We start from the raw sequence: 57,671 nt of genomic DNA, 5'->3' as shown, positions 1-57,671 counted from the left end.
TGACCGCCAGGGCCTGCGCCACGGCCAGCCGTGCCCGGTTCGTGTCATTGACGTAGAACGCCTTGAGATGATCGGGCAACGCCTCTTCCCCGTCGGCATCGACCTTGGTGAAGAAGCCCCGGCTCTGACCGCAATAGGGGATCATGGTCAGCCCGGCCTGGTGGGCAGCGGCCATGCCATCCTCGTAATACAGCACATAGCCCTGGGCGGCGGCAGCTTCGGCGTTGGGCTTGCCCAGGCCCCAGAAGGGCTGTACTGCCGCGAACCCAGGGTGCCCGACCGACTTCGCATAGGCCTGGGCTTCCAGCACCCGGTCCGCCGACCAGTTCGACGCACCGAAATAGCGGATGCGGCCGGCCCTCTGATGTGCGATCAGGCTGTCGATCAACGCACCCACCGGGACGGCCGGATTGTCAGCATGCAACCAGTAGAGATCGATCTGGTCCACGCCCAGATGATCCAGGCTCTCATTCAGATCCTTGGTCACGTCGGCGGGATTGGCCCGGTTGCGCCAATCGCCGGCGCGGTAATCCATCTGCCCGCCCTTGGTAGCGATGACAATCTTGCTGCGATCCTGGGTCTTCAGCCAAGCGCCAATGGCCCGCTCGCTGGCACCGGCGGGGGCGTCCGGTATCCAATCACCATAGGAGCGGGCGGTATCAAGGAAATTGCCGCCCAGCGCCACAAACCGGTCGAGCAGGGCGGACGATCGCGCCTGATCCAGGGCCGTGCCCATCATGTTGGTGCCATAGCATAGCGGGCTGACCTGCAGCGTGGTATTGTTGAGAACGATCTTCTCAAGCATGGATCTGTCCTTCCTGATGCGCGGACGGCGTTATGGGCCGACGCGGTTCATTGCGCCGACGCGGCGATAATGTCCTTGATGGGCGTGGCGGCATCCCGCAGCCGCAGGGGATCGATCAGCATCCCGTCGGTCACCAGCTTCTTGCCCTGTACGTAATCCTTCATGCAGTTGACGCAATCGATGGCGATCACCCTGCCCTGTTTCAGATAGATCATGGAGAAGCTACGTGTCGCCGGATCGCCACGCAGGATGCATTCATCATGGCCGACCGACAGGCCGACGGTCTGCAGATGCAGGTCATATTGATGGGACCAGAACCAGGGCACGGACCGGTATTCGATATCGCCGCCCATGATGTCCTTGGCCGCGACAATCGCCTGATCGGTGGCATTCTGGACGGATTCCAGTCTGATCCAGGCACCGTCCGCAAAGGCGTTCCGGTGCGATGCGCAATCCCCGATGGCATGAATGTCAGGCAGGCTCGTCCGGCATCGTGCATCCACGGCGACGCCGTTCCCGCCCTCCGCCCCCGCCGCCAGCAAGGGTTCAACCGCGGGGATGATCCCGATCCCGACAATCACCATGTCGGCTTGCATCACCTCGCCATTGGCAAGGCGGACGCCCACAACATGGCCGTCCTTGCCCTCAATGCCGGTCACCTGGACATTATGACGGATCTCGACGCCCTGGGCCCGGTGCTCCGCCTCATAGAAGCGGGACAAGGGCTCACCGGCGACACGCGCCAGAACCCGGTCCAGGGCTTCCAGCACGGTGACCTTCTTGCCCAGCTTGCGGAGCACGGCGGCCGCCTCCAGCCCGATATAGCCGCCTCCCACGATGGCCACACGCTCCGTCGCCGCCAGCGCCGACATGATGCGGTCGACATCCGCGCGGGTCCGCACGGTATGCACGCCGTTCAGGTCATGGCCGTCGCAAGTCAGGTGGCGCGGCGCACCCCCCGTGGCCCAGATCAGCCGGCCATACTCAAGCACCGAACCGTCACTAAGTGTTACCGCATGTGCCGTGGCATCCACTGCCACAACCCGGCGCCCCAATCGCAGCTCGACCCCTCGCTCCTGCCAGAAATACCGGGGCCTGATCAGCAGCCTGTCAAAGCCCTTATCCCCCGACAGATATTCCTTCGACAAGGGCGGACGTTCATAGGGGGGCTCCATCTCATCGCCGATGATGGTGATGCGCCCCTGGAACTGCCCCTGCCGCAAGGAAATCGCCGCTTGCGCGCCGGCATGGCCGCCGCCCACGATCACCACATCCATCTGGCCGACCCCGTCCTCATCCATCCCCCCAAACCGGCACGGCTCCCGATGCATAGCGACGGATCAATCCTCGGGCGCCAGGGTGACACGCAGGCCTTCGGACTTTTCCGTGACATGCAACTGACAGGACAGCCGCGACTGCGCTGTCTTGTGGGCGGAGCCTTCTAGCAGGTCACTCTCCGATTCCGTCACCGGCGTCACCGTCGCGGCAAAGGCGTCATCCACATAGACATGACAAGTGGAACAGGAACAGCAGCCGCCGCACAGCGCCAGCATCTCGTCGACGCCCGCGTCCCGGATCGCTTCCATGACCGTTGTGCCGACCTGCCCCTCGATCTTGATCTCATCCCCGGCACGGGTCACCACCGACATCGTTACCACAGCTTCCATCCCTTGATTTTCCTCCCCAGCGCCGTGTATCAGCCCAGGTTATTGCCGCCGGGTACATGTGCCCCTTTTCGCGCAAGGTACCTACCGCCCAATCCACATGCAATACGATATTCGAATGATATGGACGTAAAGTTCTTCAATATGCGTAGAGACGCCGACATTATTCAACGCTTCACGCCCTAATTCGCCTTTCTGGCATGCCCTGCCCGCAGCCAGCATCAACCACAACCTCCGGCGAGGCGATCCGCGCGCAACATCGCCAGGCGCGCATAGCAGGGGTCGTCCGGGCCGGATGCGCCCCTTCCCACGCCCGTCGTCCCGAAATCGTCGCCCGGCGTCACGACACGATCTTCCGACCAGTCCAGGATGAAGGAACGATGCGTGAAGCGCCAAACGCCAGCCCGCCGCTCGTACCGGTCGATATAACGGCCATGGGCGGTGAACTCACGGGTGCCGTCCTGGGTCAGATGCCATGCCCTGGCGCCGATCTCACCCTCCGCCAGTTCTCCGTCGATGAGATGCAACATGTTACCGACGGAATGCGCGGTTGCCCGCCAAGTCGCCATCATTGACGGCAGCCAGGCGACATAGCCATCCGCCGATCCGTGATAGAACGGGCTGTGATCATCGATCGCATCGTCGTGATAGAGGCTGCGCACCAAAGCATAGTCGCGACGGTCGATGCCGTGGCAATAGGCGGTTACCAGATGCTGTAGCGACAGACGGTCCAGGGCTTCCTGGACCGTCATCGCATGGGGGCGGACCGTCGCCGCGCCGCTTGCTTCCCGCTCAGACACCGAAGCCGCCCGCGACGGACAAGGTCTGACCGGTGATATAGTTAGCCCGACGCGAGGCGAGGAAGACGGCGGCCTGACCGATATCCTTGGCAAGGCCCCAGCGCTTCAGGGGCAGCATCGCCTTGACCGCCCGTTCCCAATTCTCATCGAAATAGCCTTCCTTCTGCCCCAGCTTGAACTGGCCCGCGTCGATCACGCCGACCAGGATGGAGTTGGCGCGGATCTCATGGATGCCTTCCTCTTTGGCGATACCCTTGATCAGCGCCTCGTTGCAGGCCTTAGGCGCCACGGACAGCCCATCCAGGTGCGGCCACCAATCATGGCCGGCCGATCCCAGATGGATGAAGGAACCCCCGCCGCCAGCCCGGAAATGCGGCAGGGCCGTCTGGATGGCGTTATGGAAACCGAAAACCTCGATATCGATGGAATTGCGGAACTGCTCATCCGTCCAATCGGCGATATTCACTTGCGCGACCACAGGACCAGCCCCCCAGACCAGCGAATGGACCCGTCCATGCTTGGCCACAGCGTCGGCAAACGCCGCTTCAACCTGGGCACGATCGCGCACATCCGCCTGATGGGTGCTGGCCTTGACGCCAAGCGCGCGGATGACGTCGGCCGTCGCCTCGGCGACTTCCCGCTTGGAACGATAGCAGATGGCGACATCCGTTCCGGCCTTCGCGAATTCCAGCGCCACACCTTTGCCGATGCCGCCACTGCCGCCAAAAACGATGACGGCGCCCTCGGGGAAATCCTTGTCCATGATACATATGCTCCCAATTTTGGATTATTCCGCTGCAGCACTCGGATGTGCGGGCGTTCCAGCGGTGCGGTGCAGGCCGTTGACACGGGCCTGGAACTCCCCGGCCTGGGCGCGGGGGTTGTAGAACTGGCGATACCAGACGCGGCCGCGATGGAACGGCCCATCCGTCGGCAAGCGCAGGATGCCGATGGCGGGTCCCTTGGTCTGCCAGATCGCGAAATCCTGCGAGAAGGCAGCCAAACCCACATCGTGATATTGCCGCCGCATGGCCAGGTCCTCTGGCCTGTGCGGGACATGACGGGCGCGGGTGATCAGGCCGTGCCATACCTGCGTCACCCCATCCTCCTTGGGCGTGTGCAAGATGATCTGCACCGCGTCGGTATCGCCGGAAAAGCGCGCCAGCAGAATGCCGGGACCGGTATAGAAGGCATCGACCTCCAGCACCCCGGTATCGCCACCCATGGTCTCGTGCCCGCCGCCGGATCGCTGGCGACCGATCACGCCATCGAAGATCGTGTCGAAATAGGCGATCCGCTGCCCATGGATCGGACCGAAATGGTGGATATCGACCAGATTGTCGACAATCTCCTGCGGATGGACGTTCAACGTGCCGAGATCGTCATAGTCGCAGCGCACCCAATGCGGATCTTCCCATTCCGGCAGGTCAGGCAGGGCATAGTCGGGCTCTCCTTGCTCCGGGTCGTGCCAGGCGAAGATGCAGCCGAAGCGCTCTGTCACCGGATAGGCCCGCACCTTTGCCGCGGGCGGGATCGGTCCACTGAAATAGGGGACATGGTCGCATTTGCCTTTCGGCCCGAAACGCCAGCCATGATAAGGGCAGCGGATGGCGTCACCCTCGATCCGGCCGCTTGCCACCTCCGATGTCTGCGGTGCGCCCAGGTGCGCCTGCATGTGAGGGCAAAGCCCGTCCAGCAGCACAGGCAGGCCCGATGCACCACGATAGAGTACCAGTTCACGTCCCAGCAGCCGCAGCCGTACCGGTGCATCGCCCAGATCCGCCGCCCGCGCCACCATGAACCAGCCGCGCGGGAAGGTGAATTCCCCCAGGCCGTAATCCTTCGTGCCAGCCATGGCATCCTCCTGTTGCCTGAGAATATTTTTGTTGAAACTGCGGAAGGTTACCTGCGCCATCAATATGGAAACCGCACCATCAATCGTATTACGATCGGATCCGATCATCTGATGATACAGAAAGGAAATGGTTGATGGCGGAGCGGCCGGGCGTGGTCAGGATCCTGGATGAATTGCGACGGGAGCTGAAACGGCAGGGCGTGCGTGTCGGTGAACTGGCGGAACGGATGGACGTGGCCGAACCGACGATCTGGCGCTGGTTGCGGGGACGGGGATTGACCATCGACCGGCTGGATCAGATATGCGCCGTCATCGGCCTGGACCTGCGCGACCTGATCGCCCGTTCCGGCGACGAGGGGCTGGAGCGTTTCACGCTGGCGCAGGAACGCATCCTGGCGGCCGATCGCGGGCTGGCGCTGCTGTTCTTCTCCATCCTCAATGGCGCCCAGCGCCAACAATGCGAACGGGAATTCCGCATGACGCCTGAACGGGTCGATCAATATCTCGACCGGCTTGTCCGGCTGGGTCTGATCGATGTCGGCGCGGGCGGGCGATTGCGGCCGCTGACCAGCCGGTCGGTGAAATGGCGGCGCGGCGGGCCGCTGTCGGTGGCCTTTGAGCAAACGGTGAAGCACTTCTTCCTGTCGATGGATTTCGGCGCCACCGATGCCTGCTATGTCGCCGATCTGGTCCGGCTGAGCCCGGCGGGACGCATGCGCGTCCTGGCGCAGTACGAGGCGCTGCGGGAGGATATCCACCTGATCGCCGAACAGGATCGCGCGGCCCGGCACGACCATTACGACTGGAGCGCCATTTTCATGCTGGTCCGCCCGCTGGACATGGAGGATGTGACCCGCGACCTGGGATAGGGACCAGCCGCCCCGCCCGGCCTCAGAATGCCGCTTCCACTCCAGCATTCTGCCGCTGAAAGCTGACAACGACCCGCAGCGCCTCGCCGGATTTCATCAACGCGAAGCCCTTGTTCACATCGGCCATGGGCAGGCGGTGGGTCACCAGATCATCCAGATTGAGCCGCCCCTCGACATATAGGTCGAGCCATTGGGGAAGCTGGCTGCGGGGCTTCACATTGCCCATGAAGGAGCCCTTGATCGTGCGGCCGAGTTGCAGGTTGAACGGCAGGATGCGCATCTCCTCACCTTCCGGCGGCACACCCAGTACTGTGCAGCAGCCCCAGCCGACATGGGTGCAATCCATCGCCTGACGCATCACGCCGGCATGCCCGACGCATTCGAAGCTGTGGTCGACACCGCCATTGGTCAGGGTGCGGATGCGCGCGACCGCATCCTCGTCATTCGGATTGACGAAGTCGGTCAGACCGAAACGGCGCCCCTGCGCGTCGCGGTCGGGGTTCAGGTCCACGCCGATGATGCGCGAAGCACCCGCCAGGCGCGCCCCCTGCACGACATTCAGGCCGATCCCGCCCAGCCCGAATACCGCGACCGCGTCCCCCTTCCCGACATGGGCGGTATGGATCGCCGCCCCAACGCCCGTCGCCACCGCACAGCCCAGCGTGCAGGCAAGGTGAAAGGGCACGTCCTTGCGGATGGCCACGACATTGCTCTGCTTCATCACCACGAAACGGGCCAGCGTGCCCACCCCGGCATAGGATGACACCGGCTGGCCGTTCAGGGAGAACCGGGAGGCTGGCCGGCCCAGTTCCGCCAGGAAGGTCTCACACAAATTGGTCCGCCCCGACCGGCAATGGCCGCAGGTGCCGCATTCACCGATGGCCAGCGGGATCACATGATCGCCGATACCGACATTGGTGACATGCTTGCCGCATTCCCGGACGATCCCCGCCCCCTCGTGCCCGGCCACGATGGGAAAGGGGAAATGGGCCGTCTGGCCTTCAAGCTGGCTGAGATCAGTGTGGCACAGCCCGCTGGCCATGATCTCCACCAGCACCTCGTCATCGACCGGTGGCCGGAGGTCGAACATCTCCAGCCGCAACGGTTCACCCGGCGCGTGACAGACCATAGCCTCGACCTTCAGCATCCTCCGCCCTCCTTCATCGCGGTGCCGGGATGCACGCATCCGTGCCCCCGCCCGCCTGTCATTCCCAATAGGTGATCGAGCCGGCATGGGCACGGGTGGCAAAGGGCCGGGGATCGCGCCCGCGCCATTGCGCGTTCAGCACTTCCACGCTGACCATGCCGTCATATCCCCTGGCCCGGAACAGGCTGGCAAAACGGGCGACGTCGAGCACCCCGTCACCGGGAAAGGTGCGGCGGGACATCATTTCCATATGAAGATCCCCCGTCACCGCCGACAGCGCGTCGCAGAATTCAAGGTAGGCGACGGCGTCCAGCGGTACCGTCTCCAGCGCCTGCCAATCATCCGGTCCATGCGCGTGGTGCCAGATATCGATCATGGCACCAGCCTGCGGCACCCCGACATGGCGCACCATCTCCAGCGTCTCCGCCAGGGTCGCCAGCGGCAGGGTCGGCAGATACTCGATGGCGATGCGGATGCCGGTCCCGCGCGTGGCGGCACAGGCCGCCTCGATGGCCGCCAGACGCGCCCGCCCCCGCGGAGCCGCGACATTCACCTGGATGAAAGGTGCGCCTAACGCCTGCGCCGCCAGCACCGCCCGCGCCATGTCGGGGCCGGGATCGCCCTCAGCGTCCAGAAGGGCGGCAGCGGCGATGAAGCCGCACCCGACCCCCGCATCGTGCATGCGCCGCGCCAGATCATTCAGACTGTTGCCGCCGGCCTCCCAGGCTTCCAACGAAAACCGGTCCGGCGCAAACAGGGTGAAACCCGCCGCCGCCGACGCGTCGATCCAGGCCGGCAGATCGGCCCTACCCCCGAACCAGGGGGAGCCGTTGAAACCGTTGAGACAAAGAGAAACCATCGGCGTGTCGTCCCGCGTCACGCACCGATCTCCTCGATATCGTCGGGACCGAAATAGGCCCGCAGGCTGGTGATCAGGCCCCCATCGTCGAAGGTGCAGACGTCCAGGGACCGAATACGGGTCCGCTTACCGCCTGGCGGGGTGAACTCGACCTCGAACACCAAAGCCGCCTCCGCCGCGTAGGAGCCCCGGATGGGCGCCACGGGGGTGATGCGCGCGCCATAGGCCACACCATTTGTAAACAGCGCTTCCATCTCCGCCCTGTTCTTGACGGGCGTGCCAATCGGGTCCTCCATCCACGCATCCCGGGCGAACAATGCCATCAGCCCATCGACATCGCCGGCATTGGTCCGATCGATATAGGCCTGCAGCGCTGCCTTCATCACGGATTGGTCGGGCATCATCGGGTCCTCCCTAACGCAAAACAGGTATGGAGCGGTGAACGATGCCGCAACTAATGCGCCGACCCGACCTCGGCGAGCAAGGTCAGATTTTCACATTATGCGTAACATATTCTGGATAATGCAGCGATTATCTAAATTTATACGCCACAGAATCTCCACTTATGAGGAAAACTGGGATCGCATCCGGCGTCCGCCGCACCGCGCCGGCTGTTGCGATGTACGTCATGGCAATCCGCATATAATTTTACAATACGCGACGAACACTGCTTTTCGTTAAGAGCATTCATTGGTATCATGCGTAATTACCATGGCATTTATCATTGCAAATGGAGATTCCAGTGGGCGAGTCCAGTTTTGATCCGTTCGCCGTTTATGATCGGGAGATCCTGGTCGCGTCGGACCCGGTCGACATCGGCGCGCCCGCGTCTGTGGTCTGGAATATCCTGACCGACATGCCGCGCTATGGTGAATGGAACCCATTCTGTGTCAACGCCGTATCGACGCTGGAAATGGGCGCGCCGGTCCGAATGACGTTGGTCGATTATGTCAATCCGGGCCAGTTACTGAACATTACCGAATATATCTGCGCTTTCGAGCCGGAACGGCTGCTGTCCTGGGAACAGCTCTATGATCCTGCCTGGCCCTATACCGCGCGTCGCGATCAGGTGATTACCTCGCTTGGGCCTGACAGATGCCGTTACCTGTCCACCGATGCCTTCACCGGGGAGAATGGCATCCATGTCATGCGCTTTGCTGGCCCTTGGGTCCGCCGCGCTTTCAACGACACCGCCCGCGCGCTGAAGACACGGGCGGAGACAATGTACAGGGCTCGCGCCGCATGATCCCAGGTTAACACCACCGGCAGGATCAATGCTCCAGGCTCTGCATCATCTCAATCGAAACCGACATAAAAACATTGGGAGGACAAGATGATCATGCAGATGACAAAATCACCGGCGAAGTTTGGTCCACTGGCCCTGCTTCTCGTCCTGGCGGCGTCGTTGGCCACCCTGTCTGTCAGCCAAGCATCCTGGCAGCAGAAGATGGACAATCTCCTCCAGCCGCCAGTAAACCAAAATCGGGTCGATAACATGCCGGCCTTCGGTATGAAGCCTATTCCCCGACTGTTCGATGAGTTGTCGCGACGCAGCTGACCCCGGACCTCCCTCAAAAATATGATGGTGGTCACCCCGTCATGGCTTACACCATGACGGGGTCATGATGCTTTCCTTATCCGCTGAATAGTTCCGATAGCGGCGGCGACGTATTGGGGTCCCAGGCATGCCGGGGACCGATGCTTAGACCGCCATCCACCACCAGATGTGTGCCGGTGACGAACCCCGCTTCGGCCGCCGCCAGATAGAGGGCAGCTTGCGCGATGTCATCGGGCATGCCGGCCCGCTGGATGGGCTGGACCGTCGCGCTCGCTTCAGCCACGCGCGCAGCCATCTGATCCGCCACGTTCCGCTCAAGGCCGATCGACGCCCCAAAGATTGATGTCGCGATCATGCCAGGGCATATGGCGTTGACCCGGATACCTTTGCCGGCCAGTTGCACCGCCGCCGCCCGGCTGAGCTGCAAAAGCCCCGCCTTTGCCGTGGTATAAGTAATGGGACCCCATCCCGGTTGCAGCGCCGCCACGGAGGCGATGTTGATGATCGAACCGCCGCCACCGGCTGCCATTACCGGTTCGGCATGCTTGATGCCCAGCATGGGCCCACGCAACAGCACCGCGAAGTTCCAGTCCCAGCGGTCGGCATCGATATCCTCGAATGTCACCATCATGTCGCAGATGCCGGCGTTGTTGACCAGCACGTCCAGCCGGCCGAATACCGAAACGGCCTTCTGAACCGCCGCCGCGATCTCCGCCTCCTTTGTTACGTCGCAATGAGCATAGGCGACACGTCCGGGAAACCGCGCCTCCAGTCGCGCGCCCTTTTCATCCTGGATGTCGGTGGCGACAACACGGGCGCCCTGATCCAGGAACAGTTCCGTGATGGCCAGCCCAATGCCCGATGCGGCGCCGGTGACCAGGGCGACCTTGCCCTCCAAACGACCAGTCATCTTGTTCATCCCCATGATTTGAATTCAGAAGGCATCCGGGCGCATCAGCGCGTCGGTACCACCATCGTTGAAGATCACCTGCCCCAGCAGGTAGTGCCCTTCCAGGTCCAGCAGGAAGGTGATCAGCTCCGCGATCTCCTCAGGCTTGGCATAGAAGCTGACGGCCATCGGGTTCGCCATGGCAATCAGCTTCACCATCTCCGGGTCGACCAGCAGCGGCGCCGTCATCGGTGTCTCCACCACCCCCGGAGCGACACCATTCAGCAGGATACCCGACCCTGCCCATTCCGGGCGCACGGCAGCACGGCGCAACCACAGCGACAACGCGCGCTTGGATGTGGAATAGGACAGTTCCGGCCGCGCCGTGATCTCTGCCAGGGCCGTCGCCTCGTCCTGGGCAAGGCACGCGTCCACCGTTGCGGAATCGAACGGCAGCAGGGCAGCGGTGGAACAGATGGCAACGGCACGTGGCCGCCGGCCCCGCGCCAACAGAGGCCGCAAGCCTTCCAGCGTCGCCACCGCCCCGAAATAATTGAGCGCCAGCATGTCGGCCGGCCGGTCGGGACGGGATATCCCCGCCCCCGCCACCACACCGTCCAGACCAGCGGGCGCCATCTCACCGGCAAGGGCTACCATTCTGGCGCGGCCCTCGACCGTGGACAGGTCGACCTGGATCTCCGCATCGCGCAGATCGACACCGATCACGCGGTGACCCGCCGTTTCCAGCTGTCGCCTGGTGGCGAGGCCGATTCCCGATGCCGATCCCGTGACGAGAATGTTGCGAACCATACCTGTTTCCTCCTCTGTTTTCATTGCTGATCGAAGCAAAGCCGAAGCCAGAAGACCCTTCGGATATCCACTTCTGTTCGCATGTCTGCAATTTTGTGTCGCCACAATTGCGATGTGCGTTGGCGACGAATGTTATCATAACGCATATTGACTTTGTGAGTGAATACTTACAAAATCAGCCGGTCGACATCGCCGGAGAGCGGGCGACGCATGGGAGGTTAGGGTCATGAGACGGCGCTCACCCGTATAAGGACGGTGTCCGCGTTTCATTGCCGAAGCCGCCGCTTCACACCCCGTGTGGGGCGGTTTGGGCGCCATGTCGGCGATCCCGGCCCGTGCACGAACATCTCCGGCCTGTCAAACACCAAGGCAACGTGGGATCAAGCCCGCGAACGAAGTGCCGAAAAAGGGGGGAAACAATGGTGAAACGTGATCGTCGGGCCCTGGCGTTACTGATGTCCAGCGCCGCTTTTCTGATGCCCGACGCCGTCCAGGCCCAGGCCACGCAATCGAGTGCCGATACGCTGGTGCTGGAAGAAATCGTGGTAACGGCCAACCGCCGGGCCGAAAACATCCAATCCGTGCCGACCGCCATCACGGCGCTCGGCGGCGCCGCTCTGCGCGAACAGAATATCGCCTCCCCCCAGGATCTGCTGGGCAAGGTGCCGGCAGTGATGGTCACGTCGAACGGCACCACGCGTAATGCCGAAACCGTGATCATTCGCGGTCAGGGCCAGACCTATCTGGCCCCCGTCGGCGTGGTGACCTATTTTGCCGAAGTGCCGCTGATTCAGGGTTCGGTCATCTCCAACCAGGGCGGCCCCGGCACGTTCTTTGACCTGCAATCACTGGAGGTGCTGCGCGGGCCGCAGGGCACGCTGTTCGGCAAGAACACCACGGGTGGTGCCGTCCTGTTGGGGCCAGCCAAGCCCAAGGACAAGTTCGAGGGCCATGTCCAGGCGCAGTTCGGGAACTACAACGACCGGGAGTTTGAAGGCGTCCTGAACGTACCCTTCGACGAGACGCTGGCCGTGCGCCTCGCAGTCAAGACGGTGGACCGTGACGGTTTTACCAAGGATGTCGGCCCCGGTCCGTTCGGCTATGTCCTGACCGACAAGGGGCCCTCCGCCGGATTTGCCGGCAAGGAGTATGACGACAAGCATTATGATACGGCACGCCTCGGGGTCCTGTGGAAGCCGACCGACAATTTCGAGAATTATCTGGTCGGCTATTACTCCAAGAGCCATGACAATGGCAGCGGGCTCAGCTTCACCAGCATGCGTTCGGACGCCAACCTGACCACGCTGGCCGGCAACCTGTTCTATCGCCAGCAGACCGATCCGCTGTTCGGCTCCTTCGACCCGACCATCGCCCAGTCGATCCTGGCTTGGCAGAAGACGCTGGGGCCGCGTGAGACGGCGCTCAATACCGACCTGTTCTCCAAGCTGGAAGTCTGGAGTGTCACCAATACGCTCAGCGTCGATCTCACCGATCAGTTCACCTTCCGGGGCATTGTCGGCTATCAGCGGATGAAGCATCGCTATGCCTGGGACCTGGATGGCTCCATCCTGGCGCTCAGCTCGCAGATCCCGGCAATCGTCCCCGCCGGCTCGCCCGGTCTGTATGGCACGGCTGGCGACGCCACCTCCTTCACCGACCTCAGCCAGATCAGCGTTGAGCCGCAAATCCAGGGCAATTTCCTGGATGGCAAGCTGATCGGCGTCGTTGGCGCCTTCTATTCCAACGTGCAGCCGGAAGGTCCGCAGGCTCAGGGCAGCTTCAATTTCGGCACCCCCGGTGTCGTGCTGTTCGACGTGGAAACCAGAAGCAAAGCGCTTTACGGCCAGACCGACCTGGATTTGGGCGCCGTTTCGCCGGGCCTGGATGGGCTGAAGCTGACGACCGGCCTGCGCCAGACCTGGGATCAGTATGACGCCAGCCGCTATGGCCCAACCTATTTCAACATCCCCACTGCCAGCGCATCCGACAAGAACAGTGCCACCACCTGGAATGTCGGACTGAATTACCCGGTCGCCCATGGCAGCCTGGTGTTCGGCAAGATTTCACGCGGATACAAGGCCGGCGGTTTCAATCCGGTTGGCGTGCGCCAGGAAGGCCTGACCTATGGCCCGGAACGCGTCACCAACTATGAAATCGGCTCCAAGAACGATTTCAATATCGGGAACGCGGCAGCTCGTCTCAATATCGCGGCCTATCACCTGAATTATGACGGCATCCAGCGGGCCGGCGCCGACAACGCCTTCAACAATTTCCAGAACCAGTCGGGCCTGGATCAAGGTTCCCGAACGTTCAATGCCGGCACAGCACGTATCCGGGGCATTGAGGTGGAGGCATCCATCATGCCGGTGGACGGTCTTGAACTGTCGGGCAGCTACGCGCTGGCCGATGGCAAGTACAAGACCTTCCTGATCGATGTACCACCCGATCCGCTGGTGACGACGAAGGATACCTGCACCGGGATCAAGCCCATCCCGTCGCCCTATATTCCCGGCGCGCAGGCCATCAAGGCCGATCTGTCCTGCATCCCCTTCCCATTCCTGCCGAAGAACCAGTTCAGCCTGAATGCGCGATATGAGCACCCGCTGCCCGGCAATGCCGGGGCGCTGGTGGGTGTAGCCAACTATTCATGGGTCGACCGGCAGTACTCCACCTCGGTTTCAACCGAAGTGGGCGAACCCGAAGCCTGGCTGGGCAGCTATGGCATTCTGAACCTTTCCGTCGAATGGCAGGATTTCCTGGGTTACCCGCTCGATCTGCGCGCCTTCGCCACGAACCTGACCAACAAGACCTACCGTATCGGCAATTCCAACCTGACCGATACGTCCTTCGGCTCTTCTGCCAGCACCTATGGCGAGCCGCGGATGTACGGCCTGTCGGTCCGCTACCGCTTCGGCGACTAACCGTTACCGGAGCGCCCCCGGCGACGGTGGCGCTCCCCCTTTACAGGATTTGACCCATGTCCAAGGAAGAAGAACTGTTCGGCGGCGGCGTTGCCGTCATCACAGGCGCCGGGGCCGGCATCGGGTCCGGCATTGCCCGGTGCGTCGGCGCGCTGGGCATGCATGTGGTGGTCACCGACGTGTCGGGCGACCGGGCCGAGGCGACGGCGACATCCATCCGTGCCGCCGGCGGCAAGGCCGAGGCGCTGATGCTGGACGTGTCGAAGCCGGCCGAACTGGACCGTATCGCCGCCGATATTTTCGCCCGGCATGGGGCCGTGCGCCTGCTGGTCAACAATGCCGGCATCGAAACCATCGGATACACCTGGGAAATCCCGGCGGACCGCTGGGAAGCCACGCTGAACATCAATATCCATGGCGTCGTCCATGGTGTGCGGGCTTTCGTGCCGCATATGCTGAAGGCCGGACAGCAGGCCTACATCGCCAATCTGGCCTCGGTCGGGTCCTTCGGCATCATGCCAACCCAGACCGCCTACATCATGAGCAAACACGCCATCCAGTCGTTCAGCGAGTGTCTGTATCTGGAAATGCAGTTGGCCAAGGCCCCCATCCAGGTCAGCTCCGTCCTTCCCGGCATGCTGAAGACCAGCATTTTCGACGTCGAGGCCGGCAAGGGTGAACCCCCCGCCGCCGCCCGTCACCGTGCCGTGATGCGGGAAATGATGGCGACCTATGGCATGGATCTGGACGAGGGTTGCCGCCGCATCGTCGAACAAATCGCGCAAGGGCACTTCTGGGTCTCCACCCACCCCGACATGACCGCCGACATGATCGCCGGCCGCGTCGATTTCCTGAGCCGTCAGGCCGACCCGGCGCTCAACGAACAGACAAGACAGCTTCTGGACGCCTGACCGCATCAACCGTGTCGGGCCGCAGGGAAACAGGGGCCGGCACGGACCGGCCAGGAGAGGATGAATGGCAACCCAGGTGACCAACGTTCCGACGACGGACCGCACCCTGCCCATAAATGACCATGCTGGACTGCGTCAGGCGCTGGAACAGGCGAACCTGCCCACGCTGCTGATGGTCTATGTCCAGTATACGCATGATGCGGCCATGTTGGACCGGTTCCAGCCCTTCATCCAGTCACCCTATACGCCCGAGCCCGTTGCCCCGCCGCCGGAACTGGCGGCGGAACTGCGGGAAAAGCTGTTCGACCTGCTGACACAGGTCCCGGCCCCGGTCGAACGTCCCCTGCCCCGCGACCTGATGCGCCGCATGATGAGCGTCAATGTCGCCGAACCGGTGGACGAAGAATTCGTGCCCATGCTGCTGGACCAGATGGGGTTCGACATCCCGGCCCCGCGCCTGGACCAGCCCGGCCGCAAGCGTCCAGCCGGCTTCAAGGTGCTGATCATTGGGGCCGGCATGACCGGCATCCTGGCCGGGATCAAGCTGGCCGAGGCTGGTTACGACCATGTCATCATCGAAAAGAACCCCGATGTCGGCGGCACCTGGTACGAGAATCTCTATCCCGGTGTAGGCGTCGACACGCCCAGCCATTTCTATTCCTTCTCGTTCGAACTGAACCCGGAATGGAACCATTACCACCCCAAGGGTCACGACATGCAGGCCTACCTGCTGCGCGTGGCCGACAAATATGGCATCCGCGACCGCACAATCTTCAACACCAGGGTCGTGTCCTGCCATTATGACGAGCAGGCCGGTCTCTGGCGCGTCACCACCCGTCACAAAGACGGGACGGAGACCGTGATCGACGCCAATGCCGTGATCAATGCGCACGGGCCGCTGAACCGCTGGCAGATGCCGAACATTCCGGGCCTGGACAGTTTCGCCGGTCCCGCCATGCACACGGCCGCCTGGGACAATGGCGTCGATCTGACAGGCAAGAAGGTGGTGATGATCGGCACTGGTGCCAGCGGGCACCAACTGGCGCCCGCCATCGCCCCCATCGTCGATCACCTGACCATCTTTCAGCGTTCCCGCCACTGGGTGATCCGCAACCCGGAAATCGGCAGGGCGGTGGACGAGGGCATGAAATTCGCTCTGCGCCACATCCCGCATTTCGGGGAATGGTACCGCTTCCGCGTCTTCTGGTTTGCGGGCGACGGCCTGTTCATCAATGTGCTGAAGGACCCGAACTGGCAGGACGACATGTCGGTGTCGGCCCATAACCAGACCATGCGCCAGTTCGCGCAGTACCAGCTTCAGACAGCACTCGCCAACCGGCCGGATCTTTATGAAAAGCTGCTGCCCGACCACCCCATCTTCTCCAAGCGCATCCTGCTGGACGATGGCTGGCTGGACGCCATTCAGCGCGACAATGTGACGGTGGAGACCCGTCATATCGACCATGTGGAGCCCGACGGCGTCGTGCTGACCGACGGCACGCGGGTGCCGGCCGATGTGCTGGCGCTGGCCACCGGCTTCAACGTGTCGAAGATGCTGGGCTCCCTGTCGGTCGTCGGTCGTGACGGGGCGAACCTGGGCGCTATCTGGGGGGAGGAGGACCCGCGCTCCTATCTGGGCGTGACGGTGCCGGGCTTCCCCAATTTCTTCTATACGGTCGGCCCCAACAGCGCGCCCAACCACGCCGCAGGCCAGAACCTGATCTCCGAAACCCAGATCCATTACATCATCGAATGCCTGGACGCGGTGGTCGCCGCCGGTGCCAAGGCCATTGAGCCGACGGTGGAGGCCTTCAAGGAATTCAACACCCGCATCGACAAGCGCATGCAGGAGATGATCTGGACCCATCCGAAGGCCAACAGCTACTACAACAATTCCAAAGGCCGCATCTTCCTGTCCTGGCCCTATCGTCTGGTCGATTACTGGACGGTCACGCGCCAACCCGACCTGACGCATTTCAACCTGCTTCGGTGAGAGCCTCCCCTCACCGGTCGGGGCAGGCCGGTGGTGGCATCGGCTTCGCCGGCCTGCCCTTCTTTATAACAGCCGCCTCCCAGCCGTGAGAGTTTCCACCTTGACCGCTCCCTCGTCCCCCACCGCCCTGTCCGGCATCCGTGTCCTGGACCTCAGCCGCGTGCTGGCCGGTCCCTGGTCGTCGCAGATCCTGGGCGACCTGGGTGCCGAGGTGATCAAGGTTGAACAGCCCGGAAAGGGCGATGACACCCGCTCCTGGGGTCCACCCTATCTGGATACGGGAACCGCCGATCCCGATCCGTTCAGCGCCTATTATCTGGCCTGTAACCGCAACAAACGTTCTGTCGCCATCGACATCGCCAACCCGGAAGGGGCCGCCCTGATCCGGCAATTGGCGCGGCATTGCGACGTGGTACTGGAGAATTTCAAGGTCGGCGGGCTGGCCCGCTACGGGCTGGATTACGAAAGCCTGCGGGCGGAAAATCCGCGTCTTGTCTATTGCTCCATCACCGGCTTCGGTCAGACCGGTCCCTATGCCCCACGCGGCGGCTATGATTTCCTGATCCAGGGGATGAGCGGGCTGATGAGCGTGACGGGACAGCCCGACGGCACGCCCGGCGCCGAGCCGCTGAAGGTGGGCGTGCCCGTGTCGGACCTGTTCACCGGACTTTACGCCACAATCTCCATCCTGGCGGCCCTGCGCCACCGTGACCAGACCGGCCAGGGGCAGCATATCGACTGCGCCCTGCTGGACACGCAGGTATCGCTGCTGGCCAATCAGGCGATGAACTGGCTGGTCGGCGGGCAGGTGCCACGGCGCCTTGGCAATGGCCATCCCAATGTCGTGCCCTATCGCTGCTTTGCGGCGGCGGACGGCCATATCATCGTCGCGGTTGGCAATGACGGGCAGTTCCGCAATCTCTGCCGCCTGCTGGGCCGGCAGGATCTGCTGGACGATCCACGCTTCGCCACCAATGCCGGTCGCCAGACCAACCGCAGGGAACTGGAGGCCACGCTGGCTGACAGCATCAAGGTCTGGCCATCGGCGGACCTGATCGACAGGCTGGCCGAGGCCGGCGTACCCGGTGGCCCCATCAACCGCGTCAATCAGGTCTTCGCCGACCCCCAGATCGAAGCGCGCGGGCTGGTGCGCCGCATCGATCTGGATGATGGCACCAGCATTCCGATGGTGGGCTTTCCCGCGAAGCTTTCCGAAACCCCCGCCAGCTATCGCCACCCCCCGCCCCGGCTGGGCGGACAGACCGGGTCGGTGCTGCACGACATCCTGGGGATGGATACCGGGACGGTCGATGATTTGACCCGACGCGGGATCATACAGACGCACGGCGCGTGAGAGGGAGATACCGCATGGAAAAGGGCAACTGGATTGCCGGCAACCAGGTGGGAAGTGCCACCGTCCGCCGCAATGAGAACCCGGCCCGCCCGGACCTGGATGTCGGCCATTTCGCCTGGGCCACATCCGAACAGGCGGCGGATGCGCTGGCAGCGGCGCGGGCAGCTCTGCCGGGCTGGGCTGCCTTCAACCCGCAGGCCCGGTCCGACATCCTGCGCCGCGCAGGCGACGAGCTGCTGGTCCGCGCCGACGAACTGGGTGCCATCCTGACACGGGAGGAAGGTAAGACCCTTAAGGAAGGGATCGGGGAGGTGAAGCGCGCCGCCCAGATCTTCCATTACGCCGCCGGCGAGCCGCTGCGCAGCCCCGGCGAATGCCTGCCCGGCCTGCGCGACGGCATGACGGCCCTGGTCACGCGGGAACCGGTGGGTGTGGTGGCGCTGATCACGCCCTGGAATTTCCCCATCGCCCTGCCGGCCTGGAAAACCGCCTATGCGCTGGCCTTTGGCAATACGGTCGTGTTGAAGCCGTCGGAGGTGACGCCGGCCAGCGCCTGGGAACTGGCCGACATCCTGCACCGTGCCGGCCTGCCGCCCGGCGTGTTCAATCTGGTGGTGGGTGACGGCGCCGTGTTGGGCCCTGTGCTGGTCGACGGCGCCGACGCCGTCAGCTTCACGGGATCGCCCGGCGTTGGCCGGTCCATCCTGGCCCGGTCGCTACCGCGCATGATCCGGGTGCAGTTGGAGCTGGGCGGCAAGAACCCGCTGGTGGTGGCCGACGATGCCGATCTGGATCTGGCCGCCGACATCGCCCTGCAGGGCGCCTTCCATTCCACGGGGCAACGCTGCACAGCGACCAGCCGTATCATCGTCGATGCCAAGGTCCATGATGCCTTCACCGACCGGCTGCTGACCCGGCTGCGCGCCCTGAAGGTCGGTGACCCGATGGATGCCACGACCGACATGGGGCCAGCCGTCACCCAGGCGCAGTTGGAAAAGAATTTGCGCTATGTCGATGTCGCCGAGGCAGAGGGGGCAGAACTGGCCTTTGGCAGCAACCGTCTGGACCGGCCCGGCTGGTTCATGGAGCCGACCCTATTCATCGGCACACACAATAGGATGCGCATCAACCGGGAGGAGGTGTTCGGCCCCGTCGCCTGCATCATCAGGGCCGACGGGCTGGATCAGGCGCTGGCCATCGCCAATGATGCCGACCACGCCCTGTCCAGCGCCATTGCCACCCGCAGCCTGAAGACTGCCGAGACGTTCCGACGCCGCTCCCGCGCAGGCTTGGTGATGGTGAACGCGGCCACGGCCGGCATTGATTACCACGTCCCCTTCGGCGGACGCGGCCCCTCCGGTTACGGCCCGCGCGAGCAGGGCAGTGCGGCGGCCGAGTTCTTCACCGAAGGCAAGACCGCCTACATCAACCATGGCGTGACCGGCTGAGCCGTCGCCGCCCGCAAGGATGCCTGAGATGCAGGAAAAGATCGCTTTCATCGGCCTGGGCGCCATGGGACTGCCCATGGCCTCCAATCTGGTCCGCAAGGGCTTCGCCGTCACCGGCTTCGACCTGGACCGGGACAAGCTGGACCGGCTGGTGGCCCTGGGTGCCAAGCCGGCGGCCAGCGTTGCCGAAGCGGTGGCCGGGGCCACCATCGCCGTCACCATGCTGCCGGCCCCGCCACATGTGCGCGCCGTGATCCTGGGGGCCGATGGCGTCCTGTCTGCCCTGGCGTCGGGTACCCTGCTGATCGACATGAGCACCATCGACCCCCAGACCACCGATGATGTCGCCAAGGCCGCCGCCGCTAAGGGGGTGGCCTTCATCGACACGCCTGTCGGGCGGCTGGTCAGCCACGCTGAACGCGGTGAAAGCCTGTTCATGATTGGTGGCGCGGATGCCGATTACGAGCGGGCCCTGCCGCTGCTGCAGGCGATGGGCACCACTTTCCTGCGCTGCGGCCCGGTCGGGTCCGGCACGCGGACAAAGATTGTCAATAATTACCTGGCCGTGATCGGCGCGCAGTTGACGGCGGAGGCCTTGCTGCTGGGCACCAAGCTGGGACTGGCGGTTGAGGTGATGAAGGCCGTCGCGGGCGGCACCACCGCCACCAACGGCCAGTTGATGATCAATTTTCCCAGCAAGGTGCTGGTGGGCGACACGACCCCCGGCTTCACCATCGACCTGGCCTACAAGGATCTGCAATTGGCCCTGTCGGCGGCCGCGCAGCAGCGCCTGGGCCTGCCCGTGGGTCAGGCCGCCGCCAGTGCTCTGGGTGCTGCGCGCGGTGGCGACTTTGCCGGCCGCGACTTCACGGCCCTGTTGGATTACGCGTGCGAGATCGCCGGTGTCACCCCGCCGCGCCTGAAGGCCTGATATCATGAGCGAGACCAGCGAGATCATCGAAGGCATGGCCGGTCGCCTGTTTGCCGACCTGTCCAGCCCGGAACGGCTGCGCGCCGCAGAGACCGGCGCATGGGACGTCGCTGCATGGGATCAGCTTGCGGAACTGGGCCTGCCGCTGGCCCTGGTACCGGCGGAGGCTGACGGCGTCGGCCTGTCCTGGCCGGAGGTCGCCGGGCTGGTGCAATTGGCCGGTGCCGCTGCCTTGCCCCTGCCCCTGGTGGAGACAATGTTGGCCAACCGGCTGCTGGCGGATGCCGGCCTGCCGCTGGCAGAAGGGCCGGCTACCCTGGCGCCCGTGCATCGGGATGAAAGCTTCACACTTGACCGTGAGGGCCCGGGCTGGCGCCTGCACGGAACGGCACACCGCGTTCCGTGGGCGGCCCACAGCACGCAGATCGCCGTGCTGGCCGCCTTCGATGGACGCCCCCATGCCATCCGCCTGGACACCGCCACCGCTGAGTTGCGGTCCGGTGCCAATCTTGCCGGCGAGCCGCGAGACGATCTGACCGTTGACGTCATCCTGCCCGATACGGCCGTGGCACCTCTGCGCGCCGGCACCGATGTCGCTCTGATCGAACAATGGGGGGCCACGCTGCGCGCCGCCGCCTTGGCCGGGGCATCGCGCCGGGTGCTGGAAATGACCGTCGCCTATGCCAATGAACGCACGCAATTTGGGCGCACCATCGGCAAGTTCCAGGCCCTTCAGCAATCGCTGGCCGTGATGGCGGGACAGGTCGCGGCGGCGACTGGTGCTGCCGATCTTGCTGCCGATGGGCTGCAAAGGGGCGAGGTTTTGTCGGTCGCGGTCGGCAAGGCCCGGGCGGGAGAAGCGGCGGGTACCATCGCCGCCATCGCCCATCAATCCCATGGCGCTATCGGCTTCACGCATGAACACAGCCTGCATTTCCTGACCAAGCGCCTGTGGTCCTGGCGAGAGGAATTCGGGAACGAAGCCTATTGGCACCGCATGGTCGGGCGTCGGATGGCGGCGGCCAGGGCCGATGGGCTATGGCCCCTGATCGCCTCGCTGTAAGCCCGCGCTGGAGAGACATATGCACGATTTCGCCTTCCCGGCACCGCCCCCGTCCCAGGACACCGACGCCCTGCGCGCAGAGGTGCGGGAATTTCTGGCCACGGAACTGGCCGAGCTGCCGGCCGCGCAACGCATTCGGTCCTGGAGCGGCTTTGACGCTGACTTCAGTCGCAAGCTGGCCCAGCGCGGCTGGGTCGGCATGACGCTACCCACCGAATTTGGCGGTCAGGGCCGATCGGCCCTGGAACGATATGTCGTCCTGGAGGAACTGCTGGCCGCCGGCGCGCCTGTCGCCGCCCATTGGATTGCGGATCGCCAGAGCGCGCCCTTGCTGCTGAAGGTCGGGACAGAGGAGCAGAAGCGCACGATCCTGCCGCGCATCGCAGCGGGCGAGTGCTTCTTCTGCATCGGGATGAGCGAACCCGACAGCGGGTCCGATCTCGCCGCCGTGCGCACCCGTGCCGTCCGGACCGAGGAAGGGTGGCGTGTCAATGGCACCAAGCTGTGGACCACCTATGCCCAGCATTCGCATTACATGATCCTGTATTGCCGCACGGGTAACACCGATGACCGCCATGGCGGCACGAGCCAGCTTCTGGTCGATCTCTCGCTGCCCGGCATCACCATCCGCCCCATCGCCGATCTGGCCGGCGATCGGCATTTCAACGAGGTGGTGTTCGAGGACGCGCTGCTGCCGCCCGACAGCCTGATCGGGCCGGAAGGCCATGGCTGGAAGCAGGTGATGAGCGAACTGGCCTATGAACGCAGCGGACCCGAGCGGTTCTTGTCCACCTTTGTGCTGCTGGTCGAACTGATCCGCGCCCTTGGGCCCGACACCTCCGACCACGCCACCCTGATCCTGGGCCGGCTGGGGGCCCATCTGTCGGTGCTGCGCCGGCTGTCGCGGTCCGTTGCCGGCATGCTGGAACGGGGTGAAGACCCGGCGCTGCAAGCATCCCTGGTGAAGGATCTGGGTGCAATTGTGGAACAGGAAATTCCCGAAATCGCCCGGCAATTAATCAGCAGCGAACCCTCACGCGCTTCGGATGACATGTTCCAGGCCGTACTGGGCCATGCGATTCTGAACGCACCCTGCTTCTCGCTGCGGGGCGGCACGCGGGAAATCCTGCGTGGCATCATCGCGCGCGGCCTTGGCCTGCGCTAAGCCTTATTCTACCTGTTTACGGGTGTCCCCATGTCCGACCTTGTATTGTTTGAACAAACCGACGGTATCGCCGTCCTGACCCTGAACCGGCCGGAAACCCGCAACCCGATCTCCGATCCCGACATGATCGAGGCGGTGCTGAACGCGCTGGACCGCATAGACACAGACATGTCGGTGCGCGTCGCCATCCTGACGGGAACAGGCAGCGCCTTTTCCTCCGGCGGCAACCTGAAGACCATGGGTCAGCAGGGTGGTCTGAACGATCCCCTGCCCGCCAAGACGCGGCGCAACTACAAGCACGGTATCCAGCGCATCCCCCTGGCCTTTGCCAAGCTGGACGTGCCGGTCATCGCCGCCGTCAATGGTCCCGCTATTGGGGCTGGCTGCGACCTCGCCTGTATGTGCGACCTTCGCATCGCCGGCGAAAGTGCGCGCTTCGCCGAAAGTTTCGTGAAGGTCGGCATCGTGCCGGGCGATGGCGGGGCCTGGCTGCTGCCACGCGTCGTGGGCTTCTCCAAGGCGGCGGAAATGGCGCTGACGGGCGATGTCATCGACGCGGCTGAGGCGCTGGCCTGTGGCCTGGTGTCGAAGGTCGTGCCGGACACCGAGTTGCTCGACACGGCCAAGGCACTGGCCCGCCGCATCGCCGTCAACCCGCCGCATGCCGTACGCATGACCAAGCGCCTGCTCTGGCAAGGCCGCGACACCAGCCTGGAGGCATTGTTGGAAATCTCCGCCTCCATGCAGGCCCTGGCGCATGCGACGGAAGATCATAAGGAAGCGGTGGCTGCCATGCTGGGCAAGCGCGCACCGCATTTTGCTGGTAACTGAGCACATACTTTCATGCGCACCCGCTGATTTCAACCTTCCATATGGTAAACGCACGGGCTATATCTGTTACATTATGAGAACTCGTCTCAACAGCTCCGACCGTCGCACCTCTATCGTCAATGCCGCCAAATCGGTATTCGCACGCCATGGCTTCGAAGGGGCGAAAACCCAGCAGATTGCCGCCGCCGCCGCGGTATCGGAGGCGTTGCTCTATCGTCATTTCCCTTCCAAGACGGCATTGTACCGGGCAGTCCTGCGCGCAACCATCGAGGATCAGGACCGCTCCATCGCCCAGATCGGCACGCCGAAGCCGGGTGCGCGCGGGATCGTCACCATGCTGGTATCGCTGTTCTACAGCAGTGTACTGGGCGTGGACTCCCCCAATGCCGACGGGGTGCGGATGATTTTTGCCAGCTTGGCAGGGGATGGCACCTTCGCACGTCTGGTCTATCGGCGAGCAGTCAAGCGTACGCTGTCGGCGACGGATGCGGCGATCAGGCAGGCAATCAGGGATGGCGATGCGGTGGAAACCGGCATCAGCACGCCCGAACTGATCGACCTGATTGCACATGTGGGCCTGATGACCCACGCCATGCGCATGGCCGAAAAAGGCCGCCCAAGCACACCGGAAACGGACAAGGATTTCATACGCAAGGCCGTATGGTTCGCCGGTCGGGGCATGGGCCTGACGGAGGTGGCCCTGGCCGCCCACTATCCGGTCGTCATGGCGGAACTGGCTGCCGCTACGGCGCCGGCCATGCCGGCCAAGACGCCGATGACGCGCAAGCCCCGGAAGAAGGCTGAAAAGTAAGCAGATTGACCAGGGTGCGCACTGCTGCCTTGACATCGTCCTCACGATCATTGTCCATCGGTGGGTACAGTTGCCTATCCACCCGTTACGGCGCGCGCAACACGGCGACCGGAGAAAATGCAATCCGCCGCCGACAGGCCACTGACATAGATATTGGAACAGATGCCGACTGCATTGCGTCCGGCGGCATACAGGCCGGCCACCTCCTTGCCGTCCATGCCCAGTACCGCCCCGGTATCCTCGTCCACCAGCAGTCCTCCCAAGGTCAGGGTGGGCAGCGGCGAAAGCTTGGCGTCAATGGAGACATCAATGGCATAGAACGGCCCTTGGGCCAGCACCGCCATATTCTCCTGCCCCTTGCGGAACGAATCTGGGGCCTTGCCCGTGGCAGCGCGGTTGTAGGTATCGACCGACACGGCAAAGGTGCCCGGATCGAAACCGCAAAGAGCCGCCAGTTGCGTCAGGCTCCCGGCCTTCTTGCGGCCAAACCACATGGCCAGCATGGCTGGATATTTCTGGAAGGGGAGGATCTTCTCCTTGGTCACCTGTCGCCAAGCCTGCTCATACAGCCCTTTGTCCAGGATCAGCCAGCCCTTGCCGCCGTGCTCCTCACACATCTTCAGACCGATGGCAGCGCCATACAGCATCTCGTTGACATAGCGCTCCCCGCGCCCGTCGACGATCATCCCTTTGGCCCAGGCCAACGGCGGATTGATAAAGCGCCAGGCGGAGACATGGTGCATACGGGCCACCGACCCGCCGGCCGTCTGGCCCAGGCGGATGCCGCTTCCATCATCGCCCATGGACCCTAACGGCATGCCGCGCAGATAGTTGGGGGCGTGGTGGGCCACCATGTCGCGGTTGAAGATGAAGCCGCCAGCCGACAGGCATACGCCGCGTCGGGCCCGTATGAACCGTTCCACCCGGTGCGCCTGCTCCAGCGCCCGCGCCTTGGCCAGCAGCCGGCCCGCGATCATGTTGGTTAAGCCGGCGCCGGGAAAGGCCGGCGGAAACATCAGCAGGAACTTGGTGCCTTTGGCCTCCAGCCTGTCATGCTCCGCAGCTTCCGCCGTGCCAGGCGGTATCTGCAGAAGACGCACACCCAGGACCCGCCCCTGTCGGTCCATGACAAGTTGGCGGCATTCCGCCTTGGTCATCAAGCGCACGCCTAGGCGTTCGGCCGCCTCCTTCAAGGGCTGGAACAAACCGACGCCATAGCCGATCGCCGTGTTGGCCGCCGGCAGGAAGACACGGTGACCACGCGGCGCGGGCTTGGCCACGGCGGCAAAGGCAGGCGCCTGGCAACTATCAGAATGATAGAGGTAGTAATCGGAATAAGGGTAGGAGGTCTTGCTCATATAGGTGCGGCTGTTGAAGACGACACCGTGCAGCTTCAGCCATTCCACCATGACCGGGCTTTGTTCACAGAAGTGACGGAGGGTGCGGTCGGACACCACCCCCTCCGTCTCCAGCCGCAGATAGCGGTACATGTCCTCTACGCTGTCTTCGACCCCAGCCTCCCTCTGGACCGAGGTCCCGCCACCCGCATAGAGCACGCCGCCATTCATGGCGGTAGCCCCGCCCCCATGGAAGCGGTCAACGGCGATGACGCTGGCCCCGCCTTCCGCCGCCTCCAGCGCGGCGGCAACGCCGGCCCCGCCATAGCCGACGACGACAAGGTCGGCCTCGTCATGCCAAGTCATCGCATCCGGTCCATCAACGACAAGCGCTGCCTCGACAGCCGAATGCCAGCCGGGAGAGCCCGGCTTATCAACAGTCCCTGACATGTATCCCCCCGACAAGGTCGCCCCTGCTTCTCTTTTCTCAAACGAAGCTGACGCTGGCGCCGCCTATGCCTTCCAGTTCCATTTCGAACCGGTCGCCGGGCCGCGCTGGCTCCAGCGGCACCAGCGAGCCCGACAGCACCACCTCCCCCGCCTTCAGCGGCACACCGAAGCTGCCCAGGGTATTGGCCAGCCAGGCCACGGCCGCCTGCGGCGATCCCTGTACTGCCGACCCATAGCCTTGCGACAGGAAGGCGCCGTTCTTGCGCACCACTGCCTTCACAGCAGAAAGATCCAGGTCGCGCGGACCGATGCGGGTATTGCCCAGCACGCACACCCCACATGACGCGTTGTCAGCCACAGTATCGACGATGCCGATGCGCCAGTCGCGGATGCGGCTGTCCACGATCTCGAAGCAGGGAACCACCGCCTCCGTGGCGTCCAACACATCCTCGGCCGTGATGCCGGGTCCCCGCAAATCCTGCTTCAGGATGAAGGCCATCTCAGCCTCGGCGCGCGGTTGGATCAGGCCGGATGCCGCGATGTTCACGGTGGTGCCATCGGCAATCATCATCCGGTCCGTCATGAAACCGAAATCCGGCTGGAACACGCCCAGCATATCTTGTACGGCCTTGGACGTGACGCCGATCTTCTTGCCGACAACCCTTTCACCATCCGCTTCTCGCCGCCGCAGAGTGGCCAGCGAGATGGCATAGGCATCAGCCACCGTGAGGCCGGGATGACGCGCGATCAATGGTTCGACCACATGCCGCCCCCGTAGGGCCGCATGCAGTTCCGCAGCCAGTATCTCCACAAGGGCAACCTGCTCAGCGACTGAGAAATCCGATGCCATGTCGATTGAACTCCCGGAAGCCATCCCATCGCCAACCGATGGCCGGCCCTGTTGATCGAAACGAAGCCTGCATTGACACTGGCGACGGGGCGCTTCAGGCTCGCCAATCGCCGCAGCGATCACAATTGCATGATTGTTTTTCGTAGCAATTGATAGTTTTCAGTACGTATTATGTCAATTCTCATTTCGATATCCATTGACGGAATTTCATAATATCGCGTAGCTTCACGATCATGAAATTCCGCAAAATTGCGAAATCGCCCTCGCCAGAATCACTGGAGACGTAGCTGTGGAGGAAACGCTGCCTGCGGCCTCGGTGAACCAAGCAAGACTGTAGGGAGTTCAATCATGTACCCGTCTCGCCTCAGCGCCCAGGCGCTGCTCTGTTCCGTCGCCACACTGGCGCTGGCGGTTTTCCCCGCCGCCGCCCAGGACATGATGGTGGAGGAGATCGTCGTCACCGCTCAGAAGCGTAGCGAGCGCTTGCAGGAAGTACCCATCGCCCTGACCGCGATGGATGCCGACATGCTGGAGGCCAAGGGTGTCGCCAACATCTCCGCCCTGGCAGCTCATGTCCCCAATTTGCAGATCCGCGAAAGTCCGGGCACGACGACCGGCGCGCAGATCAGCATCCGGGGCGGCGTCACCATCAACCCGTCGCTGAACTGGGAATCGACCGTCGGCATCTATGTCGATGGTGTCTATATCGGCAAGACCCAGGGGGCCATCTTCGACATGGTGGACCTGGAGCGGGTGGAAGTGCTGCGCGGACCGCAGGGCACGCTCTATGGCCGCAACACGCTGGCCGGTGCCATCAACATGGTCAGCGCCAAACCAAAGGGCGACAGGTCGGCCACCGCCAGCGCCACCGTCGGCAATTATGGCCTCTGGAAGGGCAAAGCCAGCGTAGACCTGCCCTCCTTCGGCCCGCTGCGGGTGAAGCTGTCGGCCCAGCGTGCCAAGCGGGATGGTCTAGTCGATATCGTCGCCAACCCCTTCCCGGGCGTTGTCGCTGCCGGGCGCCCCTCCACCAAGCATTTGCAGGAGATGGACAATAGCAGCTTCCGCGCAGCTCTGGCGCTGGACCTCGCGGACAATCTGGTCGTCGATTACAGCTTCGATTACAGCCTGTTCGACCAGACGCCGAAATACTCCCAGGTCACGCACGTCTCACCGGGCGGCATCTTCGATCCCGCTTCGCCGATCTATGCGGGTGGCAAGGTCGGGAACAGCTATTTCGGTTTCCCGCTGGACCTTTATGTGAATGCTGACCGGCAGACTACGGCCAGCATCGACGGCCCCTCCTTCGAGAAGTCGCGTATCCAGGGACACACGCTGACAGCGACGCTGGAGTTGGATGACGTGACCCTAAAATCGATCAGTGCCGCCCGCGATCTGGCGTGGCGCGACGGGCTGGATCTGGACGGGTCCCCCCTGCCCCTGGCCCATACCCAGCGCATCTCCGACTACAGCTCCAGTTCTCAGGAGTTCCAGGCGGTTGGTAGTAGCGGCCCGGTGAACTATGTCGTCGGCCTCTATTATTTCGAGGATGATGGCAGGACCAACAATCCCCAGACCTATTTCGGCGCCACCAACCTGGACAGCCGCATGGCCTTCACCACCAAGGCCTATGCCGCCTACAGCCAGGTTGATTACAAGCCGCCCATCCTTGATGACCGCCTGACCCTGACCGGCGGCCTGCGCTATACGCTGGAGGAAAAGTCCATCGACCGGCTGGTCCAGCAACTGGGCAGCCCCAACATCGTCATCGTGCCGGCGGGCACGACGGCCGACAAGAAATTCGCCGCCTGGACGCCCAGTTTCACGGCCAACTTCGCGGTGGATCGCAACCTGAACCTCTATGCCCGTTATGCCGAAGGCTACAAGAGTGGTGGCTTCAATGCAGAGGCCGGAAACGTGGCGGAGGTGAAGCGCCCCTACAGCGCGGAAAAAGTCGCCTCTTATGAGGCAGGCGCCAAGGCGACCTTGTGGGACGGCCGCCTGCTGTTCAACAGCGCCTTGTTCCTGAACCGGCATTCCGACATGCAATTATCGGTCTTCACCGCCACGGGCGCGGCGGAATCGTCTGTCCGTAACGCCGGCAAGGCCGAGATCAGTGGTCTGGAACTGGAAACGACACTACGGGCGACACCCTGGCTGACCTTGCAGGCCGGCTACGGCTATCTGCATGCAAAATACCTGTCCTATCTGGATGGCGGCGTCGACGTGGCTGATAACCGCGCTTTCCCCTTCACACCCAAACATTCCGGCAACGTCAGTGTTGATGTGCTGCTGGGTGAACTGGCGGGCGGCACCCTGCGGGCCCTGGTGGATGTCAACGCAGTATCCGGCCATTACACCTTCCCCTATGCCATCACGCCCGATGGTATCGGATCGGGCCAGTTGGCCAAGGATACGGCAGTAGGCGGCTACGCCGTAATGAACGCCAATCTGATCCTTTCGGAACTGGAGATCGGCAGCGCCAGCGGCGAGGTGAACCTGTGGGTCAAGAACCTGCTGGACCGCACCTATAAGGCCAACGGCATCGATTTCGGACCAGGTTTCGGCGGCCTGACCACCAGCTACTACGGTGATCCACGCACCTACGGCGTCACCATGACGCTGCGTTGGTAATCCCTTGGGCCGGCGCCCCGCGCGCCGGCCCGCCACAGTCTGGAATGAAGGCCCGATGAAATACTTCCTTCTGACCTTGTGCCTTCTGGCCGCCTCCCCGGCCCTGGCCAACGCCAATCTTGAGATTGCCGAAGCCATTCCGCTGGGGACCGGAAGCGTGCCGAATGCCAACGGCCCCGAAATCTGGGCCGGCAAGGAAGGGGTGCGGACGGTCCGAAATGTCACCGAAGCGACCCTGACCCCGGTCCTGCCGGCACCGGGCCAAGGCAATGGCACCGCTGTCGTCATAGTACCGGGCGGCGGCTTCATGACCCTTGCCATGGATTTGGAAGGCTGGCAGGTGGCTCGTTGGCTGGCCGATCATGGCATTGCCGCCTTCGTGCTGAAGTACAGGGTAGACCCAACCCCAACCGCACCAGCGGAATTCGCCAAATTCGCCACACAGCGCATGACAGACTGGGTCGGTAAACCCGGCGAAGGATTGCGGATCGTGACGCCGCCCGATGCGGTAGAGGATGCGCGGGCCGCCCTGCGATTGGTACGCGACCGATCAGTGCAATGGCATGTCGATCCCAACCGAATTGGTCTGATGGGCTTCTCCGCAGGTGCGCGTACAACGCTGGCCGTCGTTACATGGCCATCACAGGAGCCGCAGCCGGCGTTCATTGCCCCCCTCTACCCACCCATGGAGGCAAGGGACGTTCCCCCTGATGCCCCACCTATGTTCCTGGCCATGGCAGCCGACGATCCCCTTTCAGGCCGGGCCGGTTTTGGTATCGTGGAAGCCTGGATCAAGGCAAGGCGACCATATGAACTCCATGTCTACCAGAAGGGTGGCCATGGCTTCGGCCTGGGCCGGATGGGGACGACCAGCACGCAGTGGGGCAATGCCTTTCTGGCGTGGTTGGAGGGTATTCGTTGAAAGGAATGAACCGCGCCAGCTTTGCCGGAGACTCAAACTCGTGAACGCAGTGCCTCGTATGTTGGATGCGGGTATCGGCAACCCTGCATCCAACATACGAGGCTAACTTATTGATTTCACTGCATACTGGCTCGAAGTGGGCATCTGAGCCCAAAAGCAAAAGCCCCGTAACTGTTGAGGTTACAGGGCTTTTGCTGTATCAGGTTGGGTGCGGGGGCTCGATTTGACCGACGTTATAATAGTCTTACTGCACTGATTTGATTGACATATTTTATATAGGCTCACCGGCACGCTGGCAAGGCTTACGCCTCCTTCGGGGCCGGTGGCAGACTTTCCGCTATTGGGGAATTCAAACACTCAGCGGACATATCGACGATGAATGACCGAGGGTGCAACTGACCCAAAGTGGGCAGTGGCGAACGTCTCTGCGTTTCCAAAGCCAGCAGGTCTGCGGTGGCAAGTCGGCACCAATCATTCGGCCCTAGCTAGATGGCGAAAGCGGAGACCGCGCCTCCCACCGCTGCTGTGGCAACTGCTCAGGCTGATTCGGTCAATGGCGCTTGGTTGTCCGCTGGCCGGTAAGTCCATTCGACACCGTCCTGCCCGGTGCCCAGCAGGTGGAGAACGGCGCATGGCAGGTTTCTTGACGCTATTTTTCTCCGAAGAAACTCCGCCTGAGCCCGGTCATGAGTTGACAGAAGCACCTGATATCCACGGCTGGCGACAAGATTGCAGACGAAGTCCGAGAACGCTGCCGCATGAATGATGTCGTTGTGCTGAAGCGGGTCATCCAGGACCAGCCCACGCCAGCGAGACCATGGATAAGTCAGGCTTGCGGCACACAGCATACTGACGGACAAGGCTGCCATCTGACCCTCACTATGCACCAGCCGGGGATCTATCGATGCTACTTCGGGAGGCAAGGCCTCACCCTCTTTTATTGGCCTCTGCTCGACCCGACGGTCCCTGACGTAGGACTCCAGACCCACGCGCGGATCGCCCATGATTGCCCGGTTAATGGTTTTCATTAGGGTGTCCAAAGGCTGCATATAGCTGGTGTTGAAGTCCGCCAGTTCGTTGAGAATGTCGGAGCTCGCGGCTTGGGCAATGACTTTGGCTTCGCTGGTTGCCTGCGCCAGTCGCGTATTGGCAGACACGAGGTCCTCGGCCTCCTTTCGTAGCTGCAGCCTCTCACTGTTAGCGGCGCCATTGACCGCCGACCGCAACCGCTCAAGCGCAACCAGATGATTGTCAGCCAGCGCCTTGGATGCTCGGCCATCCCGCAGTCGCCTCAGCAGATCTTCGGCCTCGCACACCTTTTCTCGCAGTTGCTCAATCGTCGTCGTCAACTCAGTGACCGAGAGTGCGTCAGGAATATCCGACTGTTCGAACTCAAGCTTCCGCCATGTCTCCCCGGCTTTAACTTGCCGAGCCGCGGCAGCCGCCACCTGATCGACCGACTGTTGAAGTCTCGATTTCGCCGCCGGAAGAGCAATGTCAAGGGACGCCAGCTGCTCTTCGAAGGATTGCCGGGTCTGTTTAGCTTGCCGGACCTTCTCGCCGGCGGTGGCCATATCGATCTCGGTGCTACGGATCGTGTCTGCTAACTCTGCATCACCAAGCTCACCGAGAATCTCCACCATCTCGCGAACAGCAGTCGCCGCCACCTCGAGCTCGGCCACAGCTTTCGACTGAGTTTGGGTCGCCGCGATCAACTGGAGCTGAGCCTGGTCGCGCTTTCTAATGGCAGCGGACTGCTCGCCGCCTGGCGCGAAAAAATCGCCGTTCAACCGATTCCGCCACTGCCACTTTCGCTGCCGCAACCTGGCAATATTTTCGGAGCCCGTCTCGAGTTGTGCCTTTCTTTCTTCTGCCAGGGCCCGGTCAGCCACGGCGGCGCCAAATACACCAATCCCGATCTCAGTCCTGGCTCTTTGCTCGGCCTCCAGTTCGACGGTGAGGTTGATCAGCTGCTGCTTGGCAGCCCTGAGCTGATCGAGGCGATTGTTGGCATTTTCGAAGCGTTGCGACGCCGTGCGGACGCGCTCCTCTTGGGTGAGAACAAGAGGAGCCAGCCTTGAAGCAGCGGCCGCTGCACGTCGTTGCAGTTCGCCCTCCACCTCGAAATGCGTCGCACAAACTGGGCAGTCGCATGCGTCATGGAGAAGATTGGCTGTCACGCTCGCAACGGCACTGGACATCGCCGACACCGCTTTTCTCAGTTCAGTCAGAACGGCGTCCTGTTCGTCCAGCAAGGTGCGTGCATCTTGAGCGGCGCCGAGTGCCCCCTTGATGTCAACGTCGAGAGCCGGGAAGCGAACCTGGAGCTCCTGAAGAGACGATTGGACCTCAGACGCCCTAACGTCATGAGCGAGCCAGAGCACCATATTTCGGTGTTCCGTTTGAGCCAACCGAGCGCGCTCGTCGAGCCGCCGGACGTCACCCTCAATCCGACGGATGATGAGAAGCCGACGGTCGAAAGCGGATACAGCCTCGGCCTCCCGGTTGACAGCAGTTTGTGCCGCCGCCACCACCAAATCGGCAGCCTCTTTCCTGCCGCGGGCGGATGCTTCGGCGATACGTGCATCGCGTAGTCCGGTAAGGAGCGTCAACGAACCACTTGTGTCCTCAGCTGCCTTGATAGCGGTAGCTTCGCCGGTTCTGGCCGCCGCCAGCGATGCGGTGACCTTTCCGTGCTGCGACACCAGAGAGTCCACTTGACCGTCAGCGATTGCTTTGGCCGCTTCGTGCTCCGACAGCTGCCGTGAAGCGCTCTGCCATTCATCGAGCGCAGATTTAGCCTCGCTCAGACTTGTCTCAAGGCCTCGCAGCCGCGCCCGCTGCCCGCTGAGGCGCGTATCGAGAGCTCCAATCGTATCCTGATCGAAACCGACCACCGGAGGGGACACATTGGCGCCGGACGCATCGTCGAGTAGACGCGAAATTGCCCTGGCCGCCTCCCCCGCGGCCGCGTCGTCCATAGCGCCGACACCAGTGAGTCCGTGCCACAAGTCTGCTTCAGTGTCGAGGAGGACCTGAAGGGCCTCAGCCTCGTCATTGAGCGATTTCATACGGCTATTGTAGGCACGGGCGGCCTTGGTGTTGCCTCTGCCGTGGAGAGCGTTCGCGAAGTCCTCGATCGCTTTGCTTTCAGCTGCCTCTTTGAGGATGTCGAACCGCTTGCCCGGATCACGGCTGGTGAGCCGGGATAGTGTGGATTGTCCCAAGAAATGCGTGAGTAGCAGATAGCTCGACAGCCCGGAGATGTTCCGAGTCCACGTTTCGTCTTTGAGGAATTCGGTGATGTTGTCGATGTTGCCTTCAATGACGGACTCTTTGGCTTCCGGCGATGACAAGATGCGCGAGATGGTCTTGTCTCCAGAGAAATCCATGGTCACCGAAGAGGGACCACTGGCTCCTTTGCGCCACCTGCAAAGATAGCTACCGACTTTCTTGACACCGTCGGCATCGCGGAAGTGATCGATCTTATCGGTCAGTGCCCACTCGAGGCCGTCGAACAGTGACGACTTGCCAATGCCGTTACTTCCCTGGACGACAAGCACGCTGGGTCCGTCCGGAAGGCGAATGTCGAGCTGTCTGAAGCTGCGATATTGTTCGAGACGGATACGCGTGAGGTAAACGTCACTCATGCGAAGCCTCCCTGCTCTGGACAAGTTCGGTCACGAGGCTCTCGGGGTCGTCGATCAATCGCTCCGTGAGCGAGACCCACTTCTTCGCCAACTCTTCAGGGAGCCCATGCTTTACAAGCAGGCGCTGCGCCAGGTCGTAGGTTTGATCGAGCGCGGCATCGCTCACAGCCCGAACCTGCGCCCAAGGCATGGCCAGGAACGTTCTTGCCCGCAGGGCGTCGAAAGACTCTTGGATGGCTGCCTCTTTCGGGATCCAGACAAGTTTCCTGCATACGGCCTCGTCACGTTCGATGAGGTCGACCAACCGCAGCCAGTCGCCCGTAGCAGTAGGCGATGTCGCGCAGAGGAACAGGTGCGCATTGATCACCTCTTTCTCGTACATATACGAGCGAGCGACGACCATCTGGGCATGCAGCCGTTTGAGCGCGGATGTGACGCCCTCCACGCTGTCGAGCGCAATAGGGGCGACGATAACCGGATACTGACCCAAACGCAGTCCGAACAAACCGCGGATCGGCTTCGCCTCGGATTCTGTCGGCCGGCTGCGGAACGTAGGGGACGTGAACTCCATGACTTCGTCCGCTTGCCAATTTAGACTCGTTGCCGCGCTGACGAGCAGGGACTTCAAAACGTCAGGCGTCATGTCAGTACCCTGTCTCTGTCGTTGTTCTGCCGCTCACGCCAAGCCTGGAATTCTTCCTGAACCGCCGCTTTCCACTTTGGCAGCCCAGTCTTCAGCGCAGTGCGCCATTGTCCATCGTTACGAACAATTGCGGGCTTGGTCCGCCGCGCGACGTCAAGGCCGATGCCTGGATCTCCGCCGTTCAAAATCGTGTCGTCAGGTCCGGTGACCGCAACTTCGGCACTGCGAGAGAGAATAAGTGCGTCGACGTCCCAATGTTCGGGCAGGTTCCATTCAGTGATCAGCCGGCCATCGTCCAGCTTCTCGGCGGAGGAACCCAATGCATGCCCGTTTGCATCAAAGCTCAAATTTCCCCTGGGTACTGACGCTGGCTGAAGTGGCTCACCCAAGTGGGTTGCAAGGATGAGGACCAATGCACCCGCCATGCGCTCGAGCTCCGTTACTTGGCCGCTCCATGGCTTGGCGCTATCTGGGCCGATGTTCCCCAACCAGGCGAGAAAATCTCGACGAAGGGCAGGCGACGCATCGAGCGTCTTCCTCCATACCACCCAGGTGTCCATGACCTGTTCAAACAGGTCAGCGGCGATCGTTCCCAAGGTGTCGCATTTGCCTGCCTTCTGCGATTCAAGGAGTATATCCCCCAACTGGCGAACTAATGAGGCGTCAACATACTCTGCAATACTAGTCAAGCTGATCTCCCGGTACGGATACCGGGAGCCCACCATCGATGCAACTGCGGCGTTAGGCAGAAGAAGCTTCCATGCGGCCTGAACGTTGGCGCCGAGGGAAATGGTAATCTTGCCTCCACTCGCTTTGCTCAAGCGGACCAAGTCCGTAGCTTCGAGCTTGTCGGGCGGCACTTCGAGATGCACGTTGATGGGCGCAGGCGCGGCCTCGCACTGCTTCACCAGATCCTCAAGCAGAACCTTGCCACGCTGTGCCAATGTTTGGGTGGCGTCGTCCCAAGTGATCAGAATAGTTGACGCCTCAAGATCCGATCGGCCGGCCAGCTGATCCCGTCTGGCGGCGTCGGCGAGTTTTTCCAGCCATAGATCGAAAAATAGGGTGTAGGTGTTGGCGTCGAGTGTCGGCGGGAAGTGCAGTTCAGGCCTCGCTTTGAAACGTTCGGCACACACCTTCTGGTACTCGTCGAACTGCTCCTTGGCGGGGTGATATCGATCTTCCTTGTTTGGTCCGTGGCGCAGGATGACATGGTTAAACCGCTCCGAAAGGGGAACCCCATCCAATGTAATCCCGACGGCCTCTAGGCCGTCCGCCTGCTTGATCACATTTGTGATCTTGCCTGAGCTACGCCGGACGACGACGCCCTTCTGCTTGGCCGCGTGAAGGACAGCGAAGACCATGGCCTGGTTCAGTTGAGCTGCCTTCCCCACGGAGAGTAACGGACCGCTTGAGTTGATTGTCAGAAGCCGGTCGGTTCGAAGCTTTGGAACCAGGCGGTCGAGGATCTGCCTCTCGACAAAAGTCGTGAGCACCTCTTTCTCAAAAGCCGGTTCAAGATCGGCCTCTGGCTCCAGGTCTTCGTATGCCTTGAGAACTGTGGTTCGCAGGATATCCTGATTGAAGTAGCCAAGAAATGTCTCGGTGAACGGCACGTGTTCGAACCCCTCGATAAGGAGGTTCAAGATATCGGTCAGGGCGCCATCGCCATTCCCGCTTACAAGATAACTAGCGGGCGCTTTGGCCTCGACGGCCGCAGTCCCGACGCCCCGCTCCTTCCAATAGTCGTAGATATCAGCGGCTCCCACGGTTCGTTCATCGCCAAAGCCCATCGCAAGAAAGACTTTTTGGACGATCCTCGTGGTACCGTCGGCAAAGGTCAGTCGCCATTCCATTCCGGACTTTTCGAGTCTCTCGAGCTGAGTGCCTTTGTTCCAGATGAGTTTGGGAAGCAAAGCGTTGTAGCTGTGGAACTCTGCCGCCAGTTGCTCAACGATCGGCTTGCCGGTGGCCAGCCGCCAGTCGAGGAACGGCAGACCCGCGCTTTTTTCCAGAGAGCCCAGCTTCGGCCACTCATAGATGTGAGGGTGGAGGAGTCTGGGCGATGCGCTCTGAAGCTGAAGGACTTCGACCGCAGGATCGTAAAGGCTGACGTCGTAGCCGAGCAGGCCCAAAGCCAACGCTGAGGTGACGCCCGCAGCACCGGCGCCAACTACGGCGATTACGTCGTTTCCCTTCAGGACCTCACGTTGATGCAGGGCCCTGATCAGCCGAAATGCACGTACCTGCTGGGAATAGAACGTGATCCGCCGCTCGAACGTGCCGAGGAAATAGAGACCTTCGCTGCCAGGCAGCGAACTCGTTGCGATCCAGTCGACCAATGCGTCTGCGGGTGGTACGGCCATGCGTGCGTCATAAATGCCAGCGCCCTCTCGAAGCGGGGCGCCGGCAATCCTTGTTTCCCCACCTCAAGATACCGAAGAAATCCGAAGCAACCAAGGTAATCCTATCCGTCAAGCGATGAATGGCGCAACCGCTCTATCTATGCGGCATGCGCGGCCTCATCGAGGTATGTGTGGCTGAACAGCGGAACAGGAGCGCTATGCGGTCGTTGTGAATGGCCCAAAGGAGGTCGAAATCGGTCTTCCTGTTTTGGCCGCCGCATCATACAAACGGCCACTCGATATGCGGTCTGTCGTCTACCCGATAGTGATCGTCGGAACGAATGCCTGCGCAGTACGGTTCTGGTCGTAGATCTTCATGGTGAGGTCAGCCTTCGGCATCCAGACGCGTCCCGTCTCCACCGCCGCGGACGCCGGCAACACCGGGAAAACATGCAGCATTACGCCTTCCCCGTGATAGGCCTTGATCCGGTTGAACAGGTTGCGCACCCACTTCTTGTAGGCGGCAAGGTCGTCCTTCCTCCGCATGATGTCGTTGCCAGGTTGCTCGCAGGTGATCGACCAGATGGCGGTATCCTCACCCAATACCGATGTGATGCGCTCGTCGTTCACCGTGGCACTCAGGGCCAGCTTCAACGCGACCGGCACGTCCTCCTTGCCACTGTATTCGTTGACCTTGTAGGCGATCCGCGGCTGGTCAGGTAGCCATTTCCAGGTGTCCGGTTCGCGGTGCTTCTGATGCACGGAGACCGGTACCACGTCGCCGAGGAGCGTCCCGAGACGGATGAGTAACGGCTGCGGAGCCAGGGCGAAGACGCTTAACTGGCGGATTTCCCTTTGCTCGATCCGCTCCTTGATTTTCCGGGCGAAGGCCTTCTCCAGGTTCCGGTCCTGTCCGGCCCAGTATGCCTCCTCGTGGTCCTTCAGTTCGGAGCCGATGAGTTCGATGTCAATCGTCCGAAAATCCGCCGGATGGTGATCAGGTGGCATCGCGGCGAAGATCGCTCGCGTGGTGATAACGGCGTCGCGTTGACCGATGTCCGCCGCGAACCTGACAACATGGGAGACGCGATCGACATCCATATCGGTGACGATCTCGATGCGGTCCTCATGTTCGGCCTTCATGGTTAGAAGGGCGGCTTCGTCGTATTCGGCCACATGGTCTACGTCGATCGCCTTATGGTGGACCGGGCACATCAGCATCAGGTTGTCGATGTCCTGAGCAAGCTGCGGCGATCTCACCGCATCGCCCCGGGGGCCGCCTGCCTCGTCGGCGACGATGTGGGCGATGTAGCCGTACTTGCCCGTCTTTTTGCCAGTGATCAGGTCACCGATAAGAAGCTTATTGCATCCGCGGAACTGGCACCGCCCCGCAGCCCTCGCCCAGAGGGCGTTTGCAACCTTTGCCGGGATAGCTGTCTTGGACATGTCGCTCCTTCAATTGTCGCACCGAGGCGACCCCTTTCAAATGAATCTCTACTTCGCCCGTGAGATCGGGTCGTCGATCATCTCGACGCGTTGCGGGTGCTGGCCCCCACATGAACAGGTAGGTTCCCAACTGCAGCATGACGAACATCCGCAGCCGGACGATCATCAAGACCGAGAAGTCGATGTTACCGACGTCTTCAACCATCGCCTGCATGGTCCCAATGTCGGTGATGCTCGGGTCCACCGGAAAGCTCGGATGGGAATGCCATTCCCCGAAGTAGTTGAAACGACCGAATCCAGACGCAAAAACCGAAGATCACTACAAAAAGCAGCACCAGAGGCCACCGCACCCATTCAGGGATAATGTTGGTAGAGCCGACTTCGAAAGAGTAGTCGCCTTTTAGGCAATCCAATTTCCCCCCAAGCAATACAACGAGAATTGGCGCACAAAGACTGGCAATCTTTCCCTCGAATCCTCTCGGTCTGAAGAGGAATTTCAGAAATTCACGGATGCTCCAGTCTAGTGTTTCACGAAACATGGCCGCCTCAGGCTTCCAGTTTTAATGCGCACTGGCGTTGGAGTTGTCCCGCGCTGATGAAAGGTCGCGGTGGCAACGAACTCGCTCGGCGTGTCCGATCTGACGATAAGAAGTATCGCAAAAGGTATGTTGCGCTCACCATTCACAAGACCTTCCATGCTCTCGAGATCAGTCAAGCTGGGCAGGATAGGAAGCTGGGGGTGGGAATGCCATTCACCGATGTAGTTGTAGCGCTCGTAGTCATTGCCGGTCCGCTCGAAGAATTGATCGAGGCAGGCGTTGTGAAGCGCGGGGTCCCGTACGAAATGGTCTCGCTCACCAGTCAGCTCATCTACCGAAAAATCGACGATACCGAAACATCCCGGCACGATCTGCTGTGCCATCAAAATGCCCCCGATTTCGCGATCTTTGGCACGCTGCAAGCCTACTCTCATCCTGCCCACTATCATGTCAGGAAGGATCAACTCCACCGTCATTGAATGTCCTCATCTATAAGATCGGAGAGGAAGCTTGAGATGTCATCGCCACTAGTCGCAGCGGTCGCGGTTTGCCATGGGTCGGTCAGTTTGAGGTCAATCGGCCAAGTGTCGAAAGGAGCTGAAAAAAGCCACGCCTTCTTCAACCCGATCAAATAGGCAGAAGATGGAAAGATCGTTTCCGCTCCTTGCAGGATATCGAGGGCAAATCGAGTAGCATGTGCTGCTATGACAGACACATCAGCGTCGTCTGCAATGAAAGACTGGCCATCTTCCTGTTCAACCCCGTAGTTGTTTCTGGGGTTCCACTCCCACGGCGTGTCATGGTCATCGCACCACGCCATAATCTGCTTTCTAGCAGCCAGCGGGTGGGGGTCGGTGTCGGGACGTGCCATAGCGATCAGTCCACCGACGCCGCCCCCGAAGACCTCGGCCCATATCATAGGCTTCATGTGGCGCCGTGCAGTTCCCGCACATAAGTTGAACGATGTGGAATTCGCCGTGGCCTCGATGATCAGGTCACATTCACCGATCGCCTCCAACGCGGATTCCATCGCAAGTCCCGAAGTTTGGCTGCCGAGCGCAACGCGGTACGTATCGATATCAGTGTCTGAGGTGAGCTGCCCAATCCTGTCAGCCAAGGCATCGACCTTGTGCCAGCCGATGGCCCACGCATCGAGTTCGTTCCGGACCAGATTGCCAGTCAGGAAAATGTCCTCATCAATGAGCACAAGTTTTCTAACGCCCGCACGTGCAAGCGATGCCGCGATTTTGGATCCGATCGATCCACAACCTATGATGGCCACCCGTTTATTGGAAACCACACTACGGTCCGACGCTGAGCGCCTAGCCAACTCGTTCTCCTCAACGATCCTGTAGGGGACCAAGATCTGACGGCCCTGATCACCACGCACGATGTCGAATGCCGTATGACGACCGCTCTGTTCAATGACGACAATGAAGGGCCAGTCCGACCGTTTAAGAAGAGAGGCGAGTTCTGGTATGCGCTCGGCGAGATCCTTGAACTCACCACCTTCATGCTGCGTCAGCAGCCCCATGTCTTTTCCTGTCCGCAACAAGAAGCCGATGCGACGTATTGCACCCGATGGCGTGGGGATTGGTGATTCCCAAATCTCACTTCCGGCAGCGCCGATCGACCTGAGATGCGCAACTCGTTGTGACCTGCGTGACGTCATCGTCAGAGATATCTCAAACACTACTTCTGGCATTTGACGGTCAAGAGATTTCCATGCGCCATCTGGCACCATCAACCGCCACGTTTCGAAGCGCAGCTCACCTCCGAGTGATGACCAATGGTCAGAGGGCACGGAAGCAGCTTGCCCATCCGAAGGACGTTCACCGGAGATCAGGCCGTACGCGCTCTCGGCCATCATTGCTCCGGTGACGGCAGGATCCCAGTTGTCCGGGCGCCACTGAAGGCAGAGCTCGCCTCCCGGACCATATTGGTGTTGGGACAGTCGTCTTTCGCCGTATGGCATCACGATCGGCGGCGTGTCAGGAAACGTCACCGGATAGATCACGGCCAACTGGAATTTCTCCCTGTTGTGCGTGATCTCGATATCGATGCAGAGTTGCAAATTGGCCAAGTGTCTCGTGCGCACACTCGTCAGCCAGTCATGCTCCTCTTGAAGCGCAGAGAACGCCGCCTTTTCAGCCCTGGCCCTGTTCTGATCGAGAAGCCACCAGATCATGCATAACCTTGCGGCTTGGTCGGGCGACGTTCCGCATTCGCAAAACTCGGTGCACTCGTCACACCTGCTGCGACAGCAGATGCGCCCGTGGCTGCGCGTAGCAAACGCGAACCTCCGGTGAGGCGGTCCAATGCGCGCAAGGACAGCGCATATCCCATGCGTGGGCTAAGTGCATCGGCCATATCCTTGAAAATCCCCGCCTGCGCGGCTGCATAGAAATCGGCCCTGGCTTGCCTGAGCCAGGTATCAAACGCAGCCTTTTTCTGAGGCTCGCGGTTCCACTTGTCAGCAAAGTTTTCTAGGGGGTCTGTCGGGTTCGCGATAATATAACTGGTGCCATCGTAGCCGATGAATTTATCCATATCTTCCAGGACAGCAAACAATGTTCCAGCAATGGTATCTTGGTTGTTGTAAGCATGTGCAGCAAGAGTGGTAATGATCACAGAGATCGGGCGCATATCCAAATTGCGCGCAAACATGTTGTCGCGATGCCGCTTGAGGATCATGATCGCTGACTGGAGAGGGGTTTTCACCTTGTAAGCTGGAAGACTTTCCACACTCGCCATGACACCTTGCCTCTGCATTGCCTCAACAAGCACACGTTCTCGGCGTTCGAAAACTATAGATTGCCGGGAAGCGAACCAGTTTGCATAGCCTTTGGGGTTGGAGCGTGGCCAGTCTTCCGTCAGGATTTCGTAGTTTGGCTCCCGCCGGTCCGTGATAGAGATCGCGGTCGATGCCCAACTCGCGTCGAGCATCCTTGCATTCAAGAGCCTGTATTGCTGTTCTTGGTTCGGTACTGCGGGAACAATATCCATGTGGAACTGGGCGCCGTCAGCGTAGTCGAGTATCCAGCAGCGATTGCCTTCGCGTACAGGTTTCACCATCGCCATGGCATCGTGATAGGCCTTTATCTCAGCACCAAGCATTGCTTTCAGTTCGTGCTGCGTCTTGTCGCGTTTGGTCAGGAGGCGAAGCTCGACAACGGAATCGACGTCGTATTCTTCGGCATCAGAGTGGGGACGGATCGCAGTTCCGAGCCTGAATGATCCTTGACAGTACATCTGCGGATCATACTCGCGAACAGTACTCGCGGGACGATGAAGCCATTCCCCGAGCGAGGTGTAACTTGTTTCCGCCTGTTCATAGCGGTGATCCGGGACGTCAAGTTCTTTTGCCAGTGCCTCTAAAAACGCCTCGATTGTATTCACATGCATGTTCATGACTGGGAGTCCTCACGGTTATGCGTGTCATCGCCGACAGACGATCTTCAGGAAACTACGCTCTTAGGTCGAGCGAAGCTGCCGACAATCGATGCGCTGCAATTTCCAAAGCGTTGACGGTACATACAATTGCCCTCATAAATAGTATATAAAATCAAGAAAACAATCAAGCAATGCGATGCGCCTATTTTTTTAAGACAAAGATCACGACCAAGGCTCCCCGCCGCCGTTCGACGACTTGGTGCCGAGCAGCCTTCCCCATGCCAGCGCATCCCGCCAATGGCGGCTCGTCTCCGCTACCTCGCGTGCCCGCTCAATCTCGCGCACGACGACCGCGATGGCCCTATGCAGCGACGCCCAATGCTCACCGGCGCCCTCGATCCAGCCGGGACGGAGCGCGGCGAAGCCCTCCCACCAACGGTCGAGGCCCTGGAAGCCGAGGATCGAACCCGGATGGACCTCGCCCTCCAGCACCCGCTCGAACTCCGGGCTGCCAAGGTGCAGGCCATGGCAAACGACCATCGTTCCCGGATCTGCATGGTAGAGCCTGCGCATCAGGCGGCAGAGGTCGAACAGGTCCCGCGCGCCGGTGGCGCCGACGCCGTCGCATGCCGGGTACGCGGCCCGGAATACGAACCAGCGCAGCTCGTCGCGCTCCACCGCGATGAACGCGTCGTGCTGGCCGTGCCGGCCTTCGCGCTGGCGCACGAACACGATGCGCTGGGGGTTCATGGCGACTATAGCGTCATAGATCTCCTCCACCTTGCGCTGAGCGGTCGGGTCGTCGACTAGGAACGGCGTACCCTTGCCTTCGATCAGCTAGGCCGGACCCAGCCCGAGGGCGTCGGCGAGTCTCGACAGCTCGGCCACGTCGGCGTCGGCAACGCCATCGATGATCTGCTCAATCCTCCGCCAGTCGCTATGGCCTACCCGGCGAGCCAGCTCCTGCAGCGTGAACAGCTCGTCCCCCTCGCGCCCGGCGTTCATCATGGCAAACGCATGCCTGAGCCGGCCTCCGATTTCTCGGGCGATGGGCGACCCAGGACGTTCCCCAACGGCAACCTCGCGCACTGTCGCCGCCAGCCCATGGTGCACGGCGATCTCGGGATACCGGGTTAGCAATCCCTCGATCCAGTCCCAGCCATGGAACTCGACGGAAAACAGCCCCTGCGCGGCATGCTCCGCGCTCAGTATGCGCGCGGCCTCCTGGAGGCGGGTATCGTTCGGCCCGGTAGTGACCAGCACGAACCTGTCGATGGGAGGATTGAAATTCCGTGCGCGTCCGACCTCGGCGCGGAGATCGGCTTCGGTCAGTCCCCGCCGACGTGCGGACGATGCGTCGGATCGGACCTTGCACTGGATGCCGGTGAGACGGCCTTCGCGGTCGGCGTACCAGATGTCGATGCCCACCTGCGCTTGGCCTGAACGTCCATTCAGGTCGATGCTTTCGTCATCCGTCAGCCGAGCGAACAGGTCTCGTACCAGCCTTTCGAAATCCATCCCGCCGCACGGGCGAATGAACCTGCCACCGGGTTTGAGCCCGCTGAGGATCCGGCCTGAAGCAAGCCGGGCTGCGTCGTGAATGAGCTTCGTCATGGATGTCCCCGGCCTTCAGGCCCGGGCCGGGGTGGATGCCGGTTCGGGGCGCCACAGGTCCACGATCGCCGAAATCTGTTCCTGCAGGCCGTAGACGTCGGGATGCCAGTTCTCCTGGGCAACCGTCCTGGCCACCGCCAGCATGTCGGCTGCGACCTCTTCGTCCACGTTCCACAGGTCGGTCAGGTCCCAGCCGCACGTCGCCGCGTTGTGCCAAGCCAGCAGGAAGTTTGCCGCCATCCTCGACTGGCCGGTGTTCCCCTTGGTCAGCTTGACAAGGCGGTGGAGCGCCCGTGTAGCGGCAACGTCGCTGTTCATCGATCACCTTCACCCAATGGTGGGGCAGGCGCAGGAACAAGGACCTGCCTGCGCTGCTCGGTCAAATAGTCCCCCGCCCCCGATTGAAATGCAACCGCCCCGCTCAACCGTTCACGGGGGCAGTCCACCGATTCCCGGTAGCCATTCCTCGACGACCACGGCCCGGGCCTGTTCGATCTCCCGCTCGACGTCCTCCCGACCTCGCACACGCACCGCTTCCGCCATGTCGTCGGCGAACTCGCGCGCACTGAGGGTCCAGTCGGCGCCCCCCATCGCCCTGGCCACGCGTTCCGCCGGCCGTACGCCCCATACGTCGGCCAGCCTGCCGTCGCCGAGGCGCACGCATGCATGGAGGGAACCGCGACCGCTTTCGGGGAAACGGTAGCCCGCAGGCCGCATCGCGACGGCTTCCCCGCCGATCTCCCGCCTCAACGCTTCCGCGAAGGCGAAACATCGGCCGAGGAAGTACTTCGTCAGCAGGTCCGTTGCGATCCAGGGCTTCGGCCGCAGCTCAACGAACGACATGTAGGCTCGGTTCGCCAGGATCGTTTCGGTCGCGGAGGCGACCTTTCCCTCGTCGACTGCACAGGGAAGCCCGACGCGGGCGTCGCGGAGATCCTCCTCCTGCATGGGAAGCAGCGCCAAGTTCGAACGCCCTCCGTGGGTGAGGGCTTCCTGCCGGCGTTCAAGCAGCTTCATGACAGGCATGATGCCGCCCGGGTCGAACGCCACCTGCTCGTCGCTCATGCACACCAGTCTGGCGAGGTCCACATGCTCACCCTTGCCGACGTCGATGGACGTGTCGTCCCGGCCGATCCTTTCGACGACGACCAGGGGCCATCCCGTCAACCTCGCCATGGCGATGGCGAAATGGACCGCGCCCTCCTCGTCCCACCGCGCGACCTGCCCGCTGGGAAAGCTCGCGCCGCCCTTGGAGGTCATTGCGGTTATGTTGCCGTTAGCGGCGCCCATTTCCCCTCCCCCTGCGACCTCCGCGGCCGTTACTCCTCGCGGTAGTCCCTGATGTCCGCCGGGTCCCAGACCGAGCCGGCTGCACGGCGCCTTTTCCGTTCCCGACGCTGCGCGGGGCGTTCGGTCTCGGTATCAGCATCCAAAGCCTTTACCTTTCCGGGCGGACGCCCGCGCCGCCGCGGGGCTTCGACCTCCACTTCATCGACCCTGGCGGGAACCAGATCCGGTTCACTCAACACCACTGCCGGCATACCATCCGTAAACGAGGGGCGCGTCGCCTCAACCTCGGGCGCGATCGAGCGCAGCAGCCCGGCGACGGTGTCCGCGATCTCCGGCGGCGCCTGGCGCCATGCACGGAGCAGGTCCAACTCGCGGCGGGACAGGACGCTCGCAGGCTCCGGTGCCTCCCCAATGGACGGCCTGTCCATGTTCCCGCCTTCCAGCCCGTCGAAGAAGAACGCCATTGGCACGTCCAGGATATCCGCCAGCCGGTACAGCTTTCCTACCGAGACCCTGTTGGAACCGCGCTCGTACTTCTGGACCTGCTGGAAGGTGATGCCCAAGGCCTTCGCCAAGTCGGACTGGCTCATGCCGAGCAGCGCGCGCCGCAGCCTAAGCCGTGCAGCGACATGGCCTTCGACGAGCGTATCGGCGGCGTTCGCCGCAGCGTTCCTTGAGCGCCTGGGCATCAGCGGTCCCATCCGTTGGATCGACGACAATCTACCTCCTGGGGCCGGCACCGCGCCACATCCCTGTTCGCCTGGATATCGGTAGCGGAAGCCGGTGCTTCGCCCATAGAGTATGGTGAGCTTCCCCGCAGGACCCGCGAACCCGCAATTGGCCACCCTGATCCTGATCGATGCCGAGAACATGCCCGTGGCCAGCTGGATGCTGGTCGACTGGGTGGTCTGGATGCTGGACGGCCCCTATTCCGTCCGCCGTCACGGGAACAAGGCCAGGATCGACGCCCGGCGGCTGAAGGTTGCCGGGATGAGGGAGCACCTGCAGACGCGGCAGGGAAGGAACTAGGCCGACCTGCGCATGACCGCCGAAGGCCTTGTGTAGGCTGCGGCCACGGGCTGCCGCCGGTTCGTCGTCTGGCCATGCCGACAACATCGAACATTGAGTCTGGAAAGACCAATCGCATCATGCTGATCCCTATGGATAATCCACTCCAGAGGAATCCCGAATTTTATCAAAATTGAGTCAGAGCCACTTTTCCACGCCGGACAACAGTTTGGCGAACATCATGCCGATGCAGCGACGGGCGAACCGCTATTTCCCGACGCTGTGGATAAGCCTATCTCGCACTTGGCTCGACCAGAGCGCACCGTCTCCGCGAGGACGGCCCGCAATTCATCTTCGGGAAGGCGCCCACGCCCCTTCAGTGCGCATTCCCACACCGTCAAAACCCGCCATCCCTTTTCCAAGAGTTCAACCTCGACACCCCGGTCGCGCTGAACGTTGGCTTCAATCTTCTCGCGCCAGAACTCCTGCCTTGTGGCAGGCCAACGGAATAGCGCGCAACCGTGCCCATGCCAGAAACAACCATGAACCTGAACAATGCAGCGCCATTTTGGGAGGGTCACATCCGGGCGGCCTGGGAGGTCGCTGGCATGCAGCCGATAACGGAACCCCATTGAGTGAAGGGCGCGTCTGACGATGAATTCCGGCTTCGTGTCACGACCCTTGATCCGCGACATGTTGAGGCTACGCTGTTCAGGAGTCAACCGATCGGCGGCCACCTCACGCCTCCACCAATTGCACCAGCGACCTGACCGACGCGAGGAGCTCCATGCCCGACATACCAGGACGCATGGTCCAGGCACCGAAATTGTGCTTCATACGGTATTCCGGGTGCAGCAGCCGGCTTGGCATCGGCATCTTCTTCCAGTTAATACCGGACGATGCAGCGTAAGGGGTTATAAGGTAGGAGCCGCTGAGCAACGGAACGCGGTTTCCCTCAGCGTCCACTGTCACCAGGGCATCCCGGTACATATGGGCGGAACCGAGCGCCGCGTTGAGATCCCTTCCAACCCTATACTTGGCATCAAGCGTTACGATCCGACCTGTTCGCGATGATACCAGGACAACATCCGGAATCATCTCATGGCTCATGGAGCCCCGGCCGTCAGGGGTATCCCAGTACTCGTGGAAAGGAAGCTGATAGGCCACCACCAAGCTGCCGACCTGCACCGAGGCCATTCCCGCCACCAATTCAATCCCGTCGCGGGTTCCGTGGAACAGCCTTGAAGTGTCAGGGACGACGCCGAGTAACTCGCCGACAATCCTAACGAGGCGCAGGAAGACCCACAACTCATACAGGTCATAGGTTTGCGTCAGCGGCAGGTCGAGGAAGCTGCCGAACACGGGAGCGATCCCGAGCTCCATCTCCCTGGCCAGCACGAACACGCGATTATAGGCGGGATCATGCCGGAAGAGCGGCGTCGCACCGAGACAAGGCGCTCCCTCGCGCACCCCCTCAAACAGCGGAAGCCCGGGGAGGTCACTCAGCAACCGCGCCGATGCCCGAATCTTCGCCGCCCATCCATGACGTCGGGTTCCGACCCCCTCCTCTCCACCTTGAGCTTCCAGGAGATCAGCCGTAGCTCCAAGCCAACCGGCCCAGCGCCGCAGGCTTGCCAGCAGATCACGGTGTTCCGTGATGTCCAGACTTGGCCGCCTGACCGACCGCCGTATCCGTTCGGGCAGGAGTCCCCGCAACCGGGCGGGAAGCATAGTCGGATCAGACGCCTGTAGGGCACGGGAGGACATGAGGGACCTGACGATCTCGCTGCCAGAGGCGGTACGGGCCTTCCAATAGGCTTCTACCGTCTCTTCAGCTACCAGAGTGCGCCGCGGTCGCGCGTTGATGGCTCTTACGGCGTCGGCAATGGCATGTGCCCTCGAGCGCAGGTATTCCAGCCTGACCAATGGAGGCATCCGGTTGCCGGTTCCAGCAGCAAATCTCCGACGATGTCCTCCGGCCGTAAACAGGGCGAGGGTATCCCCAATTACCTCAGCGACCATGGTGTCATAGTCGTCCCGGGTGAGCTTGCGAACGGCGGGGTCTGTCTCAAGTGAGAAGGAGATTGAGCGCCCCCGAAGGCGTAGCTCAGCCTCCGCAATGCCAGCGTGAAAGCCTGGTAGCCAAGCCCATCGCGCGGTGCGGCGGTCACGGCAACGCAGCGGTCGCAGCGCCACACCCTCAACGTATAGCTCCGCAGCATCCGCAGCATCTGCGTCGCGCAATTCAATGAGATGCTCCCCTCCTTCCTGTACGACGCCGGGCGGAATGGGCTCAGGTGTTGGCCAAATCCGGTAGAAGTCGCCGTCTCCGGCAGGATTGAGGTATAGCGCTTCCATCAGCTATCGGGCGTAGCGGAAGCTGCCCAACTCATCGAGTTCGACAGCCATCTTGCGGACGATGGCGACCGACCGTTGGTAAGGAGCCAACAACGTCTCCAGCCGGCCAAGCATCTGGCGTTGGCCATGCGATCCTCGCAGCTTCACCAAAACCTTCTGGGACAGCATATCATCAATAACCTCAGCCGATGATCTACCGAGCCGGACGCTGGCGAACGCGTGGTAACGGATCGCCTCCTCAGCCACACGATAACCGAAGCCACATGCGTGGGGCAGCAACAACTCGTTAATGCTGGCGAGGAGCTCCCCCATGGCTGCCGCGGATGATGCTAGGGATGGATCAGCACCGAGACGATCCACAAAGCCGGTGAGATCGACAGCCGACATGTCGATCACCACCGCACGGTCCAGGACCTTGTCGCTGACGGAATTCGTCGTCTCGTCCACGTTGATAGTGCCAACCAGGAAAAGGTTGGATGGGAATGGTACTTCTGCCGGAACGTCGCCACCAGTCGTGCCCTCAAGGGGAAGACCATTGGCATGGAGGCGCAGCGACAGCCCGCTCTCCATCGCGCTCAACACCTCAGAAAGATAGAATTCCACGCGCGCTAGGTTCATTTCATCAATGACCACGAAAACCGGGCTTTCCCGGTTTGCAACGGCAACAAGCACCGCCTCCAGGAACCGGGGAACCACGAATTTGCCGCTCAGGATGTCATGATAGCCGGTCAGCCCTGTGGGATCTGTCCATTCCGGACGTACCGGACACACGAACAGCAGGGGATCAGCCTCGTAGTGGTTGGCAATCCCGTGTACCGCCCGGGCGTACTTGATGGCGATCTGCGTCTTACCGGTTCCTGAAAGGCCCGACAGGATCACGAAATGTTTGTCCGCAAGGAAGTTCAGTCCTTCATGGAATCGCTCCACGAGGGCATCAACATAGTGTCCGCCCTGCGCCTCGATGGCGCTCCTCAGAACAGCGATATCCAGGGAGCTGGGCATCCGCCGCATGAGGGGCCCGAGGGCACGTGCGTCGGGCCACGGGTTGAGTTCGTGCACCTTAGCCTGGCCGACGAACCGCGCGACGTAGCCCACGAACTCTCTGGCCAGCATGCTGCGCCTGGCGGAAGCCCCAGGCGGATACACGGCGACCGCCACAGAGTCGATTTCGACGGCGGGAGCCACCGTGGACAGGTCGAACCGCAGGCTGTTCCAAAATCCTTTGTTACGGAAGTATAGCCGTCCATCCTGAGCGAGATATGCGACGACCAGGTTATTCCGGGCAGAATACTCGAGTACTCCCTCCTCTGCAGCATCGTCCCCCTCGGTCCCGGTCGACACGGCGGCCCTGACCTTCGCCTCCTCACCGAGGCGGCGCATTTCAGCAAGCCTGTTCGCCATATCGCTGAGACCAGAGCGCACGCGAATGGCGAAGTACACCTCGTCCTCAGGCGGGAACCGGATCACGCATAGGAGCACAAAACAGTCGGCATCGTCTGGCCATTTGTCCAGGTTCGGCACGCCGAGCTGGATGCCACCCTCGATGACCTTGGCGCTGTTGGAGACACCGAATGCCTGATTAACCTTGCTCTTCTTCGTTACGCCGAAGTGAGCCTTCACGGCGTCCTCGAACGCCCGCTGCCGGTCCGCGAGTTGCATGCCCCTCCCCTATCCCTTTCGATGGATGTCAGGGTCCACGGAAGGGACCATTCGGTCAAGCAGATCGAAGATGAGAGAGAAAAGCATTCAAAATCCGCACGGTCCCGCATATCCTCTAACCAATATCTACATTTCGGCACGGCGGGGAATGATGCCCACGACATATGGGAGCGATGGGGAGGTTATCAGCCGTAAGGCCGAGCGGCTTGCACGCGGCGGAAAGCCGCGAATCCTCGATCTGTTCGCAGGGTGCGGGGGCATCAGTCTCGGATTCCAGGCCCTGGGATGCGAGATTGCAGCGGCCCTTGAGATCGACGGACATGCCGCCGCCTCGCATGCAGCAAACTTCTATCGCGATGCCCCGGAGTCCGTACGTGAGCTGCATGCAAAGCCGCGCGACATCACGACACTGGAGCCTGAGCAGCTTGTCGCTGAGTACGGCCTGGGTCCGGTTGAGGACGCGTTCGACCTGATTGTCGGCGGACCGCCCTGCCAAGCATACGCGCGGGTTGGACGGGCTAAACTCCGCGATGTCGCTGATCATCCCGAAGCATTCAAAATAGATCCGCGGGCGAACCTTTACCTACGCTACCTCGCCTATATCCAGGCGCTGAAGCCAGTGGCGATTCTCATGGAAAACGTGCCGGATATCATGAACTTCGGGGGCCACAATGTGGTCCAGGAAGTCGCCGATGCCCTTGAGGGCATGGGCTACGAAGCCCGATATACCCTCGTCAACACGGCCTTCTTCGGTGTCCCGCAGATGCGTGACCGCGTCTTTCTCGTCGGGATCCGGCGGGAACTGGGAGCCCGGTTCGAATTTCCAAAGGCGAGTCGCTATATTGAGCTGCCGCCAGGCTATCAGGGCACCCGTGCGGTCGCGCTGAAGGGTGTAAATCTGCTCGGCCATGGCTACGTCAACCCCGATCCGGCGTCTTCAGACCTGCCATTCGCAGTAACCGCCCCTGAAGCAATAGGTGACCTGCCTCCCGTCACCCTGCATCTGGAAGGAAAGCTCAAGCGGGGCGCCAGGCGTTTTAACGAGCTCACGCCATACGACCCGTCCCGTCCGGTTTCCGCATACGCCCGCCTGATGCGCGAGTGGCCCGGCTTTGAGAACCAGGAGGGCGTCTGCGATCACGTCATCCGTTATCTGCCCCGCGACACCGACATCTTCCGCCACATGCCCAACGGGACGGAGTACCCAACCGCTCATCGCGTCGCGGTAGAACTCTTTGAGAAGGAGGTCCAAGGACGCCAGCGGCGCATTGGCCGTACGCTGACTACAAGTGAGCGTGACACGCTGCGGCGGGCCATGGTTCCGCCGTACCCGGTCGGCAGCTTTCCGAACCGGTGGTGGAAGCTGCGGGCTGACTTTCCGTCAAGGACTCTGCTGGCTCACCTTGGCAAGGACTGTTACAGCCACATCCACTATGACAGCGCACAAGCCCGGACCATCTCAGTCCGCGAGGCTGCGCGGCTCCAATCGTTCCCCGATGGTTTCGTATTTCGCGGAACCATGAACCCGGCGCTCAAGCAGATCGGCAACGCTGTTCCGCCCCTGATGGCCAAAGCGATTGGAGAACGAATCCTGGCCGCGCTGCGGACGGCAACCGCCACAGTGGTGGCCATCGCGGCGGAGTGAAGGGTGGATGCTACCCTGGCAGCACCGACGTCCTGGCACCTGCACAAACTCGGTCATCGTTGCACCAAGACCGACATGGCGCCCCTGCGCGGCTGGGCGCCACGTGGCCAGCGCCTGCCAAGTCCGGCACCCTTCGGACATTGGAATACCATGACCTTCGTCGCCGCCTTGCGCCATGTCCCTCCAGCAGGCGCCGCTGACCGCGTCCCTCCAGGACGGGATGGTTGGCGATCAGCGTTCCATCGTCCAGGATCTGGACCTCGGTGGCGGTCACCTGTACCTCCACGACGCGCCGGCGGGTGCAATCGGGCACGGAATAAAGGTTGCCGGCCACCGACACCATGCCGTCGCGGGTGACACGCCGCTCCAGGGCCAGCACGGTATTGCAGGGACCGGCGGGTAACGGCCGGAGGCTGGGTTTCTCCTCGGCGAAATGCTCAATGACCGCCCGACCGGTGGTGGCATGGCGGCGGACATTGGCCACCTGGTCCAGCCATTGCCGGAACTGGGCGTTCAGGTCGTCGAGATTGCGGAAGGTGCGGCCCAGGAAGAAATCCTGCCGCACATAGCGGAAGGGCCGCTCCACCTTACCCTTGGTCTGGGCCCGATAGGGCTTGCACACCTTGGGCAGGAAGCCGTAATGGGCCGCCAGCGTCAGGAGCTTCTCGTTGTAGACGACGCCCCTGTCGTCACCCGCCTCGCCCAGGACGGCGGTGCGCATGCGGTCGTAGAGGATCTGCTCCGGCACGCCGCCCGGGGCCTCGAAGGCAGCAATATGACAGCGCAGCAGGGTGGGCAAGGTCCTGGCGGGCGACGAACCGCGCCCAGATCATGCGGCAATGGCCCAGCACCAGGGAGAACAACCAGACCACCCGCTCCACGCCAGGTTCGTCGGTGAATTCGGTTTTGAAATAGGCGAAATCCACCTGGGCCTGTTTGCCCGGCGGCGTCTCAAACTGGCGCTCGAAACGCCTGGCCGGTGCCGGTCGCACGGACCGGACAAAGACCTTAACCAGGGTATAGCCGCCCTTATATGTCAATCGGCATAGAAGTTTGACCCTGTATCGGCGTCGAAAGTTGACCCAGCTTTGGTTTGTGTTTTGCGGTCGTGCAGGTAGTCCATAGGAGGGCCCCGCGCGCGGCGCGGCGTGCCCCCACGAGGCTGACGCGGCGTCGCGCGCGGGAGGAACCTGTGGACCCACCTGAACGATCCGCCAGGGGTGGGGGTCCGGGGGCGGGGATCAAGCTCGGTTCTTGAACCGCCAGCTGTCATTGCCGGTTTCGACGATGTCGCAATGATGGGTGAGCCGGTCGAGCAGGGCCGTGGTCATCTTGGCGTCACCGAACACGTTGGGCCATTCGCCGAATGCCAAGTTGGTGGTGACCAGGATGGAAGTCTGCTCATAGAGCCGGCTGATCAGGTGGAACAGCAACTGGCCGCCGGATTGGGCGAACGGCAGATAGCCCAGTTCATCCAGCACGACGAGGTCGAGCCGAGCGAGATGGTCGGCGATGCGGCCCTGCCGCCCGGCCCTTGCCTCGGCATCAAGGCGGTTGACGAGATCGACGACAGTGTAGAACCGGACCCTGGCGCCGCCGCGGATGCAGGATCGGGCGATGGCGATGGCCAGATGGCTCTTGTCGGTGCCTGTTCCGCCTACCAGCACGGCGTTGCGCTGCTCGGCCAGGAACGATCCGGTGGCCAGATCACGGATCAACGCCTCGTTGATCGGCGTGCCGGAGAAATCGAACTGGGCCAGGTCCTTTGCCGGCGGCAGGCGGGCGATGGTCATCTGGTACTTGATCGACCGCGCCTCCTTCTCGGCGATCTCGGCCTTCAGCAGTTCGCCGATGATGCGGGGCACGGGATATTGCCGCTTGAGCCCATCGGCGATCACCTCGTCAAAGGCGGCACGCATGCCGGTGAGTTTCAGGGTGCCCATGATCTCCAGGATTTCATGACGCTCCATTGACCGTTCTCCGCAGGCTGTCATACCGCCCGCAATCGGCCACCGGCGCATGCCGGAGGGTCAGGGCGGCGGGGGTGAGGATGCTGACGGGACTGGCCGGCTCCCGACGCCGGGACAGGATGTTCAGCACCACGTCGCTGGAATGCACCCCGTTGTGCAGGGCCTCGGCACAGGCCGCCTCCACGGCAGCCAGCCCGTCGGTCAGCACGGCGGATAGGATATCGACCATTTGTCGGTCGCCATCGGCTGAGCCAGCCAGCCTGGCCCGGATCCGCCCCAAACTGCCGGGCAAGGCCCAGTCCTTGAACGGTGCCCCGTTGCGCAACGCTCCCGGTTTGCGGGCCAGGACAGGCACATAGTGCCAGGGATCGTAGATCGTTCCGCCCCGACCGAACTGCCTCGGGTGATCGGCTACCAGGTCGCCATCCTGTCGGATCAGTATCCGCTCCGCATAAGCATGGACCTCCACCGGTCGGCCGACGGCGCGCGCCTGGACGGAATATTTGTTGTTGTCGAACCGGACCAGACAGGTTCGCGACACCGACGCCGGATGGCTGTGGAACCCGTCGAACAGTCCGGCATAGGCCACCAAGTGCGGTCGTTCGGCCTCGAACATCTCCCACACTGTCCGATCACCCTGTTCCGGATGGCGATGTGCCCGGGCATGGGAGACGCAGCGGTCCAGCAGCCAGGCATTCATCTCCGCATAGGTCTTGAACCGCAGCCGCGGCGTAAAGAACCGCTCCCGCACCAAGCCGACCTGGTTCTCCACCTGACCTTTCTCCCAGCCCGCCGCCGGCGCGCAGGCAACCGGCTCCACCAGATAATGCGCGCACATCTGGGCAAAGCGGCGGTTGAACACCCGCTCCCTGCCCAGGAACACCGTATCCACCGCCGTCCGCATGTTGTCGTAGATACCGCGCGTGCAGGTCCCGCGGAAAAAGGCGAAAGCCCGGTCATGGGCGTCGAACACCATCTCCTGCGTCTCGCGCGGATAGGCCCGCACGAAGAACATCCGGCTATGGCAGAGGCGCACATGCGCCACCTTGACCGTCGTCGTCGCCCCGTTCAGCACCACGATCTCGTGGCTCCAGTCGAACTGGTAGGCCTCACCCGGTGCGAAATTCAGCGGTACATAGGCATCGACGCTGCTGGAAACCCGACCCTGCCGCCATTGGCGCGCATAGCGGCGAACAGCGTCGTAGCTGCCAGCATAGCCAAGCGCCCGCAATTCCTCATGGATCCGGATCAGTGTCAGCCGTTCCCGTGCCGCCTTGGCCTCGTTTGCCAACAGCATGCGGTCCAGCTCGCCGATCCATTGTCCCAGCTGCGGCCGGGGTTGCACCGTCCGCTCATAATCAAAGGCCGTCGCCCCAGATCGCAGAATCTTCCGCACCGTGTTCCGCGATACGCCAAGGTCGCGGGCGATCTCCCGGATACCCTTGCCCTTGACCAGGGCCTCACGCCGGATCCGCCCGATGGTTTCCACGATCAGCATCCCCCAGCCCGCCCAGATCGGTTCCCGATCCAGGCAGTCCAACAGCCATGAACAGCAGGGTCAAAGTTGGACGCCTATAACCCCGATATACGGGTCACTTTTCCACGCCGGATAACACCTTATAGCCCTGCTCCTTGATCTCCCGGTGCAGGCGTCTGGCCGTCAGTTCCGGCACGGTGGCCAGACGTTCGTGCAGGAAAGGCTCATAAGATGACAAGAGCGACAGCCGCGCTGGCCGGGGCGTGTAGACGGGATGGTCAAGCCCACGCTCGATATGCCTGCGCACGGTCTTGCGGTCGAAACCGGTACGGCGGGCGATGGCGGAAACGGATAGCCCTTGGCGTGCAAGGTCCAGGATCATGGCAAGGTCCCCAAGCTTGATCACCGGCATCCTCCCCGCAGACAGCGGGAAACAGGATGGCGGAGTGATGGCCGCAAGGCCCCGGGGGGCATGCCCCCCGGGGCCTTGCCCGATGCCAAAACTGGGGACTTTTCATTCGCCACTTCTGGGAAGTTTTATCCCGCCAGCGACAGCAACATCCTTGGCCACCATGCCCGGCCTGAAAGCCGCCTCTACCGGTTGGACCTTCTCAGCGTCCGACCACAGCCGACGACGCTCCGAACCCGTCAAAACCTCCAGCCGCTGATAAGCCATCACGTTTGCCACTCGTTTGCGTCCGCGCTATCGCGCTTACGCAAAGACTCCCAGCTACCGACCACCAAACACAAGGCGGCTCACACCGGACGCGTACGAGCGTTGAGGAGAAGCTGAGCATTCTGGCGGAAGCGATGGCGCCGCAGGCCTTGGTGTCTGCAGTTTGCCGGCGGCATGGCGTTGGCAGCGGGCAATTCTATACTTGGCACGAAGTCGCAGAGCGTAGCCGTGGAACCTTTCACATCAGTGGGATGCTGAAGATGGTCTGAAAAATTCCGAAACTTTCGGAATATCCACCCGAAAAGCCTTTCACATCAATGAGATGCTGAAAATAGTCTGAAAAATTCTGAAACTTTCGGAATATCCACCCGAAAAGCCTTTCATATCAATGAGATGCTGAAAATAGTCTGAAAAATTCTGAAACTTTCGGAATTCATCCGGAACAGGCTTTCATTTCAATTGGATACTAAATTCCCTACTAGCCTTGGCGATCCGGAGCATTTCGCCACACGGAGAGCTGAACCCTACATGCATAAAGTGTATCATGTGAATTTCGATAAGCCCTTTTGACGTCTTACACCTGTTGCACCTGGGCATATTTCATACCTTTAAATTCATATATAATGTCTGTCCAGCCACGAGGGGACTACGATGGCCACAACCAATGTTGAGAAACCGTCGGGAAAACGGGGGCGGCCACGTCGGGCCGATGGGCTTGAGCCTAGCGCGGCGCGATACACGGTGCCCGCCGCCCTTATGCCCCTCATCCTCAAGCTGACCAACGGAGCTAACCGCGATGCGGTCATTACACAGCTTCTGACCGAAGCGCTCAGCGCCCGCCTCTCCATCTCACCCAAGCAAAATGACCAGCTTCCCGAAGCAATACCTGCGTTCACGACGCAGCATGGGGTCGATAGCGTTGCCGATAGGCTGACAGCGAAACTTGAACGATTCATGGCAGCTCTGACAGATATCCTATCAGCCGCAGCCCAACAGCAGATGGCAGCAGCAGCCCACTACCTTGACGATCACGTCCCCGTGCTTGGTGTAGGAGCGGCGTTGTCATCGCGCTCTCCGGCTT

At 61.9% G+C, this 57,671-nt stretch carries 50 protein-coding genes and 4 pseudogenes (1 of these 54 running past the window's edge); 20 read left to right on the top strand and 34 right to left on the bottom strand.

Annotated elements, in window-relative coordinates:
* The 6 genes from ACODTW_RS16945 to ACODTW_RS16920 form a co-directional block, all read right to left on the bottom strand.
* Positions 1-805, bottom strand: partial view of an aldo/keto reductase gene (locus ACODTW_RS16945; RefSeq protein ID WP_488947235.1) — the 5' portion only. Its footprint begins 167 nt before the window's first position; the window shows 805 of its 972 coding nt (coding positions 1-805); it begins with the start codon at positions 803-805; its stop codon lies off the left edge, out of view.
* Between the two features lie 47 nt (positions 806-852).
* Positions 853-2,106, bottom strand: coding sequence for an NAD(P)/FAD-dependent oxidoreductase (locus tag ACODTW_RS16940; RefSeq protein ID WP_488947234.1), 1,254 nt, complete (start codon positions 2,104-2,106; stop codon positions 853-855).
* A 39-nt stretch (positions 2,107-2,145) separates the two neighbouring features.
* The gene (locus ACODTW_RS16935) at positions 2,146-2,472 is read right to left on the bottom strand and encodes a 2Fe-2S iron-sulfur cluster-binding protein (RefSeq protein ID WP_488947233.1); all 327 of its coding nucleotides are present in this window, start codon (positions 2,470-2,472) and stop codon (positions 2,146-2,148) included.
* Between the two features lie 218 nt (positions 2,473-2,690).
* A complete protein-coding gene (locus ACODTW_RS16930) occupies positions 2,691-3,269 on the bottom strand; it encodes a nuclear transport factor 2 family protein (RefSeq protein ID WP_488947232.1) in 579 nt (192 codons plus the stop codon).
* Entirely contained in the window at positions 3,262-4,032 is a 771-nt protein-coding gene (locus tag ACODTW_RS16925) for an SDR family NAD(P)-dependent oxidoreductase (RefSeq protein ID WP_488947231.1), read from the bottom strand. Before ACODTW_RS16925 ends, ACODTW_RS16930 begins: the two co-directional genes overlap by 8 nt.
* Before the next feature lie 24 nt (positions 4,033-4,056).
* A complete protein-coding gene (locus ACODTW_RS16920) occupies positions 4,057-5,124 on the bottom strand; it encodes an aromatic ring-hydroxylating dioxygenase subunit alpha (RefSeq protein WP_488947230.1) in 1,068 nt (355 codons plus the stop codon).
* A gap of 134 nt (positions 5,125-5,258) precedes the next feature.
* On the opposite strand from ACODTW_RS16920, the gene ACODTW_RS16915 reads away from it, so the two are divergent.
* Complete coding sequence (locus ACODTW_RS16915; protein ID WP_488947229.1) at positions 5,259-5,993, top strand: helix-turn-helix domain-containing protein; 735 nt, start codon at positions 5,259-5,261, stop codon at positions 5,991-5,993.
* Positions 5,994-6,015: 22 nt separating this feature from the next.
* Here the strand turns inward: ACODTW_RS16915 and ACODTW_RS16910 are convergent, their stop codons facing one another.
* Genes ACODTW_RS16910 through ACODTW_RS16900 form a run of 3 tightly spaced genes read right to left on the bottom strand, consistent with a single transcriptional unit; the run spans position 6,016 to position 8,403 of the window.
* On the bottom strand, positions 6,016-7,140 hold the full coding sequence (locus ACODTW_RS16910) for a zinc-binding dehydrogenase (protein WP_488947228.1): 1,125 nt from the start codon (positions 7,138-7,140) through the stop codon (positions 6,016-6,018).
* A 58-nt stretch (positions 7,141-7,198) separates the two neighbouring features.
* A complete protein-coding gene (locus tag ACODTW_RS16905; RefSeq protein WP_488947227.1) occupies positions 7,199-8,020 on the bottom strand; it encodes a sugar phosphate isomerase/epimerase family protein in 822 nt (273 codons plus the stop codon).
* Positions 8,017-8,403, bottom strand: a complete 387-nt coding sequence (locus tag ACODTW_RS16900; protein ID WP_488947226.1) for a nuclear transport factor 2 family protein — start codon at positions 8,401-8,403, stop codon at positions 8,017-8,019. Before ACODTW_RS16900 ends, ACODTW_RS16905 begins: the two co-directional genes overlap by 4 nt.
* 338 nt (positions 8,404-8,741) lie before the next feature.
* On the opposite strand from ACODTW_RS16900, the gene ACODTW_RS16895 reads away from it, so the two are divergent.
* Positions 8,742-9,245 carry an SRPBCC domain-containing protein gene (locus ACODTW_RS16895; protein WP_488947225.1) on the top strand — a complete coding sequence of 168 codons (504 nt, stop codon included), beginning with the start codon at positions 8,742-8,744 and terminating at the stop codon, positions 9,243-9,245.
* An 87-nt stretch (positions 9,246-9,332) separates the two neighbouring features.
* Positions 9,333-9,557 carry a hypothetical protein gene (locus tag ACODTW_RS16890; protein WP_488947224.1) on the top strand — a complete coding sequence of 75 codons (225 nt, stop codon included), beginning with the start codon at positions 9,333-9,335 and terminating at the stop codon, positions 9,555-9,557.
* A gap of 76 nt (positions 9,558-9,633) precedes the next feature.
* On the opposite strand, the gene ACODTW_RS16885 is transcribed toward ACODTW_RS16890, so the two are convergent.
* Positions 9,634-10,467 (bottom strand): SDR family NAD(P)-dependent oxidoreductase, encoded by an 834-nt coding sequence (locus ACODTW_RS16885; RefSeq protein ID WP_488947223.1) that lies wholly within the window; start codon positions 10,465-10,467, stop codon positions 9,634-9,636.
* A gap of 24 nt (positions 10,468-10,491) precedes the next feature.
* Positions 10,492-11,256 carry an SDR family oxidoreductase gene (locus tag ACODTW_RS16880; RefSeq protein ID WP_488947222.1) on the bottom strand — a complete coding sequence of 255 codons (765 nt, stop codon included), beginning with the start codon at positions 11,254-11,256 and terminating at the stop codon, positions 10,492-10,494.
* Between the two features lie 419 nt (positions 11,257-11,675).
* Here ACODTW_RS16880 and ACODTW_RS16875 point away from each other — a divergent pair, with 419 nt between their 5' ends.
* The 10 genes from ACODTW_RS16875 to ACODTW_RS16830 all read left to right on the top strand — a co-directional run bounded on the left by ACODTW_RS16875 (position 11,676) and on the right by ACODTW_RS16830 (position 24,684).
* On the top strand, positions 11,676-14,177 hold the full coding sequence (locus tag ACODTW_RS16875; RefSeq protein ID WP_488947221.1) for a TonB-dependent receptor: 2,502 nt from the start codon (positions 11,676-11,678) through the stop codon (positions 14,175-14,177).
* 56 nt (positions 14,178-14,233) lie between these two features.
* Positions 14,234-15,088 (top strand): SDR family NAD(P)-dependent oxidoreductase, encoded by an 855-nt coding sequence (locus ACODTW_RS16870; RefSeq protein ID WP_488947220.1) that lies wholly within the window; start codon positions 14,234-14,236, stop codon positions 15,086-15,088.
* A 64-nt stretch (positions 15,089-15,152) separates the two neighbouring features.
* Positions 15,153-17,081 carry a flavin-containing monooxygenase gene (locus ACODTW_RS16865; RefSeq protein ID WP_488947219.1) on the top strand — a complete coding sequence of 643 codons (1,929 nt, stop codon included), beginning with the start codon at positions 15,153-15,155 and terminating at the stop codon, positions 17,079-17,081.
* 100 nt (positions 17,082-17,181) lie between these two features.
* Complete coding sequence (locus tag ACODTW_RS16860; protein WP_488947218.1) at positions 17,182-18,435, top strand: CaiB/BaiF CoA transferase family protein; 1,254 nt, start codon at positions 17,182-17,184, stop codon at positions 18,433-18,435.
* 14 nt (positions 18,436-18,449) lie between these two features.
* Entirely contained in the window at positions 18,450-19,883 is a 1,434-nt protein-coding gene (locus ACODTW_RS16855) for an aldehyde dehydrogenase family protein (protein WP_488947217.1), read from the top strand.
* Positions 19,884-19,911: 28 nt separating this feature from the next.
* A complete protein-coding gene (locus ACODTW_RS16850) occupies positions 19,912-20,814 on the top strand; it encodes an NAD(P)-dependent oxidoreductase (protein ID WP_488947216.1) in 903 nt (300 codons plus the stop codon).
* Positions 20,815-20,818: 4 nt separating this feature from the next.
* The gene (locus ACODTW_RS16845; protein WP_488947215.1) at positions 20,819-21,877 is read left to right on the top strand and encodes an acyl-CoA dehydrogenase family protein; all 1,059 of its coding nucleotides are present in this window, start codon (positions 20,819-20,821) and stop codon (positions 21,875-21,877) included.
* Between the two features lie 19 nt (positions 21,878-21,896).
* Complete coding sequence (locus tag ACODTW_RS16840) at positions 21,897-23,042, top strand: acyl-CoA dehydrogenase family protein (RefSeq protein WP_488947214.1); 1,146 nt, start codon at positions 21,897-21,899, stop codon at positions 23,040-23,042.
* Between the two features lie 30 nt (positions 23,043-23,072).
* A complete protein-coding gene (locus tag ACODTW_RS16835) occupies positions 23,073-23,873 on the top strand; it encodes a crotonase/enoyl-CoA hydratase family protein (RefSeq protein WP_488947213.1) in 801 nt (266 codons plus the stop codon).
* Entirely contained in the window at positions 23,800-24,684 is an 885-nt protein-coding gene (locus ACODTW_RS16830; protein WP_488947212.1) for a TetR/AcrR family transcriptional regulator, read from the top strand. Before ACODTW_RS16835 ends, ACODTW_RS16830 begins: the two co-directional genes overlap by 74 nt.
* Before the next feature lie 74 nt (positions 24,685-24,758).
* On the opposite strand, the gene ACODTW_RS16825 is transcribed toward ACODTW_RS16830, so the two are convergent.
* Both ACODTW_RS16825 and ACODTW_RS16820 read right to left on the bottom strand, forming a co-directional pair.
* A complete protein-coding gene (locus ACODTW_RS16825; RefSeq protein WP_488947211.1) occupies positions 24,759-26,471 on the bottom strand; it encodes an FAD-binding protein in 1,713 nt (570 codons plus the stop codon).
* Between the two features lie 37 nt (positions 26,472-26,508).
* Positions 26,509-27,321: a fumarylacetoacetate hydrolase family protein gene (locus ACODTW_RS16820; RefSeq protein WP_488947210.1), complete on the bottom strand. Its 813-nt coding sequence runs from the start codon at positions 27,319-27,321 to the stop codon at positions 26,509-26,511.
* Positions 27,322-27,669: 348 nt separating this feature from the next.
* On the opposite strand from ACODTW_RS16820, the gene ACODTW_RS16815 reads away from it, so the two are divergent.
* Complete coding sequence (locus tag ACODTW_RS16815; protein ID WP_488947209.1) at positions 27,670-29,955, top strand: TonB-dependent receptor; 2,286 nt, start codon at positions 27,670-27,672, stop codon at positions 29,953-29,955.
* A gap of 55 nt (positions 29,956-30,010) precedes the next feature.
* On the top strand, positions 30,011-30,877 hold the full coding sequence (locus ACODTW_RS16810) for an alpha/beta hydrolase (RefSeq protein WP_488947208.1): 867 nt from the start codon (positions 30,011-30,013) through the stop codon (positions 30,875-30,877).
* 536 nt (positions 30,878-31,413) lie between these two features.
* Here ACODTW_RS16810 and ACODTW_RS16805 read toward each other — a convergent pair.
* From ACODTW_RS16805 to ACODTW_RS16745, 13 genes are all read right to left on the bottom strand, one after another.
* On the bottom strand, positions 31,414-34,527 hold the full coding sequence (locus ACODTW_RS16805) for an AAA family ATPase (protein ID WP_488947207.1): 3,114 nt from the start codon (positions 34,525-34,527) through the stop codon (positions 31,414-31,416).
* Entirely contained in the window at positions 34,520-35,170 is a 651-nt protein-coding gene (locus ACODTW_RS16800; protein WP_488947206.1) for an ABC-three component system middle component 1, read from the bottom strand. Before ACODTW_RS16800 ends, ACODTW_RS16805 begins: the two co-directional genes overlap by 8 nt.
* Entirely contained in the window at positions 35,167-37,536 is a 2,370-nt protein-coding gene (locus ACODTW_RS16795) for an ABC-three component system protein (RefSeq protein ID WP_488947205.1), read from the bottom strand. Before ACODTW_RS16795 ends, ACODTW_RS16800 begins: the two co-directional genes overlap by 4 nt.
* 294 nt (positions 37,537-37,830) lie before the next feature.
* Complete coding sequence (locus ACODTW_RS16790; RefSeq protein ID WP_488947204.1) at positions 37,831-38,961, bottom strand: SAVED domain-containing protein; 1,131 nt, start codon at positions 38,959-38,961, stop codon at positions 37,831-37,833.
* A gap of 197 nt (positions 38,962-39,158) precedes the next feature.
* Entirely contained in the window at positions 39,159-39,500 is a 342-nt protein-coding gene (locus tag ACODTW_RS16785; protein WP_488947203.1) for a hypothetical protein, read from the bottom strand.
* Positions 39,482-39,976, bottom strand: a complete 495-nt coding sequence (locus tag ACODTW_RS16780) for a Mov34/MPN/PAD-1 family protein (RefSeq protein WP_488947202.1) — start codon at positions 39,974-39,976, stop codon at positions 39,482-39,484. The genes ACODTW_RS16785 and ACODTW_RS16780 overlap by 19 nt, the downstream gene beginning before the upstream one ends.
* Positions 39,973-41,688, bottom strand: coding sequence for a ThiF family adenylyltransferase (locus ACODTW_RS16775; RefSeq protein ID WP_488947201.1), 1,716 nt, complete (start codon positions 41,686-41,688; stop codon positions 39,973-39,975). The genes ACODTW_RS16780 and ACODTW_RS16775 overlap by 4 nt, the downstream gene beginning before the upstream one ends.
* The gene (locus ACODTW_RS16770; protein ID WP_488947200.1) at positions 41,685-42,911 is read right to left on the bottom strand and encodes a nucleotidyltransferase domain-containing protein; all 1,227 of its coding nucleotides are present in this window, start codon (positions 42,909-42,911) and stop codon (positions 41,685-41,687) included. The genes ACODTW_RS16775 and ACODTW_RS16770 overlap by 4 nt, the downstream gene beginning before the upstream one ends.
* A 204-nt stretch (positions 42,912-43,115) precedes the next feature.
* On the bottom strand, positions 43,116-43,643 hold the full coding sequence (locus tag ACODTW_RS16765; protein ID WP_488947199.1) for a hypothetical protein: 528 nt from the start codon (positions 43,641-43,643) through the stop codon (positions 43,116-43,118).
* Positions 43,644-43,730: 87 nt separating this feature from the next.
* The gene (locus tag ACODTW_RS16760; RefSeq protein WP_488947198.1) at positions 43,731-44,507 is read right to left on the bottom strand and encodes a hypothetical protein; all 777 of its coding nucleotides are present in this window, start codon (positions 44,505-44,507) and stop codon (positions 43,731-43,733) included.
* A 15-nt stretch (positions 44,508-44,522) separates the two neighbouring features.
* On the bottom strand, positions 44,523-44,825 hold the full coding sequence (locus ACODTW_RS16755; RefSeq protein ID WP_488947197.1) for a DUF7673 family protein: 303 nt from the start codon (positions 44,823-44,825) through the stop codon (positions 44,523-44,525).
* Positions 44,826-44,936: 111 nt separating this feature from the next.
* Positions 44,937-45,797 carry a hypothetical protein gene (locus ACODTW_RS16750; protein WP_488947196.1) on the bottom strand — a complete coding sequence of 287 codons (861 nt, stop codon included), beginning with the start codon at positions 45,795-45,797 and terminating at the stop codon, positions 44,937-44,939.
* 29 nt (positions 45,798-45,826) lie between these two features.
* Positions 45,827-46,516, bottom strand: a complete 690-nt coding sequence (locus ACODTW_RS16745) for a helix-turn-helix domain-containing protein (RefSeq protein ID WP_488947195.1) — start codon at positions 46,514-46,516, stop codon at positions 45,827-45,829.
* A 118-nt stretch (positions 46,517-46,634) separates the two neighbouring features.
* Here ACODTW_RS16745 and ACODTW_RS16740 point away from each other — a divergent pair, with 118 nt between their 5' ends.
* Positions 46,635-46,826 (top strand): hypothetical protein, encoded by a 192-nt coding sequence (locus ACODTW_RS16740; protein WP_488947194.1) that lies wholly within the window; start codon positions 46,635-46,637, stop codon positions 46,824-46,826.
* Positions 46,827-47,044: 218 nt separating this feature from the next.
* On the opposite strand, the gene ACODTW_RS16735 is transcribed toward ACODTW_RS16740, so the two are convergent.
* The 4 genes and pseudogenes from ACODTW_RS16735 to ACODTW_RS16720 all read right to left on the bottom strand — a co-directional run bounded on the left by ACODTW_RS16735 (position 47,045) and on the right by ACODTW_RS16720 (position 50,822).
* Positions 47,045-47,542, bottom strand: a complete 498-nt coding sequence (locus ACODTW_RS16735; protein WP_488947193.1) for a very short patch repair endonuclease — start codon at positions 47,540-47,542, stop codon at positions 47,045-47,047.
* A 1-nt stretch (position 47,543) separates the two neighbouring features.
* Positions 47,544-48,314, bottom strand: coding sequence for a nuclease domain-containing protein (locus ACODTW_RS16730; RefSeq protein ID WP_488947305.1), 771 nt, complete (start codon positions 48,312-48,314; stop codon positions 47,544-47,546).
* A 60-nt stretch (positions 48,315-48,374) separates the two neighbouring features.
* Positions 48,375-49,163, bottom strand: a pseudogene (locus tag ACODTW_RS16725) (DUF2357 domain-containing protein); the annotation flags it as partial.
* A 3-nt stretch (positions 49,164-49,166) separates the two neighbouring features.
* Positions 49,167-50,822, bottom strand: a complete 1,656-nt coding sequence (locus ACODTW_RS16720) for an McrB family protein (RefSeq protein ID WP_488947192.1) — start codon at positions 50,820-50,822, stop codon at positions 49,167-49,169.
* Positions 50,823-50,892: 70 nt separating this feature from the next.
* Between ACODTW_RS16720 and ACODTW_RS16715 the strand changes: the two genes are divergently transcribed.
* Together ACODTW_RS16715 and ACODTW_RS16710 are read left to right on the top strand one after the other, a co-directional pair.
* A complete protein-coding gene (locus ACODTW_RS16715) occupies positions 50,893-52,467 on the top strand; it encodes a DNA cytosine methyltransferase (RefSeq protein WP_488947191.1) in 1,575 nt (524 codons plus the stop codon).
* A gap of 63 nt (positions 52,468-52,530) precedes the next feature.
* Positions 52,531-52,641, top strand: a pseudogene (locus tag ACODTW_RS16710) (IS630 family transposase); the annotation flags it as partial.
* A gap of 1 nt (position 52,642) precedes the next feature.
* Here ACODTW_RS16710 and istA (ACODTW_RS16705) read toward each other — a convergent pair.
* The 4 genes and pseudogenes from istA (ACODTW_RS16705) to ACODTW_RS16690 all read right to left on the bottom strand — a co-directional run.
* Positions 52,643-53,501 (bottom strand): annotated as a pseudogene (gene istA / locus ACODTW_RS16705) (IS21 family transposase); the annotation flags it as partial.
* 207 nt (positions 53,502-53,708) lie between these two features.
* Entirely contained in the window at positions 53,709-54,437 is a 729-nt protein-coding gene (istB, locus tag ACODTW_RS16700) for an IS21-like element helper ATPase IstB (RefSeq protein WP_488947190.1), read from the bottom strand.
* Positions 54,424-55,935: an IS21 family transposase gene (gene istA / locus ACODTW_RS16695; RefSeq protein ID WP_488947189.1), complete on the bottom strand. Its 1,512-nt coding sequence runs from the start codon at positions 55,933-55,935 to the stop codon at positions 54,424-54,426. Before istA (ACODTW_RS16695) ends, istB begins: the two co-directional genes overlap by 14 nt.
* Before the next feature lie 121 nt (positions 55,936-56,056).
* Positions 56,057-56,320 (bottom strand): annotated as a pseudogene (locus tag ACODTW_RS16690) (helix-turn-helix domain-containing protein); the annotation flags it as partial.
* A gap of 275 nt (positions 56,321-56,595) precedes the next feature.
* Between ACODTW_RS16690 and ACODTW_RS16685 the strand changes: the two are divergent.
* Together ACODTW_RS16685 and ACODTW_RS16680 are read left to right on the top strand one after the other, a co-directional pair.
* Positions 56,596-56,859 carry a transposase gene (locus tag ACODTW_RS16685; protein WP_488947188.1) on the top strand — a complete coding sequence of 88 codons (264 nt, stop codon included), beginning with the start codon at positions 56,596-56,598 and terminating at the stop codon, positions 56,857-56,859.
* A gap of 487 nt (positions 56,860-57,346) precedes the next feature.
* Positions 57,347-57,671 (top strand): hypothetical protein (locus ACODTW_RS16680; RefSeq protein ID WP_488947187.1); only part of this gene is annotated, 325 nt, incomplete at its 3' end.

It is taken from the genome of Niveispirillum sp. FG148, from assembly GCF_057809655.1.
This window is presented reverse-complemented; position numbering and strand designations above follow the sequence as displayed.

What these genes read in the sequence shown, in the direction of transcription:
- ACODTW_RS16720 (WP_488947192.1), bottom strand. Translation starts at nt 50,822, where the DNA reads ATGCAACTCGCGGACCGGCAGCGGGCGTTCGAGGACGCCGTGAAGGCT.
- ACODTW_RS16890 (WP_488947224.1), top strand. Translation starts at nt 9,333, where the DNA reads ATGATCATGCAGATGACAAAATCACCGGCGAAGTTTGGTCCACTGGCC.
- ACODTW_RS16835 (WP_488947213.1), top strand. Translation starts at nt 23,073, where the DNA reads ATGTCCGACCTTGTATTGTTTGAACAAACCGACGGTATCGCCGTCCTG.
- ACODTW_RS16795 (WP_488947205.1), bottom strand. Translation starts at nt 37,536, where the DNA reads ATGGCCGTACCACCCGCAGACGCATTGGTCGACTGGATCGCAACGAGT.
- ACODTW_RS16780 (WP_488947202.1), bottom strand. Translation starts at nt 39,976, where the DNA reads ATGACGGTGGAGTTGATCCTTCCTGACATGATAGTGGGCAGGATGAGA.
- ACODTW_RS16865 (WP_488947219.1), top strand. Translation starts at nt 15,153, where the DNA reads ATGGCAACCCAGGTGACCAACGTTCCGACGACGGACCGCACCCTGCCC.
- ACODTW_RS16870 (WP_488947220.1), top strand. Translation starts at nt 14,234, where the DNA reads ATGTCCAAGGAAGAAGAACTGTTCGGCGGCGGCGTTGCCGTCATCACA.
- istB (WP_488947190.1), bottom strand. Translation starts at nt 54,437, where the DNA reads ATGGAGCGTCATGAAATCCTGGAGATCATGGGCACCCTGAAACTCACC.
- ACODTW_RS16805 (WP_488947207.1), bottom strand. Translation starts at nt 34,527, where the DNA reads ATGAGTGACGTTTACCTCACGCGTATCCGTCTCGAACAATATCGCAGC.
- ACODTW_RS16715 (WP_488947191.1), top strand. Translation starts at nt 50,893, where the DNA reads ATGAGAGAGAAAAGCATTCAAAATCCGCACGGTCCCGCATATCCTCTA.
- ACODTW_RS16790 (WP_488947204.1), bottom strand. Translation starts at nt 38,961, where the DNA reads ATGTCCAAGACAGCTATCCCGGCAAAGGTTGCAAACGCCCTCTGGGCG.
- ACODTW_RS16850 (WP_488947216.1), top strand. Translation starts at nt 19,912, where the DNA reads ATGCAGGAAAAGATCGCTTTCATCGGCCTGGGCGCCATGGGACTGCCC.
- ACODTW_RS16825 (WP_488947211.1), bottom strand. Translation starts at nt 26,471, where the DNA reads ATGTCAGGGACTGTTGATAAGCCGGGCTCTCCCGGCTGGCATTCGGCT.
- ACODTW_RS16770 (WP_488947200.1), bottom strand. Translation starts at nt 42,911, where the DNA reads ATGAACATGCATGTGAATACAATCGAGGCGTTTTTAGAGGCACTGGCA.
- ACODTW_RS16940 (WP_488947234.1), bottom strand. Translation starts at nt 2,106, where the DNA reads ATGGATGAGGACGGGGTCGGCCAGATGGATGTGGTGATCGTGGGCGGC.
- ACODTW_RS16800 (WP_488947206.1), bottom strand. Translation starts at nt 35,170, where the DNA reads ATGACGCCTGACGTTTTGAAGTCCCTGCTCGTCAGCGCGGCAACGAGT.
- istA (WP_488947189.1), bottom strand. Translation starts at nt 55,935, where the DNA reads ATGCTGATCGTGGAAACCATCGGGCGGATCCGGCGTGAGGCCCTGGTC.
- ACODTW_RS16855 (WP_488947217.1), top strand. Translation starts at nt 18,450, where the DNA reads ATGGAAAAGGGCAACTGGATTGCCGGCAACCAGGTGGGAAGTGCCACC.
- ACODTW_RS16935 (WP_488947233.1), bottom strand. Translation starts at nt 2,472, where the DNA reads ATGGAAGCTGTGGTAACGATGTCGGTGGTGACCCGTGCCGGGGATGAG.
- ACODTW_RS16885 (WP_488947223.1), bottom strand. Translation starts at nt 10,467, where the DNA reads ATGACTGGTCGTTTGGAGGGCAAGGTCGCCCTGGTCACCGGCGCCGCA.
- ACODTW_RS16830 (WP_488947212.1), top strand. Translation starts at nt 23,800, where the DNA reads ATGCGACGGAAGATCATAAGGAAGCGGTGGCTGCCATGCTGGGCAAGC.
- ACODTW_RS16900 (WP_488947226.1), bottom strand. Translation starts at nt 8,403, where the DNA reads ATGATGCCCGACCAATCCGTGATGAAGGCAGCGCTGCAGGCCTATATC.
- ACODTW_RS16760 (WP_488947198.1), bottom strand. Translation starts at nt 44,507, where the DNA reads ATGACGAAGCTCATTCACGACGCAGCCCGGCTTGCTTCAGGCCGGATC.
- ACODTW_RS16815 (WP_488947209.1), top strand. Translation starts at nt 27,670, where the DNA reads ATGTACCCGTCTCGCCTCAGCGCCCAGGCGCTGCTCTGTTCCGTCGCC.
- ACODTW_RS16880 (WP_488947222.1), bottom strand. Translation starts at nt 11,256, where the DNA reads ATGGTTCGCAACATTCTCGTCACGGGATCGGCATCGGGAATCGGCCTC.
- ACODTW_RS16755 (WP_488947197.1), bottom strand. Translation starts at nt 44,825, where the DNA reads ATGAACAGCGACGTTGCCGCTACACGGGCGCTCCACCGCCTTGTCAAG.
- ACODTW_RS16875 (WP_488947221.1), top strand. Translation starts at nt 11,676, where the DNA reads ATGGTGAAACGTGATCGTCGGGCCCTGGCGTTACTGATGTCCAGCGCC.
- ACODTW_RS16785 (WP_488947203.1), bottom strand. Translation starts at nt 39,500, where the DNA reads ATGTTTCGTGAAACACTAGACTGGAGCATCCGTGAATTTCTGAAATTC.
- ACODTW_RS16765 (WP_488947199.1), bottom strand. Translation starts at nt 43,643, where the DNA reads ATGAACCCCCAGCGCATCGTGTTCGTGCGCCAGCGCGAAGGCCGGCAC.
- ACODTW_RS16920 (WP_488947230.1), bottom strand. Translation starts at nt 5,124, where the DNA reads ATGGCTGGCACGAAGGATTACGGCCTGGGGGAATTCACCTTCCCGCGC.
- ACODTW_RS16910 (WP_488947228.1), bottom strand. Translation starts at nt 7,140, where the DNA reads ATGCTGAAGGTCGAGGCTATGGTCTGTCACGCGCCGGGTGAACCGTTG.
- ACODTW_RS16820 (WP_488947210.1), bottom strand. Translation starts at nt 27,321, where the DNA reads ATGGCATCGGATTTCTCAGTCGCTGAGCAGGTTGCCCTTGTGGAGATA.
- ACODTW_RS16845 (WP_488947215.1), top strand. Translation starts at nt 20,819, where the DNA reads ATGAGCGAGACCAGCGAGATCATCGAAGGCATGGCCGGTCGCCTGTTT.
- ACODTW_RS16810 (WP_488947208.1), top strand. Translation starts at nt 30,011, where the DNA reads ATGAAATACTTCCTTCTGACCTTGTGCCTTCTGGCCGCCTCCCCGGCC.
- ACODTW_RS16840 (WP_488947214.1), top strand. Translation starts at nt 21,897, where the DNA reads ATGCACGATTTCGCCTTCCCGGCACCGCCCCCGTCCCAGGACACCGAC.
- ACODTW_RS16750 (WP_488947196.1), bottom strand. Translation starts at nt 45,797, where the DNA reads ATGGGCGCCGCTAACGGCAACATAACCGCAATGACCTCCAAGGGCGGC.
- ACODTW_RS16925 (WP_488947231.1), bottom strand. Translation starts at nt 4,032, where the DNA reads ATGGACAAGGATTTCCCCGAGGGCGCCGTCATCGTTTTTGGCGGCAGT.
- ACODTW_RS16915 (WP_488947229.1), top strand. Translation starts at nt 5,259, where the DNA reads ATGGCGGAGCGGCCGGGCGTGGTCAGGATCCTGGATGAATTGCGACGG.
- ACODTW_RS16775 (WP_488947201.1), bottom strand. Translation starts at nt 41,688, where the DNA reads ATGATCTGGTGGCTTCTCGATCAGAACAGGGCCAGGGCTGAAAAGGCG.